The following is a 57,671-nucleotide window of genomic DNA, read 5'->3' on the forward strand; positions in this document are numbered from 1 at the left end:
GCCAAGCACGCAATGTGACCATTGTGCGTGATGTGATTCAGGAAGAAGATGCTGGGGTACGTTCACGTGTGGTTGAAGTTAAGCGTGATGGTAAAGTGCACCGTATGGGCGTGATTGAAATCCCATCATTTTATTTGAACTATCGTGCGCGCCGTGCGGGTAATGAATACCGTTCAGTTTCTGAAGATACCAATAATGCTTTGAAAGAACTACAAACCAAAAATGTAGAAGGCATTATCATTGATTTACGCAATAACCCAGGTGGCTCTTTGGAAGAAGTCGCGCGTATGTTAGGGCAGGTGATCAAGTCGGGTCCAGTGGTACAAATCCGTGATGGCAATGGCAATGTCAGCGTGTTTGAAGATGATGATGGCGGTGCACAGACCTATGCAGGTCCATTGGCTGTCATGGTGAATTTGGCTTCCGCTTCGGCAAGTGAAATTTACTCGGCGGCAATTCAAGACTATGAGCGTGGCATTGTGATTGGCAGTACCACAACGGGCAAGGGAACAGCACAAGTTCAGCTTGATAGTTTGGCTTATGGGCAAGCGACTTTAACGCAGCGTAAATTTTACCGCGTGACGGGTGGCAGTACGCAAAATAAAGGTGTCGTTCCAGATGTCACGTTGGTCGATATCTATAATGAAGAGTTTGGTGAGCGTAAAGCCAAGAATGCCTTGAAATGGGATACGATTCCGACAGCACCCTTCAAACGTGAAGGCTCGGTGAAGCCTTATGTACAACAGCTTGATCAAGCTTCTGAACAACGAGTCAGTGTTGATCCACAGTTTAAATATTTGGAAGCGCGTAAAGCGATTGCAAAAAAATCAGATGATCAGAAACGCATCGTGTTAGACATTGATCAGCGTAAAGCTGAGTTGATTGCACTCGAGCAGGAAACCTTACAGGCCGAAAACCAACGTCGTCAGGCAACGGGACAAAAGCCGTATGCAAATTGGGAAAGCTATCAAGCCTCTTTAGATGCTTTGGCTGAGTCACGTGCCAAAATGAAAGCGACACAACGCCCAGCTTTGCCTGAAGAGGAAGCTTTTGTAACCGAGGCAGCCAATGTGTTATTGGACTATGCGAAAGTGCAAAAGGCGAAATCTTAAGTTGTTGTAAAGTTTGTTCGCTTAAAAAGCCAGTCTATGCATGACTGGCTTTTTAATGTTTGGAGCATAAAAAAGACATAAAAAATAAATGGATATTGGCTGAATGCTGTAACTAAATTGCGTAAATATTCGGGAATAAACACTTGACCAAAACGATAGAGTATTAGATTCTTAACAGGATTATAAAATTTGAAAAACTTTAGGTTTTTTTATTGCTCGAGAGCACGACTTTGAATGTATTGATAAAAAAAAGATGACCTAAACGGAAGCTTTATATGGTTCATATACATTATGATTTAAGCCTTGTTGTAGGTTCTATTTTATTTGCTTTGTTGGCATGTTTAATGGTTGTGTCACTGGAACAATTATTATTTCGCGGATCACAGCAAAAGCTGCACAAGGTCATCTTGGTGACCAGTGGTCTAGTTTTAGGCGTCGCCATTTGGTGTATGCACTTTATTGCTATTTTTGCTTGTCAATTTCCTGAATCCTTTAGCATTGATCTTGGGCTAACGCTGACCTCATATGTAATAGCTTTTGTTGCCTCAACTTTCGCCATTTGGCTGATCACACGTCCCACTTTATCTTTCGCTCGCCTGATTATGGGGGCAGTCCTGATGGGGCTGGGCATTTCGGGGATGCATTACACGGGCATGCTCGCTTTAGAACTGCCGTCATATCATATTCAGTACGACGCCATGATGGTGGTATTTTCGATTATCTTTGCCATTTGTGGTTCGGGTTTAACCTTCTGGCTCACCTTTAAATATAAAGCAGCGACTAAATATAAGTTTTGGCTGAAACTCTGTATTGCATTCATGATGGCGATTTCGATTGTCGGCATGCATTTTAGTGGTATGGCGGCAACGAAATTTGTCCAAGATTCTACAGATTTGCTGAACTTGGGGCAGTCGGGTTATGGCTTAATTGTCTTTACGGTATTGTTGGTTACCTCGCTAATTTTTATCGCGGCATTCTTTGTTGCGGTACTCGAACAGCGGCTAGAGGAGCGGAATATACAGCTGTATACCGCCAATCAGGAACTTGCCAAGCAAGCGGTGAGAGATAACCTGACTAAATTGCCGAACCGTTTGTATCTAGCTGAATACGCACATTTCCTGTTTACCAATCATCGCTATAACGATCAGAAAATTGCCTTTCTTTTTATCGATTTAGATCGCTTTAAAGGCGTCAACGATGTCTTTGGTCATCATGTAGGGGATCAATTGCTGGTACAGCTTTCGAGCCGTATTCATGCCCAACTGAATGAGCGTCAAAAACTGCTGCGTATTGGCGGAGATGAGTTCTTAATGGTGATTGAAGATGCCAGCCTAGAACAAGCGGAACGCATGGCGGCAGTTGCACTGGAACAGATTCAGGAAAGTTTTCTTATTGCAGGCAAGGAAATTAATATTTCTGCCAGTGTCGGCATAGCCATGTTCCCTGAGCATGGCAATAACTTGCAAGATTTGCTGATTAATGCAGATGCAGCAATGCTGTCCTCAAAATACCAGGGTCGTAATACCTATTCCGTGTTTAACTATACGGCGGATCAGCAAGAAACCAAGAGCCTGACCAAGTTAATCAACGACCTATATAAGGCGGTTGAAGAACAGCAGTTTGTTCTGTTTTATCAGCCAAAATTTACCACGCAAGACCATCAAATTTGTGGTGTGGAAGCCTTAATTCGTTGGCAACATCCGACTTTGGGTTTATTGACCCCGAACATGTTTATTCGTGGTGCAGAAAAAACAGGGCTAATTATTGAACTGGGTTATTGGGTGTTGGAACAAGCCTGCCGTCAAATTCAAATCTGGGAAAAAAATAATGTGCCGTTTTTCCCTGTGGCGGTCAATCTTTCAGCCGTGCAATTTGAACATAAACACCTATTTACCAACCTAGAGCAGTTGTTTGAAAAGTATCAAATCGATCCAAGTCATTTGATGATTGAGATCACTGAAACCACCGCCATGCATCATATTGAATCCAGTATTTTGAGTTTCGAGCGATTGCGTCAAATGGGTATTAAACTGGCTATTGATGACTTTGGAACAGGACATTCCAGCTTCCTGTATTTGAAGAATCTTCCTGTGGATGAACTGAAAATAGACCGTGAGTTTATTTATGATTTAGAAGAAAACTCTAAAGAAGAGATGATTTTGGAAAGTATCATTCAACTGGCGATCAAGCTCGGTTTGGTGGTGACCGCGGAAGGGGTGGAATGTGCATCTCAGGCGGAAATTTTATCGCGTCTAGGTTGTCAGCAATTACAAGGCTATTTATTTGCAATGCCGATGGAAGTGGAGCAGCTTGAGCGGATCTAAGTTTAAGCTGTGGACTCAGATTTGGTTAGTCAGGAAGTTGTTCGATCTCCGTTGTAACTGAAAGTCTTGTTCAATTCAGCTTAATCTCACCTTTCAATTACATGCAAATACGATTACGTCCCTCGGCTTTGGCTTGATAGAGGTTTTCATCTGCCAGTTTCATCACTGCCTTAATCTGTACCGAAGAATCAGGCCAGTGCGCGAGTCCAATCGAAATGGTAATTGGACCAATACCTTCCACCAGTGTGGTTTCAAGTTTAAGTCTTAGGCGTTCTGCCAGTTTATAGCCGATATTCAAATCTGTACTTGGCGTCAGGACGATAAATTCTTCACCGCCAAAACGGCAGCAGACATCATTATCACGGAAATTGGCTTGTATGAGAGCTGCGACTTTCTGTAGCACCAAATCGCCTTTGTCGTGTCCGTAGGTGTCATTCACTTGTTTAAAGTGATCAATATCAATCGCAATCACACAAAATTGGGTTTTGGTATTCATCAATTCTTGCGTGAACACCTCCATACCACGTCGGTTATAAAAACCGGTCAGAGGGTCGGTGTTGACATGGTAGTTCAGCTCGTTAATTCGTTTTTTAAAGTTCTGCGCGCTGAGCAAGAGCGAGAGACGGAATTTCAACACCTCAAAATACCAAGGTTCGATACTTTTAATTTTTTGATCGATATCAGGGGTATTCAAAATGCTCGCCATTTTCGCCAGCTGTTCCAGCGGATTGGAAATCAGATAGGCAATGCGCCAAACAATAAAGAAAATCACCAGATAGAAGATCGACATGCCAAACAGAATTTTATACACAATGCTGGTGGCTTGTTCTAACAGAACCGCTGTGGGTTGCTGTGAAACGATGATCCATTTGGTCGAGGGTACATAGGCAAACCCCGCTAGATTTTCTTTACCTTCACTGTTGACCAGTTGCATCTTGCCGAATTTGGTTGCCTGAATCTGTGCCAGTCCCGTGTTATGCGTGACGGTTTCACCAATCCGTTTTGGATCGGGATGAAAAATAATACGGTTATACTGATCGAGCACATACATATAGCTGTTTTGATAGTTGTATTTGATGCTCAGTAATTCCCGAATAATGTTATTTTTCTTTAAATAGAGCGCACCACCAATAAAGCCGAGATAATTGTGATTGTTGTCAAAAATAGGTTGTGAGACAAAAACAATCAAATTATTGCGTACAGAATAATAGGGGTGTGTGATGACAGGGGCTTTTTGGTCTAGGGAAAGCTGAATGCCATAGGTTTTATTGATACGTTTTTTATCAAATGCCAGCTGCTCGGGTGCATAAGACAGGAAACGCCCCTCTTTATCAATCACTACTACACTGTCAAAGGCATCAGACTGGAAGCGTAAGCGATCCACTTCGTTTTGTAGTTGAATCGGATCATCAAAGGAATGCCCGAGAATGTCGGCACTATAGGCCAGTTGCTTGACTAGACTTTTGAATTGTAAATCGGTGCCATGTGCAATTTTTGAAGCATAGTCAAAATTGACGGAGAGGGAGTTTTCAATCAGTTGTTGGCGCTGAATGTAATAACTGACGGCCAGTGAAATCACAAACAGGCTAAAGACACTGAACATCGCCAAAAAAAGAATGAGTTTTCTTAAATCTAGATTAAGTGTTGAAAGTAGCCGTTGCAAAATGGTCATCACAATTATGGAGTAGATCGGAAATGAAATGGGTTGGATTGCACGTCATCCAGTGATCCGATGAACATAACCGCCAACTGGGTTTTAAACTTGTAGGATGTCAAACAATGTATAGAGAAATGAGATAAAAATCTAGTTTTGATAAAAATTATCCATGTGCTTATCACCGCCATGACTGGTCAAGAGGAAGATTAAGTATTATATTGTTTTTGTAACTATATTTTAATTTTTTGTATCTCTATTTCTCGATTTATCTGCGGCTCAAGATTTAAACAAATAAGCAAAATGAAATGTAACGATGTTTGATCTTCACGTTTTCCCGAGGCAATTATGAAAATACAACTCCTAGAGATTGGCTCAGAAACCGAGCAATTAAGTGCGTGTAGACTTTCATTGTTGTTGGGTATTGCGACACCGCAGAATCAGATTTCCACTTATCTTAAGTTAGCTCGCCAATTACTGGCAGTCGATTATGCTGTGTTGCAATTTCAGCATGAGCCCTATGCATGGATCTCGACAGCGACGGGTTTAAAAGCCTATGCCTGTTCAGGTCTTTTTGCTGACTTACAAGTACCAGACTATGTCGATGTGCAACATGCAGATTATACTGCTTTTGTGAGTGAGGTTTCGCGTTTGGGCTTGGCTGCTGAGCCGCGCTTACTGGTCTTGAACTTATGCAATGCTGAGGGGCAATCCTTTGGTCAGGTGGCTTTTTTTGATCAGCAGACCACCGCATTTAGTCCAGAGCAGATCCAAATGCTGCAAGAGTTGTTTGCCAGCTTAATCAAGCATATTGAGCTGAAGATTGATCATGCTGAACTCAAAGAAATGTATGAGCAGCAGTCGGCTTTAAATTTTAGTAAAACCAAATTTTTCCAGATTATTGCACATGATTTACGTGCTCCTTTTCATGGACTACTGGGCTTTTCAGAAGTGCTGGCGCAAGAGCGGGATAGTTTAGATGAAGCCAGTATTCAAAATATCGCCGATTACTTGCATGACACTACGCAGTCAATCTATAGCCTATTGGAAAGTTTACTCAATTGGGCGATGGCTGAAGGCGGGCGCTTTGTATTCCATCCAATCAATTTTCAATTGAAGCAAGCCTCTAAAATTGTGTTCGATGTATTAAATGGACTCGCGATTAAAAAGAAAATTCAATTGATTGAAGATGTTCCTGAAGAAATAAAAGTTTTTGCGGACATCAATATGGTGACTTCCGTAATTCAAAATCTGGTCTCGAATGCGCTGAAGTTTACGCATATGGATGGGACTGGAGTGGTGAAAATTTCAGCGAAAGTGACAGAAAAGGGCGTCGAGATTTCCATTCAGGATACAGGTCTAGGCATGACACCCCAGCAAATTGAACAGTTATTTCAACCGCGATTAACAGTGAGTTTTAAAGGCACCGATGGTGAAAAAGGCATGGGACTAGGTTTGGTGCTGTGTAAACGCTTCGTGGAAATTAATCATGGTGAAATTGAAGTGCATTCTAAAGAGGGAGAAGGCACCCTATTTAAGGTCACTTTGCCGCAAGCCGAATCCCATCTCGCCCTCAGTGCCAATCAAAAATTCATAGAAGTTTCTCCTTAAAATTGAACGCTAGTTGATTTTCAATAAAAATAATCAGAAAACAGAATGTGCAAGGTAGTATCCCTTGAGATGATTGAGTACACTCAAGCTAAAGACGCGGTCATACTTTTGCCCAATAGCCGATTTTAATGGTTCTGCCTATGCTGGAGAGCAACACGATCAAGTCGTGCTGAAACGGGTGGGGCTGATGATTCGATGTGGATCAAAGTGAAATTCCAACTCGATATGCAACATGCGATGACAAGAACCTTGATAATTAAAGAAGACGTTGAACTCGGCGTGTGCCGAAAAAGGAGAGTGGCTCTTGATGAACGCTGAACAATTGCAGAAAACCTTGTGTGCCAGCCAATATGCAGAACAAGTTTTGGCAATCCACTCCAGCTTATTAGAACAAGATTACAGCGTTGATCAGTTCCAGAGTTCCTTAGCCACAGCACAAATTTATGCACACGTCCAAGATGAATTACAACATGTAGAAGATGAAACGACGTGGTTGCGACTCAGTCGAGTATTACGCGCTCGATTGATGTTTCGCTGGATTTGGCAAGATGCCAACCAGTTGACGGACGTGGTGACACTCACCCGCGAACTGTCCGATTTTGCTGACGCCATGGTGTGTGCTGCAAAAGATTTTGCGCGTAGGCCGCTGGTTGCCAAGCACGGTGAGCCAATCGGTTATAACGGCAAAGTTCAAGATTTGATTGTGATTGCCATGGGCAAACATGGTGCCCAAGAACTCAATTTGTCTAGCGATATTGATTTGATATTTGCTTTTGATGAGCAAGGCGAAACCAATGGGCGCAAATGTATTGATGTACAGCAATTTTGCATTCTTTGGGGACAAAAGCTGATTTACCTGCTGGACCATATGACTGCGGATGGTTTTGTCTTCCGTGTAGATATGCGTTTGCGTCCATGGGGTGATGGTTCTGCGTTGGCCATTAGTCATGTGGCTTTGGAAAAATACCTGAGTCAGCACGGGCGCGAATGGGAGCGCTATGCGTGGATCAAGGCACGTATCGTCACAGGGGGTAAAGAGGGTGATGAATTACTGGCAATGACCCGTCCATTCGTGTTCCGACGTTATGTGGATTACACCGCCTTTGAAGCCATGCGCGAAATGAAAGCCATGATTGAGCGCGAAGTGGCACGTCGGAATATTGAAGATGATATTAAACTGGGTGCAGGCGGAATTCGCGAAGTCGAATTTATTGTGCAGGTGTTCCAGTTAATTTATGGCGGCTCAAAACTCGAACTACAAGATCGTCAATGTCTGGTCAGCCTGCATCATTTGGGCGAGGTCGGTTTACTGGATCCACAAGTGGTGCTTGAGCTGGAAGATGCCTATTTATTCTTGCGCCGAGTTGAACATGCCATTCAGGCACTGAACGATCAGCAAACCCAATCCTTACCGAGTGAGCCTGAACTGCGTCAGCGCATGACTGAGACTCTGGGCTATGCAGATTGGCAGTCTTTCTTGGATGTGCTGAATCAAAAGCGCGCCAAAGTGATTTATCAGTTTGAGCACCTGATTAAGGAAAAAGAACCCGATCCATTGGTGGAGAGTTTCGGTCAGCTAGAGCAACGCTTACAGGCTGTACTGGATGAAGATGCGAAAAATCTGGTGCATGAGTTCTGGTATGGCAATGCCTTAAAAAAACTGCCTGCCAAAGCCGTACAGCGTTTAAAAATGTTCTGGCCACATTTGATTGAAGCAATTTTAGAGTCGGATAAACCGCAAACCGCTTTATTACGTTTAATGCCTTTGGTCGAATCGGTGATGCGTCGTACCGTGTACTTGGTGATGCTGATTGAAAGTAAAGGCGCATTACAACGTCTGGTCAAAATGGCGACGGTCAGTCCATGGATTTGTGAAGAATTGACGCATTATCCAGTGCTGCTGGATGAATTCTTATCCATGGATTTTGAACTGCCGCGCCGTCAGGATTTGCAGGATTCTTTACGTCAGCAATTGCTGCGTATTGAACTGGATGAAGTGGAAGACCTGATGCGAGTGTTGCGTCTGTTCAAGAAGTCGAATGTCTTGGCGGTGGCTGCCAGTGATGTCTTGGCAGAAAGCCCATTGATGAAAGTGTCAGATGCCTTAACCGATATTGCAGAAGTGTCGGTCAATGCGACCCTGAATATGGCGTATCAGATGGTGGCTAAACGACATGGTTTCCCGCTCGACATTGAAGGTCAGCGCTGTGCGATTGACCATACGGCATTTGCCGTGGTGGGGTATGGGAAAGTCGGCGGGATTGAACTGGGATATGGTTCAGATTTGGACTTGGTGTTTATTCATTATATGGATGAGCAGGCGGATACCGATGGACCGAAATCGATCAGTGGTTTTGAATTTGCCATGCGTGTGGCACAGAAATTTATTTCACTGATGACCACGCAAACCCTAGATGGTCGTGTTTATGAAATTGATACACGCCTGCGTCCTTCGGGTGAGGCGGGAGTGTTGGTCACCAGTCTAAAAGCTTTCGAACAATATCAACTGAAAAATGCCTGGTTATGGGAGCATCAAGCACTGGTACGTGCACGCTCGATTGCGGGTGAAGAAACCTTGCGGGATAAGTTCGAGCAACTGCGTTGTCGCATCTTAACCTTGCCTAGAGAAGAGGCTAATGTCCGCGAAGAAGTGTTGAAAATGCGTCAGAAAATGAAAGACCATTTAGGTTCTTCTAAAGAACAACAAAAAGATGGAATTTTTCATTTAAAACAGGATGCAGGTGGTATCGTTGATATTGAATTTATGGCACAGTATGCTGTGTTAGCATGGAGTGGGTCGAATCCCGATCTCGCCCATTACTCCGACAATGTACGAATCCTTGAAGACGCTGCAAAAGCAGGTTGCTTATCCAGTGACGATGCAACAGCATTGATTCAAGCTTATCTCAGTGAACGAGCCGAGAGCCACCGTTTAGCACTTGCGAACCAATCCATGCAAGTAAATGCTGCGGACTGGCACAATACCCGCGTGATCGTTTGCAAGTTATGGCAAAGATTAATAGATCCAACTGCCACGGCAGTATTGGATAAAAATGACTGTGTATAAAAATTTGGAGTGTGTGCCATGAATTTGGCTGATCGTGATGGTTTTATTTGGCAAGATGGACAATTAGTTGACTGGCGTGAAGCGAAAGTTCACGTTTTAACGCATACTTTGCATTACAGTATGGGTGTCTTTGAAGGTGTGCGTGCTTATGAAACACCAAAAGGTACAGCGATTTTCCGTTTACAAGACCACACAAAGCGTTTGCTTAATTCTGCAAAAATTTATCAAATGAAAGTCCCATTTGATCAAGCAACGCTAGAACAAGCTCAAATTGATGTAGTTCGTGAAAATAAATTAGCATCATGCTATTTACGTCCTTTGATCTGGATTGGTTCGGAAAAACTCGGTATTGCAGCAACCAATAACACCATTCATGCCGCTGTAGCTGCTTGGGGTTGGGGTGCATATTTAGGTGAAGAGGCGATGGCGAAAGGTATTCGCGTTAAAACTTCATCTTTCACGCATCACCATCCAAACGTGACCATGTGTAAAGCAAAAGCATCAGGTAACTATACGCTGTCGATTTTGGCTCACCAAGAAGTTGCGCATTCAGGTTATGACGAAGCAATGCTCATGGATCCTCAAGGCTATGTCTGCCAAGGTTCTGGCGAAAACGTCTTCCTCGTGAAAGATGGTGTGTTACATACACCTGATATTGCGGGTGGTGCATTGGATGGTATTACGCGTCAAACCGTGATTACCATTGCCAAAGACTTAGGTTATGAAGTCGTAGAACGCCGTATTACCCGTGATGAGTTCTACATCGCGGATGAAGCATTCTTTACAGGTACTGCTGCCGAAGTTACGCCAATTCGTGAATATGATGACCGTCAAATCGGTTGTGGTTCACGTGGTCCAATCACAACTGAAATTCAAAAAACCTATTTTGATGCAGTCCAAGGTCGTAACGACAAATATGCACACTGGTTGACTTACGTAAACTAAGTTGATCGGTTAAGATCAAAAGGCGAGACCTCGGTTTCGCCTTTTTTTATTGAAATTTCAAAATGGTTAGAGTTTATGCATATTGTTTATGTGAGTGATGGAAAGGCGGGACACCGTTCACAAGCACTTGGCTTGTTCAAAGCCCTACAAAGACAATCGATAGAAACGGTGAACTTTGAAGAAATTTCGATAGAGGACTTAGCTTTATTTACACTTATTGCAGGACTGTTTCGTAGATCGATTTCACAGTTGAATACTCCCCCTGATTTGATTATTGGGGTCGGGAGTCATACGCAATTACGTGTACTACTGCTTGGGAAAATTTATGCGCAAGCCAAAACGGTCATTTTAATGAAACCGAATTATCCATTGGCTTGGTTTAATTATAGTGTGATTCCAGAACATGATGGTATTCCAGCCTCTGATCGCGTGATTGTGACCCAAGGCGCCTTGAATCCGATTGTGAATGAACAGCGACATCAATCTGGGCGGATTTTGATTGCATTGGGTGGTTCATCTAAACGCCATCAATGGAATGCGGATAAAGTCTTTACTTCGATTGAACAGATTGTGAAGCAACATCCGAATAATGAAATTATTATTACCACCTCACGTCGAACACCTGAGCAGTTTGTTGAGCGCTTGAGTGCCTATCCTTTTTTACCGCATGTGCATTTTTTTCCAGTCGAACATACCCCGCAAGGCTGGATTTTTGAAGAGATGCAAAAAGCAGAAGCAGTTTGGGTCACTGAAGACAGCGTCTCAATGATTTATGAGGCATTAACTGCTGGATGTAAAGTGGGAATTATTAAAATAGATAGATTAAAGTCTGATAGAATTACACGCCAGTTAGATCAACTATTAACACTGAATACGTCTGATACTGCACAACACAACTGTTTGTACTTAGAAATGAACGAAGCAATGAGAGTTGCCGAAATTCTATTGAAAAAATAGAGCTTTTACATGAAAATTTTACATATCGCAAATTTTGGATTTAATAAGCAAGGTGCACATTTTTATTGCACAGATCGTAAAATTTCAGCTGGCCTAATTGAGAATGGGCACTTTGTTTATGATTTCAGCTTTCGTGATATGGCTCGTATGGGTACCATTTTTAAAACTAAAAAGTTGGGTGCAAATTGGGCCAACAAAGAAATTTTAAAAATCGTCAATAATATTGAACCAGATCTAGTGCTGATTGGTCATAGTGACCTGATGAGTTCGAGCGTACTGGGTGACATTAAGCAGCAATACCCGAAAACTAAAATTGCATTTTGGTATGTTGATCCATTGTACTTAGAGCAGAAGCTGGGCTTTGTTCGTGAATTCTCCCCGTACTTGGATGCTATTTTCTGTACGACTGGAGGAGAATACCTCAAAAAACTCAAACAGCCGCATTTGAAAGCCGCGTATATGCCTAATGTAGGGCATCATAATGTTGAAATGTTAAAGCAATTTGAATCAGAAAATATTGATAAAGATTTTATTTTCTGTGGCGTAGTTTATAAAGAACCAGTACGTGAAAAATTTCTTAAAGATTTGGCCGAAACATTAAAACAAAACCAAGTGCAGTATCAGTATTATGGCTGTTTTGAACAACCTGGTGTGTATGGTAAAGGATATTATAAAGTATTGTCAGAGTCACGTATGGGCTTGAATTATTCGCGTAGAAATGATGTGACTTTATATAGTTCTGACCGAATTGTGCAGCTGACTGGTAATGGTTTATTAACCTTTAGTCCCCGTATTCCTGATTTTTGCAAACTGTATACGGAACAAGAAGTAGTTTATTTTGATGACCAAAATGATTTGGCTGCCAAAATTAAATACTATGCGGATCATCCTGTGGAAGCTAAGCAAATTGCAGAAGCCGGCTGGAGTAAAACCCGCAACAGTTTTAATGCCAAGCGTATCAGCCAATTTATGATAGAAGTCATTTTTGATTTACCACTGTCAGAGGCTTATGAGTGGTCGCATGAGGTATATGCTTAATGTCGATTTTATATGTCATTTTAGGTGTGCTTGCATTGGCAGCAGTCTTATATCTATTAGGAAACTATACGTTTTGGTTGCCATTTCGTAGTTCTAAAATGCCTCGTGTGGTGATGTTGCATCAAGTGACGCCTGATGCCGAGGCATCGGGTATGAATATGCCACCAGCAAAATTTGAACAGCTGTTGCAGTATTTGGTTAAAAAGAAGGCCACGTTTTGCTTCGTATCAGAACTTGATCAATATGCAGATAAAAGCAATATTTTTGCGTTGTCTTTTGATGATGGTTTTTTAGATAACTATATATATGCCTATCCATTACTAAAAAAATACAATGCCAAAGCAACAATTTATTTGGCAACACAAATTGAAGGCATTGAAAAGTTGAATGAAGTACAAATTCAAGAGATGGCAGACTCAGGAGTCATAGAATTTGGAGCGCATACGCAACACCATGTAAATTTATTAAAACTGTCTGATGAAGAAGCATTTACAGAAATGTTGGCATCGAAGAAAGATGTTGAAGCTTTAGTTGGGACGTGCCGTAGTTTTGCATATCCTTTTGGTCGTTTTAACGAAAAGCATCAGCAGATGGCGAAAGATATAGGTTTTAGTAATGCTGTGTCTACGAGAAAAAAAGTCGAAGCTTTTACGCCTGCCAATCAATTCAACATTCCCCGAGTGAGCACACATGGTGCAATGAATGCCTTACAAATGCGTATTGCCTTAGCTAAAGGACGTTATAAATTATGATTCCATGCAGTGTTTATATCGTTACGTTGAATTGTGGTGCTTGGCTCAAAGATACTCTAAACAGTGTCAAAGACTTTTCAGAAGTGATCATTTTGGATTCAGGTAGTACAGATGATACTTATACGATTGCTCAGACTTTTTCTAATGTAAAGATTTCTCATCAAGATTGGCAGGGCTATGCAGGGCAAAAAAGCCTTGCCTTGGCGCAATGCAGAAATGAATGGGTGCTGAATTTGGATGGTGATGAAGTATTATCTAAAGAATTAAAATCGGAAATTGTACAGGTTATTCAAGCCAATCAAATCGATGCTTTAATTACCCCAATTAATGACGTATTTTTGGGTGTTCCCAATAGTAAGCATACAAAAAAACATGCCAAGGTACGTTTTTTTCGCAAAAGCAAAGGGCATTATGATCTAGCTAACAAAGTTCATGAAAACGTGATCGTAGAAGGGCAAAGTGTCAAAGCTGAGGGTGATATTTATCATTATGGTGAATCTAGCATCTTTGTTAAAGTTGAAAAAAATAATCAGTATTCGAATTTAAAGGCTGTGGAGAAGTTTCAAAAGGCTAAAAAGCCAAGCTTGCTAAAACTGAGTTTAGTCATGCCTATGACTTTCTTAAAGTCTTACTTTATTCGCCGTAGTTGTTTAAATGGTTGGCGCGGTTTTGTAAACAGCATGATTAATGCATTTTATGCATTTTTAAAAGAAGCTAAGCTGTTTGAACAATATCAAAATGTGAAGCAGAAGCGGGACTAGACATGAAGATTGTCCAAGTTTTAGCGACCAGTGGTGGCATTGGAGGATTAGAACAACATACCTTTAATCTGGTCAATGAAATGTCACTGCAGCATGAAGTGCATGTTTTGGCACATCCATGCTATGCGGGAAAATTCATTACAGGGGTACATTTTCATGCAATAGACTTTGCCCGCAGCCGTTGGAATATTTTCCTGCTGTGGCAGTTGAAAAGTTTGATTAATCAAATACAGCCAGATATTGTGCATGCTCAAGCTGGAAAAGCTGCAGAGTTGATTTCAAGAATTCGCTATTGGTTGAATCCTGTAAAATTTGTCACAACTGTACACGGAACTAAAAAGAATAAAGCTATTTATGCTTCAGGTGATGCTGTCATTGCAGTTAGTCAGGCACTAACTCAAGGCATACCTGCAGCTAAAGTTCACGTTGTATATAATGGGGTATATCAGCAACCTGTGCTTTCAGATTTGCGACAACAGCAATTGAAGGCAGACCTTTATGCTCAATACCCTGAGATGGATAGTTCTAAAAAAATTGTAATGAGTATTGGTCGGCTTGAACCAGTCAAAAATATCAGCTTGCTTTTAAATGCCATGCAGGGCATTGATGCAAATCTTTGGGTTGTAGGCGATGGTTCATTGCGAGACTCGTTGGAAAAGCAAGCAGCACAGCAGCATATGCAGCATCAAATCGCTTTTCTGGGATTCCGTAGTGATGCTCGGGATTTGATTCAGCTTGCAGATACCATCGTTTTATCTTCTGATCGTGAAGGATTTCCTTTGGTCATGGTGGAGGCTTTACAGGCTGATAAAACCATGGTTTCAACTAAAGTAAATGGCGTGATTGAGTGGCTGCCTGAGCCATATCTTGCAAATATTGGACAAGCGAAAGAGTTGCAACAAGCAATAGAAAATGCTTTAACTGTACAAGCACAAGCGGATTTTTCCCCTTTATTTATGAAAGCAAAGCAAGAGTTAACTGTTACTGCCATGACACAGCAAACGCTCAATATTTATGAGCATTTGCTAAAATAGTTGTTTTGGGCTTATTTACTTTTTAACTGATAAGCGTATTGCATCTAAAACTACAAAATTATGTTCAACATTTATTGTATGGCAACCATCATCGTTATTATTCCATGTGGGTAAAATAACTTCTAAAAGTTGCTCTTTGTATGAGGTTGGGCTAAGTTCAAGAATTTCTTTGAATTCAATATTTCCACCATAACGTTTCAATGAGTCTTGACTAGGTCGTATAAGTTTTTCTTTGTAAATAAAAGGCTTACCAGCCATTCTGAATTGTTGATGACCTTTGCAGACTGGGTTTTTTGGGTGTTCTTGCCAGTTAGGATTTAAAATATCTTCAGTAAAGAAAATATCTAAACGGTCACCAAATTTTTTGCAGTTTCTACGTGTGGAAGTCAATAAATACCACATCCCTTCATGATAAAGGGGGGTGGTATCTACAGCATCAATATTATCAAATAAGTTTGAATGTTTTTCCCATTTCAGTGGTAACTCGGTACATTTCCACAATTCAATAGTTTTATTAGCACTGGTTTCAGGAATCATGTACCAGTTATTTTCAACCTTAAATACACAAGGATAAGATAGGTGGTAGTCCAATTTTAAAATAGTTTGTGGCTTTGAGTAGCTTCCATCTGTAAAAACTTCTAAGACTGATAAAAAGCCCACAGGATGAACATCATCTACTTCTTCAAAAAATATAAAGTGTTGATTATTCTCTTGTACATAAAAACAGTCAGCAAAGGTGAATTTTTGAGGTGAATGAATTTCAAAAAGATCTTTGAGCTGTTTTTGATTGTTAAAGGATTCGTCTAACCAACCAAAACGCATATACCAATGCGAATTAAATTTTTTGGCTTGTTGGTTTTGTTGAAATTTGTACCATTTCTTTAAAATTGTTCGCATCATAAAAATTAGATATATAAGACTATCTATCTAATTTTACATTAGATATTATATTCAGCAACGCTAGATTTGTTTGTAATTATGAAAATTTTCTAATTAGCATAGGAGAGGAACTCCTTGAGGGTAAGTGTTTAGTGTTGGTAGAGTCTAAAATTAAGTATCTTCTAGAAACAATGATTGCTTATTAGGGCATAATTTAACTGTGATATAAAAAACATCCTAAAATAATTAGGTATAATTAGTAATTTTATTTCTAACTTAATCAAGTCAATTAGCTAAGAGAGCCAAAGTGAAAATTGTTCATCTTCTATATTTTACGGAATTTGCGGGAACAGAGAAAGTTTGTGTAGATTTGTGTAACACAATGAGTCAAGATAATGAGGTTTTTTTGCTTGGAAATCTTTATGATTTTCAAGGTAATAAAATTACTGATTATCTTGAAGATGCTGTTAGGTTTGTTGATATTCCGACAGATAAAAACCGTCATAATATTTTATATCTGTATAAAATTTCAAAAATTCTAAAAAAAATAGATCCAGATGTTATTCACTGTCATAATACAAAACTTCTAGAAATAATGAAATATTGTCAAATATTTTTACCTAAAAAAATACCTATAATATTTACTAAGCATAATTGGTTTGTAAAAAAAAGAATGAAATATGCTGATTTGTGTGTTGGGATTTCTCCAGAAACATTAAAGCTTTGTAATGCAAAAAATAACATTCTAATAGAGAATGGTATAAGATTTAAGCAAGCAAAACGTGTTTTACCAGATAATATTTTTAATATCGTTGGTGTTGGGCGACTTGAAGAGCATAAAAACTGGCAATTGGCGATTACAGCATTAAGTCAGGTAAGTTTTGATTATCGTTTATATATTCTTGGAAAAGGAGTCTATGAGCAACCCCTTAAAGATCTAATTAAACAATTAAATGTTTCTGATAAAGTTAAACTAGTAGGTTTTGTTGATAACCCTTGGGATTATATTTATAGTTCAGACTTGCAGTTGTTACCTTCACGGCTTGAAGGATTTTCTTTAGCTCTGATTGAAGGTATTTATTATGGTAAAATGGTATTTGCTCTAGATACGGCTAATCATAGAGAAGTATTAGGAGATGATTTTATTGTTGAGAATGATGCAGAAAAATTAGCGGTAAAACTTGATGATGTTTATCATCATTATTATGAATATAATAAGAAATTTTCTAGTGTCAAAGCGGAATCATCTAGATTTGATATAAATCAAGTTGCTAAAAAGTACCTTGATGCTTATCGAGGTTTATTAAATAAAACTGATGTAATTTAAATTATTATATTTAATGCAAATATTATTTTATGTCTTTGGCTGATTTTTTAGTACAAGAGCATATTTTTTGAATAATATTAGACTCGGATTTTAAGTCCGAGTCTATTATCAGAATGTTCGTCCAGAGATTGAGTGCTTTATGAGTATAATTATTTTGGTAACTTTTTTGTATACTGATTAGGTTGTTTTTGAATTTTTGAATTTTTGAATTTTTGAATTTTTGAATTTTTGAATTTTTGAATTTTTGAATTTTTGAATTTTTGAATTTTTGATATTAAGCATTTAGATAGTGGAATAATGGATATCTAATTTCAAGTATTATAATAAGTATGAGTTTTTTTTCGTTGATGAAGAGGGAAGTCAGTACATTTCCACAGTTCAATTTTTTGCATATGTTTCTCGAATCATTTACCAGTTATTTTCTATCTTAAATACGCAAGGATAAGATGGATGATAGTCCAATTTTAAAATTGTTTGTGGCTTTGAGTAGCTTTCATCTTTAAAAACCTCCAAGACTGATAAAAAAAACCTGGGATGAACATCATCTACTGATTAAAAAATATAAAGAGTTGATTATTTTATTGTACATAAAAAAATCAGTAAAGGTGAGTTTTTTAGGCGAATGAATTTCAAAAAGATCTTTGAGTTGTTCTTGATTATTGAAGGATTCATCTAACCAACCTAAACGTATATACAAATGCGTACTAAATTTTTTTGGCTTGTTGGTATTGTTGAAATTTATACCATTTCTTTAAAATTGTACGCATTATAAAAATTGGATATATAAGACTATCTATCTAATTCCGCATTAGATATTATATGCAGCAATACAGTATTGGCTTATATGTATGAAAGTTTTTGTTATTAGTATCGAAGAAGAAAATTCACCAAGACTAAATAGCTTTTTATGTCAGCCTTTTTTTCAGAATGGAAGTTTAGAATATACAAAAGTTGGGGTGAAAGGGGGACAGCTTTCAGCAAAAAAGTATTTTGAATTAGCTGTTAAAGGGCGTGATAAGCCACTAACACCAGGTGAGTTAGGTTGTACCTTATCGCATTTGGCGGCATTAACGCAGTTCTTGGAAACTAGGGATGATTTTGCATTAATTCTAGAAGATGATGCTATTTTGAAAAATGATATTTCATATCAAATACTGAGTGATGAATTAAGTAAGGTAGATTTACCTAAAAATTTACTATTAAGTATTGGTGGTATTCAAATGAAAGAATGTCGAAAAGTTAGAGGGGAGTTTTGTGATTTTAGTCTATTAGATAAAAAAGTTTTGAAGGTGGTTCCTGATTTTTATCATAGAGTAAATTATACAGTATCTTATATTGTAGATCGAAAAATGGCGAAAAATTTATTAGAATATCATAAACCAGTTAGACGTGCTGATGATTGGAGTTATTTATATGACTTTGATTCCTCTTCAAATATTTTAATGGCTTATCTTGTTGATCATCCAGTTGTTGAGAGAGGTGAGTCAAATAAAAATTTAAGCACAATTGAGGCTGAAAGATTAAAGTCAAGGGATTTATTGATTAGTAAATTTGGCTCGGGTATGAAATATAATTTAGCTAAAATTTTTTATAAGCGTTATAGGGAGAAGTAAATTTTGTTATTTAAAAACTGGGAGATATTTTGAATATTTTAGTTACCGGTGGTGCAGGATTTATTGGTTCAGCTGTCATCCGCCATATTATGCAAAATACCCACAACCACGTTCTAAATATTGATAAGCTGACTTATGCGGGAAATTTAGAATCGTTAAATGAAATCGATCAACATCCGAACTATGAGTTCAAACAAATCGATATTTGTGATACGGAGCAAATTACAGCCGCAATAGATGCGTTTCGACCCGATGCAATTATGCATTTGGCAGCAGAGTCGCATGTAGACCGCTCAATTGATGGTCCAGCAGCATTTATTCAAACAAATATTGTGGGAACTTATACTTTATTAGAAGCTGCTCGAAAGTATTGGATGGGGCTTGACGCTGAAGCGCAACAAAACTTTCGTTTTCATCATATTTCAACTGATGAGGTTTATGGTGACTTAGAAGGAATAAAAGACCTCTTTACTGAAACAACTTCATACGCTCCAAGCTCTCCATATTCTGCCTCTAAAGCCAGTTCGGATCATTTGGTACGTGCTTGGCACAGAACTTATGGTCTACCTGTCATTGTGACCAATTGCTCCAATAATTATGGGCCTTACCATTTTCCAGAAAAATTAATTCCATTGGTGATTCTAAATGCACTGGATGCTAAACCTTTACCTGTATATGGTAATGGTCAGCAAATTCGGGATTGGTTATTCGTAGAAGATCATGCACGTGCTTTATATAAAGTGGTGACCGAGGGTGTGGTGGGTGAAACCTACAATATTGGTGGTCATAATGAAAAGCAGAATATTGACGTGGTCAAAACTATTTGTAAAATTTTGGATGAGCTAAAACCACAGGCGAGTGGTCAAGCATATGATTCACTGATTACTTTCGTAAAAGACCGCCCTGGGCATGACTTACGCTATGCGATTGATGCTACAAAAATTCAAAATGAATTAGGTTGGACACCAACAGAGACATTTGAAACGGGAATTCGTAAAACGGTAGAGTGGTATTTGAATAATCAGGAGTGGGTTGCTCATATTCAAAGTGGGGAATACAAATCTTGGTTAGGAAAACAATACAAGGCTAAGTAATGAAAATCTTATTGCTTGGAAAAAATGGACAAGTTGGTTGGGAGCTTCAACGTTCCCTTGCTCCATTGGGTGAGGTGATTTCACTTGATCGAAATGGTTTAAATCAATGGTGTGGTGATTTAAGTAAGCTCGATCAAATTTATCAAACCATTGTAGATATAGCGCCAAATGTTGTTGTGAATGCAAGTGCTTATACTACTGTAGATTTGGCTGAAACAGAACAAGATATGGCTACTCTCATTAATCATGTGGCAGTAGGGAAGATAGCTGAGGCTTGTGCTCAAATTAAGGCACTTTTAGTGCATTATTCGACAGATTATGTTTTTGATGGTGAAGGTACATCATTATTTAATGAAACAGATACACTGAAACCCTTGAATGTATATGGTCAAACTAAGGCATTAGGTGAGCAGGCTATTCAAAATGCTCAATGTAATTACTTGATATTTCGAACATCATGGGTTTTTGCACAAAAAGGTAAAAACTTTTTGAAAACAATGCTTGCTTTATCTCAGCAGCTTGAAGAACTATCTATTATTGATGACCAAATTGGTGCTCCAACGTCAGCCGAGCTAATTGCCGATGTAAGTGCTCATGCGATTGTGCAGACATTGAGAGATCAAACTAAAATTGGCATTTACCATTTGGTTGCTAGTGGGGAAACATCGTGGTTTGAGTATGCAAACTATATATTTGAGCAAGCAAAAAACTTAGGTGTGAATTTAGCCGTTCAACAAGTTAATCCGATTCCAACAGTAGCATATCCGACACCAGCTAAACGTCCACATAATTCACGATTAAATAATCAAAAGATTCAACATGCTTTTCAAATCTATTTGCCAGATTGGAAAGAGCATGTACGAAGAACAGTAATTGAGGTATTTCATAAATGAGCATAAAGCGTAAGGGTATTATATTGGCGGGTGGTTCAGGCACACGCTTACATCCTATTACTAAAGGTGTATCTAAGCAGCTTTTACCAATTTATGATAAACCCATGATTTATTATCCTTTATCTGTATTGATGTTGGCAGGTATTCGTGAGATTTTAATTATTTCGACGCCTGAAGACTTACCGAACTTTGAGAAATTACTTGGTGATGGTTCGCAGTTTGGTATTGAATTGAGTTATAAAGAACAGCCTTCACCAGATGGGCTAGCTCAGGCATTTATTATTGGTGAAGAATTTATAGGTAATGATCATGTGTGCTTAATATTGGGTGACAATATTTATTATGGTCAAAATTTTAGTAAGCAATTAAAAGTAGCAAATGCTGTTGATGTTGGTGCAACAGTTTTTGGTTATCATGTGACTGATCCAGAGCGTTTTGGTGTAGTTGAGTTTGATCCAACAGGCAAAGTGCTGAGCATTGAAGAAAAGCCAACCAAACCAAAATCACCTTATGCAGTAACTGGTTTATATTTCTATGATAATCGGGTTATAGAGTTTGCTAAACAGGTAAAACCATCCGCACGTGGTGAGCTAGAAATCACAGATATTAATAATGCCTATTTGAATGATGGCTCACTCAATGTTGAATTACTTGGGCGTGGTTTTGCATGGCTAGATACAGGAACACACGAGTCTTTATTAGAAGCGGGACAGTTTGTATATACTGTTGAAAAACGTCAATCTTTAAAAGTTGCGTGTTTAGAAGAAATAGGTTTTCAACATGGTTGGATTTCTAAGAGTGAGCTGAAGGCAAGTGTTGAAGCACTTAAGAAAACAGATTATGGTCAATACTTGTTTAAATTATTGGAAGAGGCTAAGTGAGAGTAGAAACAACTAAAATTGCTGGTTTGTTAATTATTCATCCCCAAGTTTATGGGGATGAGCGTGGTTGGTTTATGGAGAGCTTTAATCAACAACGTTTTGAAAATGAATTAAAAACGTTAAATTTACCTATTCCAACATTTGTGCAGGATAATCATTCCAGCTCACAAAAAGGTGTATTAAGAGGTTTGCACTTTCAGCGCGAACCTTATTCTCAAGGTAAGTTGGTGCGTGTAGTGCAGGGTAAAGTTTGGGATGTGGCAGTTGATATTCGTCCTGAATCTGAAACTTATGGGGAGTGGGTTGGTGTTGAACTGAGTGCAGAAAATAAAACTATGCTTTGGATCCCTCAAGGGTTTGCTCATGGCTTTATAGCACTTGAAGATAATACTCAATTTCTTTATAAAACTACCAACTATTATAATAAAGAAAGTGAAGGTGCGATTATTTGGAATGATACAGCACTAGAAATTGACTGGCCTTTAAATAAAGTAGATAAGGTAATAGTAAGTGATAAAGATACGAATAGTATGAAGTTTGAGGAGATGAAATAATGTGGTTAACAAAAAAAATAAAAGATTATTCAAGAGGTTATCTTAGAAAAAAATTCTCAGATCCAAATCACTTGTACGATAATAAAGACTTATTTGTAAAAACGTTACCGCAAAAAAAAATTTTGCTTATTGGTATATATTTAACGGATTATCCAAATCAAGCAGAAATATTAAAAAATCAATTTTCTAAATCTATGCAGCATAAAGTAGTTCAAAAATGGTATGCAATTGGGGAGAAGCCTATTCCTGAATATATGGTAGATGTAACTATAGGTTACTCAAAAAAGAAAAATCCTAAATTTAAAGTATTAAATGAAATTCTCTCTGATTTGGATATGAGTAGCTATGATTTATTAATTATTAGCGATGATGATATTCATCTTTGGGATAATTTTATAGATGTATATGTAGGTTATATCTATAAATATGATTTAAAAGTAGCTCAACCTGCACGTACTAAGCATAGCTTTTATGACCACCAAATTTGTTTACAAGCAGACTCTATTGTTAAGGCAAGATTAACAAATTTTGTTGAAATTGGACCTATCTTTTCATTTAATAGAGATGTTTTTAAGTATTTTTTACCATTTCCTAGTCAGAGTCCGATGGGATATGGTCTAGATTATATATGGCCTAAAATTGCAGAAAAATGGAAGTTTAATATTGGTATAGTTGATGCTACACCTGTTGATCACAGTTACCGACCTCAAGGAAAAACTTACGTTTCTAGTGAAAATATATTAAAAATGCAAGAACTATTTGAAAATTTCGACAATAATGAAAGAGATAAAAAAATATCTTATCAATATTTTAAGAATTAATTTTAGGGGAGTTTGCGGCTATTCCTTATCCGCATTCCCCGTCAAAACCATATAAATCAGCCCTACAAAAATCACAAATGCACCACCTAAACTACTCACGCAGAAATACAGAATTCGGTCAGAAGTATCGAGGTTAAACAGTCCATTGGCAAGAATATAGCGCATGAACAACCACTGGACGATTGCAAAAACAATTACCACTAGACCACGACGGCGGACTTCAGGACGCATAGCCATACGCTTGCTCATCTATCAACATAAAAACTGCGGGCTATTATGCCACTATAGAGAATCGATCTCAATGTAATAAAAAAACCCTGCACTAATGCAGGGTTTTTAGTGAAGTCAAAGCTTATACTTCTTTCGCTTCAGCTTTTTGCTTTTCACGTAAACGAATACCCAAGTCACGCAATTGATTTGCTTCAACTGGTGCTGGTGCTTGAGTCAATGGACATTCAGCCGTCTTAGTTTTCGGGAATGCAATCACATCACGAATAGAAGATGCACCCGTCATCAACATGATCAAGCGGTCAAGACCGAATGCCAAACCACCGTGCGGAGGCGCACCATAACGTAATGCATTCAATAAGAAGCTGAATTTCTCTTCTGCTTCTTCTTCACCAATGCCTAAGGCTTCAAAAATGGCTTTTTGCATTTCTAAAGTATAGATACGCAGTGAACCACCACCAATTTCAGTACCGTTCAAGACCATATCGTAAGCAACTGAAAGCGCAGCACCTGGGTTGTTCTTCACGTCTTCAACACTTGATTTTGGTAGTGTGAATGGGTGATGCACAGAGGTCCATTTGCCATCATCAGTTTCTTCGAACATTGGGAAGTCAACCACCCAAAGCGGTGCCCATTCGCAAGTTGCAAGCTTCATGTCATGACCGATCTTCACACGAAGCGCGCCCATGGCATCATTTACAACTTTAGCTTTGTCTGCACCGAAGAATACGATGTCGCCATTTTCAGCACCAACGCGTTTCAACAAATCAAGCACGATTGGCTCAATGAATTTCACGATTGGTGATTGCAGACCTTCAATGCCTTTTTCAAGTTCGTTGACTTTGATGTAAGCCAAACCTTTCGCACCGTAGATGCCTACGAATTTCGTGTATTCGTCGATTGCACTACGTGGAAGAGAACCTGCACCTGGTACGCGAAGCGCAACGATACGGCCTTTAGGATCTTTTGCAGGACCAGCAAAGACTTTGAACTCAACGTCTTGCATCAAGTCTGCAACGTCAACCAATTTCAACGGAATACGCATATCTGGTTTGTCAGAGGCATAATCACGCATCGCATCTGCATACGTCATACGTTCAAATTTATCGAATTTTACATTCAATAATTCGTTGAACATTTTAACCGTTAAGCCTTCCATTAAATCCATGATGTCATCGTCACTCATGAACGATGTTTCAACGTCGATTTGGGTAAATTCAGGCTGACGATCCGCACGTAAATCTTCGTCACGGAAACATTTTGCGATTTGGTAATAACGATCGATACCACCGACCATCAACAACTGTTTGAACAATTGTGGAGATTGCGGCAATGCATAGAAGCTACCATTTGAAACACGGCTTGGCACTAAATAGTCACGCGCACCTTCTGGGGTTGCACGAGTCAAGATTGGTGTTTCAACGTCCAAGAAACCATGATCTTCAAAGTAGTTACGGATCAAGTTGGTCACTTTAGAACGGAAGCGTAAACGATCTAACATTTCAGGACGACGGATGTCCAAGAAACGATATTTCAAACGAATTTCTTCAGAAATATTGGTATTTTCGTCATTGAGTGGGAATGGCGGTGTTTCAGAAGTGGCAAGAACTTCAATTTCTTTACCTAAAACTTCAATTTGACCACTCACCATATTGGCATTTTCAGTACCCGCATAACGACGACGGACACGACCAGTAATTTTTAATACGAATTCAGAACGTGCTTTGTCGGCTGTTTCAAACGCTTCTGGAGTATCTGGGTCAATGACTACTTGAACGAGACCATCACGGTCACGCATATCAAGGAAGATCACACCACCGTGGTCACGGCGACGGTGTACCCAGCCACAGAGAGTGACTGTTTCATCAATTTGAGCTTCGGTTAAAGAACCGCAGTAATGAGTTCGCATCATAGCGTATAAAATCCAACTATATGGGTTAAGGAAGCGCATACGTAAACAGCGTACCGCCTGTAAAGGGAGGATTATGCCTCGTTGAGGATTTTGTCACAAGGACTAGATCCAAATTCCTCAGGATTTCAGCACTTTTCGATGCAAAATTCAGGCATCAAAACTTATTTGAAATGCCGTTGGTGATCTAAAAACATAAACAGCACACAGCCGAAACTAAAGGTGATGAGGGCAGCTTGGCTGAATTCATTGATACTTCGCGCTGTAAAATAATACAGGTTGGACATCCACAGCTCTGGGGTGAAATAGCGCGCATAATCCCAAACCGAGTAACACCCCAAAAGTAAGATTAAAGTAAGCAAGCTCCATGCATAAATTTTAATGCTCGGGGCGACAGTTTGGCTTTGTCTAAATTTTTGATAATAGTGTGCACACATCCAAAATAAGAAGGGCAAAGCCGCAGCTGAAGTTCCGATTTGTAGAACTAAATGCACGGGGAAACTGTGCCCGAAGAGCAGGATGTTTTTACTCAGGAAATCATGAAAAGCGAAGGTACGAAAGTCGACATGCGTCAGTCCATCCCAAATCAGATGAGTGCTCACACCCAACAGAATAGCGAGCACAACACCGACAGCAAAGCCCAATATGCTACGGGAGCGGTTGAGCCTTAATGGATCTTTTAATCCGAAGAAACGGTATAACACAGGGCGATACAGTGCATACCAAAACAGACAGAAAATCAGCCCAATCCATAAATTCGGTTCAATTAAGGCGCGCCAAAGATGGGTTTTTCCGCCATCATGTTGCGTAAACAAACGAATCAGATCCGGTGTCATACAGCCAATCGCAAGTGCGGCAATCGGTAAACGACCTTGTGTCAGTTTGGAGAGTGGCGGGGCAAGAACCGCATGGGATAGGGTAAATGGCATGGCATCTGGTATTTAATAAATTCTTATGAAGTATTGGGTATAGTTCATCTTTTTTCAGTGTAAAGCAGCCAATAGGTAATTTCTGTTTTTTATTGCAAATTTATTGTAATGTTATATTATAACAATTAATAAATTCCACCAGACCTTATCTGACTCATGCTATTTCATAAGAATTTACTTTCAGTTGCAATTCTCGCTGTGATTGCACCTTCTGTTTTTGCTCAAGATGATGAATCTGCACAAACCTTATCGACCATTCAGTTACAGGCACATCCCCTCGTACAAAGTGCCGCCGATTTTGCGGTAGCAGATCATGTGGTGGATCACAAACAATTGGCTGAACGTGGTGCAACCATTGGTGATGCACTGGCAGATGAGTTAGGGGTGCATTCAAGTCAGTTTGGATCAGGTTCAAGCCGTCCTGTGATTCGTGGGCAAGAAGGCGCGCGCGTGAAAGTGCTGGAACAGGCTTCTGAAACAGCCGATGTCTCGACTTTATCACCAGACCATGCGGTCACGGTTGATCCGATTTTAGCCAAGCAAGTGGAACTGATTCGTGGACCGTCGACCTTGCTCTACAGTGCTGGTACGGTCGGTGGCTTGGTCAATGTCACAGATAACAAGATCCCGACCCAAATGCCTGCAAAGGGTTATGAGGGACAAGTCGGTTTACGCTACAACTCGGGCAATGATGAAAAGCTTGCCAGTGCAGGAGCAACCGTAGCACTGGGTGATCAGGTGGCATTACGTGTGGAAGGCTTAAAGCGTAAAGCCAATAGTTATATTGCCCCAGATTATGTGCATGAACATGAGGGCGAACTTGAAAAAGAACGCCGTGTTGACAATACCTTTGCTGACGGGCAAACCGTGAACGTCGGTTTATCGTGGATTCATGATCGAGGCTTTACCGGTATTTCCTATAGTAACCGTCAAGACCAGTATGGCTTGCCAGGGCATAGCCATGAATATGAAAGCTGCCATCCACATGATGACGAGTTGCATTGCGGTTCACATGATGGACATGACCATGACGAGGAAGAAGATGAGCATGGCGGACCATGGGTCGATTTAAAATCTGAGCGTTATGATTTCCGTACTGAACTGAATCAGCCTTTCCAAGGGTTTGAGAAACTGCGTGCGCATGCCAGTTATACTGACTACAAGCATGACGAGATTGAAGAAGGTGTCGCTGCGACCACATTTAAAAGTCAGGGATATGATGCCCGTTTAGAATTACTGCATAACCCACTAGGCGCGTGGGAAGGGGTGATTGGTACTCAGTTTGCGCGTCAAAAACTGGATATTACAGGCGAAGAGGCACTCTTTTCAGGTCCAAGTACTACCGATAAATGGAGTCTGTTTGCTTTAGAACATACACAGTGGAAAGATGTGCATTTTGAGCTGGCCGCACGTTTTGACCAGCAAAACATTGATATTGATTCACCGCAAAAAGATTATGATGATCATGCCATTTCATATTCAGGCGCAGCAAATTGGGCATTTGCACCTGACTATAAATTATCATTGGTGGCATCGCATCAAGAACGCTTACCTTTGGCACAAGAGCTGTATGCTGACGGCAAACATTTGGCGACCAATACTTATGAACGCGGCAATCAAAATCTAGACGTCGAAAAATCCAATAACCTTGAGTTGGGCTTGCACTACGAAACCGATCGTTTTGATTATCATGTGCATGTTTATCATAACTGGTTCGATTCTTATATTTATGCACAAACCACAGACCAGTATGAAAACTTCCGTTTAGTGGATTATACCCAAGACAAAGCCAAGTTTTACGGCACTGAAGCACAAGCGTCTTATCAACTGAATGACTTGTATAAGCTTAGTGTGTTTGGGGATTATGTCCGCGGGAAAATTGACAATGAAAATGCACCACGTGTACCTGCAGGTCGTTTAGGCAGTAAAGTAGATGTTGATTTTGCCGATGGCTGGTCTGGTCAGGCGGAGTACTATCACGTGTTTAAACAAGACAAGATTACGGCGTATGAGCAAGAAACCGCAGGCTATAATATGGTTAATCTTGGGGTTGCCTATGCAGCGCCAGCCATTGCAGACACCAATTATCGTGTGTATTTCAAAGCCAACAACTTGCTAGATGAACAGGTGTATCAGCATGCATCATTCTTGGCCAATATTCCGCAAATGGGACGTAACTTCACTGTGGGCTTAGAGTTTGGTTTCTAAGTTTTGCTAGGCTTTTGGAATTGAATCAAGACCTTGTCACAGAAAGCCACTTGAAAATCATGCGCAGAAAACCTAGCCTGAGACGATTGGGTTAGGTTTTTTGTTATGCGTATTCTCCGAAAAGTTCAACATAAATTAAATTGGTCACCGCGACGCTATGTTGCGGTGTTTGTGGGTTTATTGGCACTGGGCTATCTGGCTTCAGGCATTTATCACACTGTAAAACCCTTACCCGAAGGTTTGAATTACACGGGTAAACTACGCCATGCCCAAGTCAAATTCCTCGCTGATCTGACCTATTTAACGCCTGAAGGTAAACAGCAGCAACAGCATGTGATTTTCAATGAAATGTTGAAGATGATTGATGAAGCGAAAACCACCATTGTGCTGGATATGTTTCTGTTTAATAAAGAAGTGGGGGAGTCTAAAGTTCAGCAACAGGCTTTAACACAACAGTTAACCGATGCGCTGATTTCTAAACGCCGTCAGTATCCTGAGATGGACATCAAATTCATTACTGATCCGATCAATTCAGTGTATGGCGGATTGGCACCTGAACACTATCGTCAATTGCGTCAGGCTGGAATCGATGTGATTGAAACGGATTTACGTCCACTACGGGCTTCAAATCCGACTTGGTCGGGTTTCTGGTATTTGTGCTGTCAAGATGCAGGCAATAACCCAGAAAAAGGCTGGTTGCCAAACCCATTTGGCAAAGACCCAATTACCTTACGCAGTTATTTTAATTTATTTAATTTTAAAGCCAATCATCGTAAAACCTTGGTGGTGGATACCGCTGAAGGCTGGAAGACTTTGGTGACGTCCATGAATCCGCATGATGGCAGTTCGCGTCATTCCAATGTGGCTTTGGTGGTCACAGGCAATACAGCCGTGGACGTCTTAAAGACTGAGCAAACAGTTGCGAAAATGTCAGGTACTGAACTTCCAACGGTGATTTTGGGGGAATACGAAGCAGCAAAAACTGAGCCGCAGGTACAAGTTTTGACCGAGCAAGCGATTCTGGATGCCACCTTAAAGTTAATTGATGCTGCAAAAAAACAGGATCAGATTGATTTAGCCATGTTCTATTTGTCTGAACGCCAAATTATTGAGGCTTTGCTTGCAGCGCAAGAGCGTGGTGTAAAACTGCGGGTGTTACTTGACCCGAATAAAGATGCGTTTGGACGCCAGAAGAATGGGATTCCTAACCGTCAGGTCGCTTCTGAACTACATCAGGCAGGTATCTCTGTGCGCTGGTGTAACACCCAAGGTGAGCAATGCCACAGTAAGATGATCATTAAACGCAGTGGAAATACGAGCGAGCTGATTTTAGGCTCAGCCAATTTTACTGCGCGCAATATCAAAAATTATAATTTGGAAACAGATTTACGCGTGGTCGGTTCGACTCAGGCGCAGGTGTTCCAAGATGCAGATCAGTATTTTAATACTGCATGGTCGAATCTAGAAGGCAAGCAGATGAGTGTGGACTATGCTCAATATGCAGATGAGTCTAAATTGAAATATGCCTTATACCGCTTTATGGAATGGAGTGGCTTGTCAACGTTTTAATTTTGAATCCCTCCTGACCTCCCTTTGCGAAAGGGAGGAAATTCCTTACAGAGATAAGGAATTGGCAGGAGGAAATATTTTTTATACTTGAGGATTTGGCGGAATGATTTGATCCAAATCTTTATCGCTCATGTTATCCAGTTCGTGCAAATCAGTTTTGATTTTCCATTTTTCAGCGTCTTCCACAGGGCTCGGGAGGCGCGCTTCAAGCCAGTCACAGACCACATCGGGTGGAAAGTCTGCGTGATTACATTGAATGACCCAAGAGAGGAACTGTTTTGCTTCACCATTCATATATGGGGGAGGAGAAACGGGGAGAAATTGCGTCGGTAAACGTTCATTGGTCGAAATGTAATTTAAGACATGTCCCAGTTCTTGTACGGTTTGCCAAGCTAGTGGGTGGTCGATATTAATCTGGAATTTAAACCACCACGCATGTTGACCATCCGTTCCATAAGAGTCGATAAATTTTGCTTGTACACTTGGAACTTTAGAGAAAAATTGATGCAGTCGTTCAAAACTTAATTCCGCCACAATGTTCAGCCTAATCCATGAAAAAGCTTATATTAGCATAAAGCATGACAAGCTAAATTGAGAATAGCTGGATGTCAGGTGGCTACAAATCTTTGCGTAGCCTGCTGGTTTTATTCATGCTTGAATCCAAAGATCGGTTAAAATATACATAAAGACAGTTGGGAGAAGCAGATGACAGCCAAATACTATGTTGCATGCGCTATCGCGATCTTCATGTTGAGTTCAAGCTATGCTTCGGCGGATGCCAATCAATGGTCAAACTATCAAGGTAGCAGTACCAAACGCCCGAATTATCGACCTTATCCACCACAACCGCCTTATCCAAACCGACCATATCCGCCACATGATCATCGTCCTCCCCATTGGGACCGACCACAAGCCAATGTCAGCATCAATATGCAGGCGCCTACATATACCCAATATAACCATCAAAGTACCAGCTATGTTTTTGGGGATGCCAATTCCCGCATAGAAAGTTCAAATTATCGGATTATCAATGATTGGCAACGTTTAGGACTGCCTGAACCACCGCAGAACATGTACTGGATTTTTGAAAATGGTCGCTATGTGTTAGTCCCAAGATAGACAGTTCCTTCTTCGATGCTTGAATGAGAGATTACATGGTGCATCAAAGAAGGAAGCATACTTAAGCCAGTTCATCATCTTCTGGGCGTGGGGTCTTTCCTAGAGGTAAAGGTTTATCATGATGTTTATCGCGGATGACGGAAGGAAACGTCCATGATGCATAGCGCACTATTAAAATGGCTAGCGCAAGAATCAGAATTGAACCCGTAATAATCACCAGATCCATATCGGCTTTATGGTCGTGTTGAATATCCGAAATGAGCAGACGGGTGAGGGCGGTGATTGCCACATAAATCAAGAAGCGCACGGGCATGTGGTTGGTTTTAAAATAGATACCCACCATGGCACCCAATTCCAAATAGATAAATAACAACAGAATATCGTCAATGCTGGCGTATTGTTTGACCGTAAGGATTTCAATCACGGTATGTACCGCAGACCATGCCACCATACAGCCAATAATGAACAGAGCAATGTAATGGAAGCTTTCTACCGCCAGATTGCCTAGACGGTCGAGGAGGGTTTCAAGTTTGGCAACTTTGGGTTTATGTTCTGACATTTTGACCTCCTATGCTTTAAATAATATGGTATTCAAGCATAAGCAAATTTCATGCACATGAACGTTATGCAATAAAAAACGCCTGACAATGCAGGCGTTTTTTATTTATAAGGCTTATGCTTGGCTAGTGAAGTAGTCTTCGCTGAAGTTCATAATCAAGTCCGAACCTGCTTTGACTTTAGCAATACGCATGTCTAATTCTGGAAGAATACGTTGTGCGAAGTATTGAGCAAGTGCCAATTTGTTTTGGAAGAATTCGCCATCTTTGTCTTTTGCGGCATTGGCAATGCGCGCAAACATGTAAGCGAAGCTTAACAAACCAACTGCGTGTAAGTAATCCACCGCTGCTGCATTCGGAAATTCAACATTTTCAGCCGCTTGCGCAAGAACGAATTGAGTCAGGTCTGCAACTTCTGTAGCAGCATCTAATGTTGCATCTTTAATGAAGTTTAAGTCAGCATCTAAACCGTTGGCGAAATCACGAATTTCTTCGATGTATTCAGCTACGTAGGCTCCGTTACACTTAATGGTTTTACGACCAATTAAGTCTTGAGACTGAACGCCGTTGGTGCCTTCGTAAATCTGTGCAATACGTAAGTCACGTACACATTGCTCCATACCCCATTCACGAATATAACCATGACCACCGAAGCACATTTGTGCATCAAGCGTTGCTTGGAATGCAGTATCGGTTAAGTAAGCTTTGGCAATTGGTGTCAAAAGTGCAACGCGGTCGTTGGCTTTTTTCACTGCTTCAGCATCGGTAGAGAACTTGGTGATGTCTAACTGTTGACCCACATACACTGCAAATGCACGTGATGCTTCATTGTTCGCACGTACGTTGAGCAACATACGACGTACATCACCATGCACTAAAATGCTGTCTGCTGGCTTGTTTGGAGATTTCACACCAGACGCGCTACGACCTTGTAAACGATCCGTCGCATATTGTGCCGCATTTTGATAAGCAAATTCAGACGCACCGAGACCTTGAATACCCATTGATAAACGTTCGTAGTTCATCATCACGAACATTGCGGCAAGACCTTCGTTTTCTTTGCCCACGAGGTAGCCTTTTGCACCGTCAAAGTTCATGACGCAAGTTGCAGAAGCTTTAATCCCCATTTTGTGTTCGATTGAACCAGGACCTGCGGCATTACGCTCGCCCACTGAACCATCTTCGTTTACAATGAATTTCGGCACAATGAATAAAGAAATACCACGTGAACCTGCTGGCGCATCTGGAGTTTTCGCTAAGACCAAGTGAATGATGTTTTCAGCTAAGTCGTGGTCACCGCCCGTAATGAAGATTTTTGTACCCGTGATGTTGTAAGTACCATCTTGGTTCGGTTCAGCTTTAGTTTTGATAATCCCTAAATCTGTACCTGAGTGTGGTTCAGTTAAGCACATGGTGCCTGACCATTCACCAGAGTAAATTTTAGGTAAATACGTTTCTTTTTGCTCTTGAGATGCATAGCTGTTTAACGCCATACCTGCACCCACTGAAAGTAATGGGTAAAGCATAAAAGATGGGTTGGTTGCGAACAGCATTTCGTCAGAAAGTACAGTCAGCATTTTAGGCATGCCTTGGCCGCCCCATTCTTCTTCTGCACCTAAACCAATCCAACCACCTTGAGCATATTGTTGGAACGCTTCTTTGAAACCAGCAGGTGTCGTCACTGCGCCATTGTTATAAGTTGCACCTTCTTCATCACCTGTACGGTTCAGCGGAAGCGTTACATTTTGCGCAAATTTCGCCATCTCTTCCAAAATAGCTTCTGCAGTCGCAGCATCTAAATGTGCTAGATTTTCGTTAGACTGCCAGAATTGTTCTGCGTTAAAAACATCATTTAAGATGAATTTCATATCTGCAAGCGGTGCATTATAAATTGGCATAGTTAGTTCACCTTTGTTGTATACATCATGTGCCGAGTGTGGAATAACACGCGATCACACGTATTATTGATAGAATTAAATTTAGCATTGATTACATAAAAAAAGGACCGTCAAAACCGACCAGTCCTTTTTTCTTAAATTAACATTGCAAGCAACATTAAAGTGTGATTAGAACGCGAAGTGTTCCGCATCTAATGACATTAATGGCTCTACACCACCAGAAATCACTTCAACGTGTGAACGAACACGCGGCAAGATTTTCTTGAAGTAGAAGCGAGCAGTGGTCACTTTGGCATTGTAGAAGTCTACATCGGTAGTGCCCGCAGCAAGCGTTTGCTGTGCAACCAACGCCATTTGAGCCCATAGGTACGCTAGTGTTACATAACCAGAGAAGTATAGGTAATCTACTGCAGCAGCACCAACTTCATCAGGGTTTTGCATTGCGCGCATACCAATTTGCATGGTGAGGTCGCCCCATTCTTTGTTGAGTGCAGCCAATGGCTCAACAAATTCTTTCATTGCCGCATCGTCTTTGTTAGCTTCGCAGAATTTGTGAATCATCTTGGTGAAGTCTTTCAACATTGCACCTTGAGTACCCAAAACTTTACGACCTAATAAGTCCAACGCTTGAATTTCTGTTGTACCTTCATATAAGCACGAGATACGGGTATCACGAACAATTTGTTCCATACCATGTTCAGAAATAAAGCCGTGACCACCAAACACTTGTACGCCGTGTTTTGCAGATTCAGAACCTGTTTCAGTCAAGAAGGCTTTTGCAATCGGGGTAAGCAACGACAAAATGTTGTCAGAGTTTTTACGCTCTTCTTCAGTTGCACCTTGTTCTACGATATCCGCATGGAAAGATAACAAGTAAACCAAGGCACGACCTGCTTCAGCAAAAGATTTTTGCGTTAACAGCATGTTACGTACAGCTGGATGCACGATAATTGGATCTGCTTCTTTTTCAGGTGCTTTAGGACCAGAAAGTGAACGCATCGCTAAACGGTCTTTCGCGTATGCAAGCGCACCTTGGAACGAACCTTCCGATGCAGCAAGACCTTGAACTGCTGTGCCAATACGTGCGGTGTTCATGAAGGTAAACATACAGTTTAGACCACGGTTTTCAGGTCCAATTAAGTAACCTTTTGCGTTGTCAAAGTTGATCACACAGGTCGCATTACCGTGAATACCCATTTTATGTTCAATTGAACCACAACGCACTGCATTACGCTCACCCACAGTACCATCAGCATTTAAGTTGAATTTTGGTACGATGAATAATGAAATACCTTTAGTACCTTTTGGCGCACCTGGAAGGCGTGCAAGAACGATGTGAATAATGTTCTCTGCCATGTCGTGCTCACCAGCAGAGATAAAGATTTTCTCGCCAGTAATTGCATAGCTACCGTCAGCATTTGGTTCAGCTTTGGTACGGATAATACCAAGGTCAGAACCTGCATGAGATTCTGTCAAGCACATGGTGCCTGTCCAAACACCTGATACAAGGTTTGGTAAGTAAGCATCTTTTTGTTCTGGTGAACCGTGGTGTTCTAAAGTACGCACTGCACCATGAGAAAGACCAGGGTACATGCCCCAAGCCCAGTTCGCAGTACCAACCATTTCAGAAATCACGTTACCTAAAGAAACTGGTAAACCTTGACCGCCATATTGCTCTTCAGCAGAAAGAGAAGGGAAGCCGAGTTCAATATATTTTTGATAAGCTTCTTTAAAGCCAGTCGGTGTAGTCACCACACCATCATTCCAAGTACAACCTTCTTGGTCACCGCTTTGGTTGATTGGAGACAATTCGTTTTCACAGAAATCTGCAGCAGCTTCTAAATATTGGTCAACCAATTCACGGCTTACGGTTTCTTGGAAAGCAGGCAGTTTTGCATAATGTTGTTCAGCATTTAGTAATTCATGCAAAACGAACTGCATATCACGTAAGGGCGCTTTGTATTGTGGCATGTCGGTTTTCCTCAATACTGGTTTCAACCAGCGTTATAATCCTAATAAACATGGTGACGTGCCTTCAATGACACGTTTTTAAGTACAAGTTAATCGTGCAACATCTTGTTATAAGGTACAAGCTCTTGCCCCCGATTTCTTAGTGACTGTAAAGTCAAAAAAAGGTGGCTTGAATTTTCTAAGTATATTGAGTGTAAACGTTTTTATGTTTTTTTAGATGATACAAATAGTCAAAAAACGTAAAAAGTTATGTCCCTCATTTAGGCATAAAAAAAGACGCTTGCGGCGTCTTTTTTGTTGTAAATCTGCTTATGCGGCTGGAGGCGGAGCCATATTTGCTGTTGGTGCAGCATTCGGCTGCGGCTGATTTGGGAAGAAGCGTACTGAACATTTGCCTGAAAGCGTTTGTTCACCTGCCTTAATCTGAACAACTTTGCCATCGGTTTGACCTTTACATGCAGTTTCAACCGCTTGTTGGAAGGCTTGTTTTTCTTTTAAACGTTGATCGAACTGTTGCACCATTTGTTGACGCTGGGCATCTGTCAGTTTTTCACCACGTTGTGGGCGCATCATGCCTTCATCACCTTGCATTGGCGGTTGACCCATATGCATGCCATGACCGTGTTTCTGATCGGGTTGGAACACGATATTACATTGACCATCAATCGTTTGCGTGCCTGCTTTTACTTGAACATTTTGTCCAGCAGTTTTGCCGTCACAGGCTTGTTTCATCTGTTTGAACATTTCTTTGTGTCCAGCGCGCATTTGTTCACGTTCAGCACGCTGTTCAGGAGAGAGACGCTCACCATGGCGACCATCCATCATACGATGTGGTTGATCTTGTGGCTCAGGTGTTGATTGGCAAGCGGTTAAAGCACCTACACTTAAAACACAGCAAGTGGCTAATACAATTTTTTTCGTCAAGTTCATTACAAGTTACCCCAGCACGCTATTTTTCATTTGTGCTTAAAGATTAAATAATAAAGATGAAGAAACAATGGAGGGTTTTTTGAAAATAGGTTGGTTACAATAGCCTTAACAAAATAACAATTGAGCACCGCTGTTGAATATCCGACGTGTCCCGATTGCACTACGCCTCTTCTTGACTGTATTGCTTACCACCTTAGTGATTATTACGCTAAGTCTGGGGGTATTGCATTGGACCATGCAAAAAAACTTCACCCGCTATGTGGCTGATGTTGAAATGCAGAAACTGGATCATCTGATCAGTAATTTGGCAAGCGTGTACTCGGTCTATCATGACTGGGGCAATGCCATTCAAGCCCAGATATTACAAATTGAAGGGCAGGCAGATCCTGATGATTATGACCGTTTGTCGCATTGGTGGTTACGCCGACAGTATGATATTGCCTTGCAGCAGCGTTATTTTGAAGAACATACCTTTGTTAATTTGCCGCCTACTTTGGCACGTGCAGATCAGGGTAAGCCCTTATTAGATCAAGAAGAATTACGCTGGCTAGAGTTGAACCTGCCTTCCGAATATCAGCCTTTTGAGGGGCTGAAATTTCCATTGAAATCCAATGAAAATGCCTTCCGTCCGCCTGATCGTAAAGAGGGGCAGAATAAATTAAAAGAGACGAATCAGAAGAAACAGTTTATCTCGATGCCTGACCGACTCGGACTCAGCTCACGTTTATCTTTATATGATGCCAAACGCCAATTTGTGGTGGGAGAACCTGCTTCAGATCAGATTTCGTATCGTCCGATTATCGTTGAAGACAAAGTGGTGGGTTATTTAGGCTTAAAACCAGTGCTGGATCAGGATGATGCTCTAAGTATTAACTTCTTTAGTAATCAAAAGCGTTATTTGTTCTTGGTGTATGGTTTGACCATTTTGGCGAGTTTGATTGCTGCATTATTGTTGGCGACCTATTTCAAGAAACCAATTCAGCGTTTGTTGAATGGTACACGTGAACTGACCCAAGGCAATTACCAACATCAGGTGAAAATTAACCGTAATGATGAGTTGGGTGATTTATCCAATGAGTTAAATCGACTGGCAGAAATTCTGGATCAACACGAAACTTCGCGTCGTCAGTGGGTCGCAGATACCTCACACGAATTAAAAACACCATTGGCTGTTCTGCAAGCGCAGATTGAAGCCATGCAGGATGGAATTCGTAAAGCCACCCCAGAGCATTTAGGTGCCATGATGCGTCAGGTCAGCAGCCTGAAAAAATTAACTCAGGATTTGGCGGATCTGGCGCAGGCAGATGCACAACAGTTGAAGTGTTATTTCAATGCCATCAATCCTTGGGATGTGGTGGTGCAAGAAATTGAAAACTTCAAACCAAAGTTTGAACAGGCGAATCTGAAAGTCAGCGTGCAGGGCGATGCGCCTGTCTTACAATTAGATACAGACCGATTCAAACAAATTGTGGTCAACTTACTCAGCAACAGTATTCGCTATACCGAGCAGGGTGGAGAAATCCAGATTCATACTGAACAAACGGCTACAGAGTGGAGTCTGTATGTGGATGACAGTCCTTACGGTTTAAGCGATGAACAATTACGGCATTTGGGTGAGCGTTTTTATCGTGTTGATGATTCGCGTACCCGAAGCACAGGTGGCACAGGACTGGGTCTGGCTCTTTCCTGTAAGATTGCGCAGGCACTGGGTGGACGTTTGAGTTTTGAACATTCGCCTTTGGGTGGGTTGCGTTGCAAACTCACTTTTCCCAAACAAATGAAAGCATAAAGGAAATATTCATGAAGCATATTATGCTGGTTGAAGATGAAGTTGAACTGGCTCAATTGGTCCGTGATTATCTAGAAGCAGCAGGCTTTGAAGTCAGTCTATTCCATGATGGGCAAGAAGCTTATGACAGCTTTATGCAGCGTAAACCGAGTCTAATGATTTTGGACTTGATGGTACCGCGTATGGATGGTCTGACCATCTGCCGTAAAGTGCGGGAACAGTCGGATTTGCCGATTATTATGGTGACTGCACGTACTGAAGAAATTGATCGTGTATTGGGTCTGAATATGGGCGCAGATGATTATGTCTGTAAGCCATTTAGCCCGAAAGAATTGGTGGCTCGTGTGCAGGCCGTGTTACGTCGTTTAGACCGTAAAGCCGAGCCTGAAGAAAATAGCTTGTTCCGTATAGATAAAGCACAACAACGCATCTGGTATCAACAAAAGACCCTCAACTTAACCCCAACCGAGTTCCGCTTGCTGGAGTTGTTCTTGGAGCATGTCGGTCAGGTCTATTCGCGCGTGCAATTACTCGATCATATTAACCCAGACAGTTTTGATGTCGCTGACCGTGTTATTGATAGTCATATCAAAAACTTACGCCGTAAGATTTCAGATGCCGCCGAGACTGGAAATCGCCATGAATGGATTCAAGCCGTGTATGGTGTGGGCTATCGTTTTGAGTATCCAGAAGATTAAGGCTTGTAGATAAAACGAGTTTTCCTGTGGATAACCACAACGTTATCCACAGAAAATGTGGATAAACGCGTTGAGGAAATCGACAATTTAAGAAGAACAACTGACCATTACTTCGGGCACATCATTGGGTAATGGACCTAAATCTTCAGCGCACTCCACATCAGGCTGTTTTGTAAATGGCTGGCTGAGCAAGCTGAATAAGCGATCCACCTCTGAAAAGTCATTACGTTCAGCCAGTTCAATCGCACGTTGCGCCATGTGATTGCGCAAAATATAGTGAGGGTTGGCGTGCTGCATGGCTTGATCTAATGCGGCTTGGTCTTGATGTTCCCGAATCGATTGATATTGCTGCAAGAACTGCTCGAACTGACGTCGATCAAGACAGTCGTCCAAGAGCGGTTGATATTCTTTATTTTGCAGACGAATAAAGCTTTGGGTGTAGTCCAGTTGTTCAGATTGCAAAATTCTTAAGAAGAGCATGCCACAATCAAAACTCTCTTGATGAAAATCAGGCAAGCCCATTTTTTGACAAAGCCCTAAACGGTAATGTTCGAGAAAGGTCGGCTCATAATGGCTTAAGCTGGCGGTCAAATCTTCTTTCCATTGCTCTTTTTCATAACCTTCAGGGATCAAAGGCATTAAATTGTTGAGCCAGATCCATAAGTTCCAATGCCCGATACTCGGTTGCTGCTGATAGGTATAGCGACCTTGATAATCGGAATGGTTGTTAATCCAATTCGGGCGGAAACGCTCCATAAAGCCGTATGGACCGAAATCCAGAGTGGAACCTGTGATATTCAAGTTATCGGTGTTCATAACACCATGCGCAAAACCGACCAACTGCCATTTGGCAATCATGATTGCAGTCCGTTGCACGACTTGCGTTGCAAAAGCCAAGATCGGCTGTTCTGCGTTTAGGCATTCAGGATAATGCCATTCAATACATTTTTGGGTAAAGTCAGCCAACAGGTCAGATTGGTACTGATTAATCCACTCAAAATGCCCCAAGCGAATATGGCAGTCGGATGTCCTGAGGAGCATTGCACCAAGTTCTAATTTTTCACGTTGGACACCTTGGGTTGATGAGGTGAATCCGACAGCATTACTGGAAGGGATGCCGAGTGCATTTAAGGCATGTCCTGCCAAATACTCACGAATGACCGAGCGTAGAACCGCACGTCCGTCTCCCATGCGTGAATACGGGGTTTGACCTGCACCCTTTAAATGTAAATCAATGGTCTGTTGCTTTTTATCTAAGATTTGTGCAATCAGTAAGCCACGACCATCGCCAAGTTGTCCTGCCCATTGTCCAAATTGATGCCCGGCATAGACCATGGCAAGTGGCGGAAATTCAGTAAATGTTCGTTGTCCACTACAGATTTCCACCCAAGCGGCTTGTTCTTCAGTACTCCATTGCAGTTCTTCAGCCAATGCTTGATTGAAATGCCCAGCTTTCGCGCCCACAAGAGGAAGTGGCATTTGCTGATGGTAAAGTTTCGGACTGAGGGTGGGGTAGCGTGAATTGAACAACATAAGATGGGATCTGGCGATTAGACTCTGCCCACTATAACAAAATCATCAGCTAAAAATGAATAAAGCTTCCAAATGGAAGCTTTATTCATGGCATACAGCGCTGAGGGTTATTCAGAAACTGCATTCTTTTTGATGTTGCGCATCAAGGTTTTTAAAGTTTCACGATGCTGACCTAAACGTTGTTCCACTGATTGGAAGTCCGCTTTTAGTTTATGGTCCATCTGATGAATTTTTTCAGCCACTGATGCTTTCTTGGCTTGAATTTCCTGTTCTTTCAGTTTTGCCCAGTCGTTTAATGTATGGGTAAATGCTTCATATTCTTGCGCAATACGCTGTTTTGCATGGGCAATATCTTCATTAACATTTAGACCATATACAGCCAAATCTTGCTCAGCATATTTAAACTTCATCGCAAGTTCCGCTTTTTTAATATTAAAGCTTGGAATACGACGTAAGTTCTTCGCTAAACCGAGTTTTGAACATGACCAAATTAACCATTTGGTTGGGTCATATTGCCACCATTTCACCCCATTACGGTAATCGTATTGGAAAATATGGTGATAGTTGTGATAACCCTCACCCCAAGTTGCAATTGCAAGCAAGAAGTTGTCACGCGCGGTATTTTCGTCAGTATAAGGACGTTTGCCCCACATATGACAAAGCGAGTTAATAAAGAAAGTTACGTGATGGCTGAGGATTAAACGAACCAATCCACCCAATAACACCACGCCCCACATATCACCGACAGCCCAGCCAATCGGTAACAAAATACCGGTATGCACCAAGATCACCAATGGTACATAGTACTTGTGCTGGAACATGACCAGTTTGTCATTTAACAAGTCTGGTGCATTTTTATAATTTGGTTCTGCTGCTGGATAATCACGTAACATCCACCCGATGTGGGCAAACCAAAAGCCTTTATTAATTGAATATGGGTCTTTTTCTACATCATCCACATGGCGGTGATGGGTGCGGTGACCAGAAGACCAGAATAAAATACTGTTCTGAACAGCAAAAGTACCCATAATCATTAAAATGATTTTTAAAGGTAAAGTCGCTTCATAGGCACGGTGCGCCCATAAACGATGATAACCCGCAGTAATACCTAAACTACTTACACCCAATAACACAATCATACTAACCCAAGCGCTAGCGCTAAAATCATGATTCATGGCATACAGGGGAAGAGCGATAACCGCAACAATAGGTAAAAAAACTAGGGCAAAAACTGCAACCCAGTTAATTGGGGCTTGAGGTAGGGGAGGATTCATCTCCAACAGCACTCCTAGAAACCTTGGACAGGTTAAAATTGAGAACTTAAATCAATACAAATTGTAAGGATTAAGATTCTGGCATATTAGCATGAGCAACATTTGTACTCTAGCATTATTATACAGATGTATTGTACTAAACAGTAACAGAATAAGACTATGCCAAGATTGAATTTATCGTAATCAATCGGCTATTTTTATTGGTTGCTTGGTATATTTCTATTGTACTTTAGGTCAACTGCCATACTCGTCTCAAGTTTATACAAACTGTATTCTATACAAGAGTGTATTTTTAGCCCAGATCAAGCTGTTGCAGCATCATGGTCGGGAAGTCGGTAATCAAACCGTCAATACCACAGGCTTGTAAATGTTTGGCGCGTTCGACATCATTTACGGTCCAGACACTGACTTTTAATCCCGCTGCTTGCGTGGCTTGTATCATGGCATCCGTTGCCAATTGATTCATCCAACCGATACGGCTACAGCCCAATGATAAAGCTTGTTCAATGGCGTGTTCTTGAATATCGTCCTCAATTAAAAGTCCACGTTTAAATGGTGAGTTGGATTGCTGTAAGGCTTGATGAATTTTCAAATCAAAACTGGTGATGACCGCAGTGTGTTCAAAACCTGTCAAAGCCTGCTGCAAACTTTGAATCAGTCTTTCTGCCGCTGCCAGATCATTTACCGCTTTAACTTCAACTTCAAGATGCGAAAACTCACGTAGCACATTAAGGCTTTGTTCTAAGGTGGGTGTGACTTGATGTTGCCAATCCATCCAGATTGCTGCTTGGTTATAGTGAGCTAAGTCATCAACTGTACAGCTATACAGTTCACGGTCAATTGATGTTGTACGCAAAAAGTTATCGTCATGCATGACCACCAAGGTGTCATCTTTGAGTTGGCGGACATCAAATTCGACGGCACGAATGCCTAAGTCATGAAGATACTGGAAGCCTCCCAAAGTATTTTCAGGTGCTTCACCACGTGCGCCACGATGTCCGATAATCTGCATGTTTATCTGCCTTTATTTTTCAGTTTTGATGATGGAGTTGTGGATCTTTTCACAGTCTTGGATATTAAGGTTCAAGGATGATTTTAATCATTTCATCTGAAAATAGTTTTAAAAAAAAAGAAAAGCAGAGTAATAAAAATGCGTGCAAAGTTTTGGGTGCTTGGTTTCATCGAGGCTCAATCACTAAAATTCAGCCTCGATCATCTATACGCGTCTTAAATAGTATCGTTGATATTCTTTTGCCAAAGCACTTCGCTTCCGCCTTCAGCACGTTGCAATGTACGTGAAGCCACAAATAGCCAGTCAGAAAGTCGGTTTAATAATTGCAACGAGCTTGGCTGAATATTTTGGTCACGGTGATGAACAGACATTAAGCTGCGTTCAGCGCGACGGCAAACAGCACGTGCTTGATGGGCAAAACTGCAGGCTAATGTGCCTGAAGGCAAAATAAAGTCTTTGAGCATGGGTAAAGCTTCATTCATGCGATCAATTTCTTGTTCGAGGTATTCAACAGAAATGGGTTGTACCAAGTGATAGTTGGGAATACACACTTCACCGCCTAAGTCGAATAACCAGTGTTGAATCAGACTTAAGCTTTTATCCCATGCGGATTGTTCTGCAATATCACTTTGACTAATCTGCGCGCGTAAGATGCCAATGCATGCATTGAGTTCATCTACATCGCCCAATGCAATAATGCGTAAATCATCTTTAGCGACACGTGAACCATCGCCAAGACCAGTCGTGCCTGAATCGCCTGTACGGGTATAAATTTTACTTAAACGGTGGCCCATAACTTTTCCTTAGGTTGAAATGAAAAAAAGGATAATGCCGGTCAAAACATTATCCATAAACTGCGCTGTTTTATATATTTTTTTAAAGCTGAGAATTAATAACGGAAAGTTACCCCAGCTGAAGCAAGGCGACCGCCATTGATATAGTAACTACCACTGCCATAAGCTGTACGATAGTTGCTATCGCCTACATTCTGGATATTGGCAAATACTTTGATAGCGTTACTAAGATTATAATAGCCATTCATATCAACTCTTAAGTGTCCAGGAACAGTAATATCATCATAGGCACTATTATCGTATGAACTACTCGCCATCAAGGTGGTTGAGAAGCCAAATTTACTGTCTTGCCATCCTGTGGTCAGGGTCGCATTTTGACGTGGGCGACGACTTAAATCTTCATCAGTTTTATCATTTTTGGCACGGACATAGTTATAACCTACATTCACATACAGATTCTCACCTTGCCATTTTAGATAAATTTCGCTGCCTTCAAATGTCGCTTGGTCAATATTTTGGAAGATATACCCTGTAACGCTAGTTGCATCAATTAAGTTTTCAACTTCGGTGCGATACAAAGAAATACCTGTGCTAAAACCATGGTTGAGGTTCTGATCTAAACCAATTTCATAAGATGTGCTTTCCTCGGGTTTTAAATCAGGATTTCCGTAAGCACTATATAGTTCGTTCAATGTTGGTGAGCGGAAAGCTGTGCCAATATTGGTGTAAATGCTGGTTAAAGGAAATAGCTGATAACGAGCAGCAATTTGTCCAATGGTGTGCGTGCCATATTTCTCATTATCTTCTACACGAATGCCAGCTTGAGTATTTAAACCATTAGCATTGTATTGATGTTGTAGATAATAACCTTGCGAATCTACATCTGCAGCATATGGACTACCCCAAGAAATCACATCGCCATCAATATTTTGATAAGTAGTACCTAATAAAATATTTTGTGAAGGTGTGAACTGCCATTTACCATAGAGTTCAGCTTCTTGTGTAGTGCTATGGACGAAGTCATATGTCCCGAGATAATTTAGATCATTTTGATCAATATCATCTTTAAATTGTGATACGCGGGCATTCACTTCAACACTAGGAGCAAGATTGACACGCCCTTTGATGTTTACAATTTCATTTTTGAAATCTTGATTAGCAACTGCACCATAATTGTCGTATTGGGAATTCCCTTCGTTCTCACTGTAGTCGAGTGAGAGCGCATATTTTTCTTTTTCTACACCAAATTTTGCCGAATAACCAGTTTGATCAAAAGCTGCATCAGGTGCATTTTTACTGTCTTTTACAGGCGTACCATCGGTTTCCAAATGTTGACCACGGATTTGTGCGTAGAAACCATTTTCAGCGAGATCAGCACCAACAAGTGTTTTATAAGTTGAATTTTCACCAATCTCACCTGTCACGAATGCGCTATTCTTTTCTGGTGTTTTTGAGACGAGTTGGACTACACCACCAATTGCATCGGTGCCATAAAGTACAGAGGCAGGACCTTTGAGGACTTCAATTTGTTGAATATCGGTAGTGTCGATAAATGGTAGTGAAGCTGTGCCTGTAGTGGCAGAATTTAGTCGTACACCATCACGTAGAATCAATGTTTGATTTGAGTTAGTACCACGTAGAAAAATTGATGCAGTTTGACCATAACCACCGCTTTGTACCATATTAATGGCTGCATCAGTCATCAATAGATCGGGTAAAGAGGCAATTGGAGATTGTTCAATAATTTGCGGTTCAATAATGGATATACGCGCAGGTACATCTTTAATTTTTTCTTCAGAACGTGTCGCTGTAACGACCAAAGTGTCTAAAGATGCATTAACAACATTGGAACTATCTTGTGCAGATACAGACGTAGAGAAACCCATCGCAATCGCGATTGCGCCCACTAAAGCAGTAGGCTGAAATAAATTTGACATGTTTGCTCCATACATTCACCCCCCGTGAATGATTGAGTTAAACGGCACAATAAGCAGGTCTCCGGACTCAAATATAAATATTGCGAACAATATTGGTATACCCATCTTCCCACACGAGTGCAGTGATGTAAGTGCAAACTTATAAAGGTATACGTTTCGTTTTACCGTTGCGGGGGCAGTGTTGGATTCGCACCAACTTCCCTAAAGCATATCGCTATGACTTATTGCATTTGGGCGCAGTATAAGGTTTGTACGCGAATTAAACAATCTATGTAAAGAATATTCGGGATGAACTTTACTCAAGAGAAAAGAATTGCATTACAATGATTCGCCCCGATATTCATAGACAGGCTATGAATTTGGTCAAGTAAGAGCTGAAATTGTATGCGAACCCGTGCCAAAATTTGTGGAATTACCCGTGTTGAAGATGTTCAGTCTGTAGTACAGTCAGGGGCGGATGCAATTGGCTTGGTTTTTTATCCTCCAAGTCCACGCCATGTCAGCATTGAGCAAGCACAAATTTTGGTAAAAAACATTCCTGCTTATGTACAGGTGGTCGGTTTATTTGTAAATGCGACAGCGGATGAGATAGCAGAGGTGTTAAAGCTGGTACCTTTGGATATGCTGCAATTTCATGGTGATGAAAGTCCTGAAGAATGTCAGGCTATTGCTCAGCATACGGCACGTCGCTGGTATAAAGCGATTCAGGTCAAACCAGATTTAGATGTGATTGCTTGCATTAAAAAATATCAAGATGCAGGTGCAAGCGCAGTATTATTGGATGCTTGGCATCCTGAACTGAAAGGTGGAACGGGACACAGCTTTGACTGGACCCAGTTTCCGCAACTCGATATTCCTTTAATTTTGGCGGGTGGTTTAAAACCTGACAATATTGAAGAAGCAATACAAACAGCACAGCCTTTTGCTGTAGATGTTAGTGGCGGTGTAGAGTCCGCAAAAGGTATTAAAGACCAACAACTCATACAACGATTTATGCAAGGAGTCCAACGTGGATCAGCAAAATAATGTGATTGACTATACCCAATTCCCTGATGCAAAAGGGCATTTCGGTATCCATGGCGGACGTTTTGTGTCAGAAACTCTAATGGCAGCATTAGAGGATTTAGAAAAGCTCTATTTCCGTATGAAAGATGATGAGCAATTTCTGGCAGAATTCGACCGTGATCTCGCCTACTATGTAGGTCGTCCTAGTCCTTTATATTATGCTGAGCGATGGTCGAAAGAGTTGGGTGGTGCGCAAATTTATTTAAAACGTGAAGACTTGAATCATACAGGTTCACATAAAGTAAATAACACCATTGGTCAGGCGTTGCTGGCTAAGCTTTCAGGTAAAAAACGCATTATTGCCGAAACAGGTGCAGGTCAGCATGGTGTAGCAACAGCAACCATCGCAGCACGTTTGGGTCTTGAATGTGTCGTATTCATGGGCGCAGAAGACGTGAAGCGTCAAGCCATGAACGTGTATCGTATGCGTTTATTGGGTGCAACCGTTGTGCCAGTAGAAAGTGGCTCAAAAACTCTGAAAGATGCCATGAACGAAGCGATGCGTGACTGGGTGACGAACGTCGATTCAACTTATTATGTGATTGGGACAGTGGCAGGACCACATCCGTATCCGCAATTGGTCCGTGACTTCCAATCAATTATTGGCCGTGAAGCACGCCGTCAAATTCAAGAGCAAGCGGGACGCTTACCTGATGCACTGGTGGCATGTGTCGGTGGTGGTTCCAATGCGATGGGCTTGTTCTACCCATTCTTGAATGATGCCGAAGTGAAAATGTACGGTGTAGAAGCCGCGGGTTATGGCATTGAAACGGGCAAGCACTCTGCACCATTAAATGCAGGCCATGTTGGTGTCTTACATGGTAACCGTACTTACTTGATGTCGGATGAACAAGGTCAGATTATTGAAACCCATTCAATTTCTGCGGGTCTGGATTATCCAGGTGTAGGTCCTGAACATAGCTTCCTGAAAGATATGCACCGTGTCGATTATGTGCCAATCAATGACCAAGAGGCGTTACAAGGCTTCCGTGATTTGACCAAGATTGAAGGGATTATTCCTGCACTGGAAAGCTCGCATGCGATGGCGTATGTCACGAAATTGGCGCCAACCATGGACAAAGATCAAATCATTATTGCGACCGTTTCTGGACGTGGTGATAAAGACTTGATGACCGTCGCGCGTATTGATGGTGTGGAAATGGTTGAGATGTAAGCTCAATCATTTAAAAAAGCATGGGCTAGACTCGTGCTTTTTTATGTCTGTAATTTGAGTTTATTGATCGCTAGGTAAAATTAAATAGAGTGAGAGCTATACAAGTACTTCTTTGTCTTATACTTTGACCTCAGTTCAACATCATAATTAATTCAATTTTATTCCATCAATACAAAATCCATCTCATATAAAAAGTGAAGTTTTGAGCTGGGCAGAACTAAAACCATTTATTCAGGAGTTATACCATGTCCCATTTATTTTTGGTGATGCTCGGTGGTCGCCATGCACGTGCCAATGCCGAAGTACATGATGTCGTGGCGGTATGTGGTGATTGCTTAGAAGATACATATCCACAATTAAGACAGGCATGGTTTGCTGAGCAAAAGGGCTTACATATTGATGCTTGGATGAAAATTAATAGTGTTGAATCCGAAGGGCAGTTTTATCAAGTCAGTTTTAGTTCGACTGCTCCAGAAGTGGATGCTCCCAAGTTGTTTTTGATTAATTTAGGGGGCTATGATGCCCGAGAATTTGGCGAATTGCATCGTTATCTATTGGTTGTCGCTCATGATGCCGCACAAGCAAAACAACGCGGTAAACAGTATTTTGATCACAACTGGCAAAAACCACATACGGACCGTGTGCTTGAAGTGGATGATTGTATTGCCTTGGAACAAGTCGAAAATCGCTATATTCATCTGACATTAACCAAGCGTCAAGAGAATGAGTGGCAAAACACCTATCTGTTATTAAATGATTAATAATTAACATTTTGTGTTGGCTATGCGATGCTGCCACATTTTTATGCTAACATGGCATGCATAAGAAATGATCGACAAATGCGGCCGAGAACATCGAGGGAAAGTCTGGGCAAAATGCGCTTTGTTGATTGCAACAGATCTTGCGATATCTGAAATGGAATTGAATAAATGGATTTAATTCAGTCGAATGGTCAGCCCCATTATGGTCGGTTTGATGCATTGCCGCGAAATATTGACGTTCAAAAATACCAATATAAAACGCCTTATGGTGACGTGCTGGATGGTTGGCGTAAACGCTTAAAATATAAAAAGTTTAAATTCTGTTCCATTCAACATGAGCATTACACCATAGGCGTAGCAATTGCCGATATTGCATGGGCGGGGCATGGCTTTGTCTATTTGTATAATCATCTGACGCAGGAAGTTCAGGAATGGAATGCAATTAACTTTCTGGCACGCAACACTTTGCTGGATGAACAGCCCTTATATAACCAAAGTTTTTTTCATAAATCGCCTTTTCAAATTGAAATGCAGCATGCCAATGGGGTGCGCTATATTCGCGTCACCAAGTACGGTGAAATCAAGCTAAATGCTCGTATTTTCTGTGCGGGGACACAACCACTCAGCATGTGCAGTCCGACAGGCATTAATGGTTGGACCTATACCCAAAAGCTGACCACACTCGGTTGTGAAGGTTATTTTGTTAATAAGCAGGGTGTAGTGGTGCAATTTCACGAGAAAACTTTTGCCTCTTTAGATGATACTTGCGGATTTTTACGCCCTGAAACAGCGTGGTTCTGGTTATCGTGTAATTTTTGGGATACGCATAATCAACGCATCGGATTGAATTTGGCTTCTGGCGTCAATGAAAGCTTTGGCAATGAGAACTGCTTGTGGGTGAATGGACAGCTGTTTCCATTGAGTGACATTTTATTTGAACATCTGGAAGATGAGCGTTGGAGTATTCGTTCTCTGGATCAGCGCTTAAATTTAACCGTCACCACGGGGTGGCGCCGTTATGAAAATCTGAATTTAAGATTGGTGGGCAGTCAGTTTAGCCAATGGCAGGCGCGTATTAGCGGAAGCATTCAATTGGATGATCAAGAAATTGTACTGCTTGATGAGTATGGCTTGTTAGAACAGCACTATGCCAAATGGTAATGAGATCGTCTCTTAGTCATGTCTAGGTTTGAGTTTAATACTCAACCTAGACATCAAACGCAGTATAGTGCTTTTATTTTTGACGTTGTGCTGCCTGCCAAAAAGCTTCACCAGCTTGAATCGGGTCATTGGTCTCGGCAAGCGTATTTACCCAGACATCATATTGACGAATAATCGGTTGCTGCGTAGGGTGAAAGTCTTTTTTAAACCAATCCATGTACTGTTTGCGAATACTGGTTAATGTGCCTTTCCGACCAAAGAACCATGGCAGCCCTTTTAAAATCATCTTCATGCGTTGCCAGCGACCAAAGCCATCATGAATGAGCATCACATTGGCACGGTACAGGGTAAAGCCGATCATCATCAGTGTGGTGAGAATAAGCGCCCAACGTCGCATTAGTTCTGAAACTTCACCAACTTGCTGCATCACATCATAAGCAACATCACGATGTTCCATCTCTTCAATGGCGTGCCAAGCCAGAAGTGCACGGACATAAGGGTGGGCGTGCTCTAAAGTCTCTTTCTTGCCATAAAACGTTTCTGCCATCAGTGCCGTCAAATGCTCTGCCGCCGCAGTCATGGCAATATTGTATTGCGGTGAACGTTCTTCCAGCTCAAATTTAAAGACACGGTTAATCCGTTGAATAAACTGATCTACAGGCATGCCTTGTTTACGCATGACCTGATTCATTTTTTCATGGGCAATACCATGTTGCGCTTCTTGACGAATGAAGGCGGCAACACGTTGTTCTAAGTCAGGATCTGTAATTTTGTCTCGAAATAAGCGTACCGATTGAATAAAGTAACGCTCGCCATCAGGAAAAGTCAGGCTGAGGGCGTCAAAGACTCGGGTTAAAAACGGATCATTGTTCATCCAGAAGCGTGGCACCTGATCCAATTTAAAATCGAACTCGGTACGAACGACGGGTTGAACCTGATTTCGGACGATTGTATTCATCTTTATTTGACTAATAGAACCTTTAATAAGTGCAAGTATGTCGGTGTTTGTCGGATAAGTTTTGACAGTACTTGCCATTTTTTATACATTTTATGCCATATCGAAAATAAAAAAATGTCAAATAGACAGGTAGAGCCATGTATACCCTACAAATCCCCAATGGCTTTTTTCACTTATGGCATAGCTATCTTAAATCACGTGATATAGATGGTTTTGCATTCCCATTCTCAGCTGTGCAAAAACAACAGCTTAATTATATTTTAGCACAACCGATTGATGCGCAATCATCTTACGTTTTATTTATAGATTTAATACAACAAACCGAACAACAACTCAACTGTCCACATCTGATTTTCGATATGGTGCAGCATGTTCAGCCTGAACATTTCGGAATCTTGGGCTATATCGCATCGAAAAGCACCAGTGTTGCGGAAGCCTTGCATTTTGTTCTGCGTTTTAACCGTCTGGTGATTGATGGGCAGGAAAGTGTGCCGATGCATCTGTCGCAAAAAGATCAAGTGATTCATCTGCATTGGGGATTTTCCCACAGTGGACATGTCTTGATTAATGAGATGACGGTGGCTGCCATGGTGCAACTGGCTCGGCAAATTTTTTCTTTCGAGCAGTTTTCATTAAAGAGTTTGTCTCTTGCCCATGCACCCCGTTGTGCGCGGTATCATTATCAGCGCTTTTATGGATGTGAGGTGTATTTTCATCAACCACGCTACGCCTTAGAGTTGAACCGCGAAAGTCTGTTATTGAAGTCACAGCAGCCAGATCCTTCTCTGAATCATCTCTTGTTGAAACACGCTGAAGAAGTCATTGCTACGAAGTCGGAACATATGAACTTAATGACACATTTACATACGCTGGTGGCTGAGTATTTGCTCTTTCATCAGGAGGTGCCCAAGCTGGAGTGGGTGGCACAGGAATTACATTTATCGGTCAGGACTTTGCAACGGCAGTTGAGTGAATTTGACAGCTCGTTCAAAAAAGTGATTGAGACTGAGCGGGTCAAGCGTTGCAATATTTTGCTGCAACAGAAAATTACGCTCAGCGAGATTGCCTTGGCACTCGGATATTCGGATCAATCTGCTTTGGCACGTGCCTATAAGGCTGCGACAGGGCAGACTTTGTTGACACGTCGCCAACAATACAAATTAAAAGGATAGCGCAGGAATCTACAATAAAAAAAAGCGGCTGATTCAGCCGCTATAAATATGATGTAATTTTAAGATGGTTTTTGATTCAATCGTGGATAGCGCAATGCGATGGCTAAAATGGCAAAAATCGCCAAGACCCAACAATAATAAATATGACCAATCAATTCGACAGGAGAGAGTTTGGCAATAGAGCACGCCAATAACAGTTGAGCGCCATAAGGGATGAGCCCTTGCACGACACACGAGAAGATATCCATGAGTGCGGCAACACGTTTCGGATCTAAGCCGTATTCTTGTGCCACTTCACGTGCCATATCGCCAGATAAAATAATCGCTACGGTATTATTGGCAACAAACAGGTTGGAGAAGACCACCAAGAAACTGACGCCAATTTCGCCTGCGCGCTGTTGTCCGACTTTGAGCAGGCGGGTCAGGCTATAAATCCGCTGAATCAGCCACTCTAAGCCACCTTCACGCTGCATGATGGCAGATAAGCCACCGAGTAGCATGGAGAGTAATGCCACCTCAAACATGCCGACAAAACCGTCATAAATAGAGGTGTTCAGCTTGAGTAAAGTGAAGTCTGCGTGCTGAAGAAGTCCAATAACGCCAGAAATCACAATGCCTAGAGTTAAAACTGCAAGTACATGCAGACGACTAAAGGCCAAGCAAAATACCGTCACATAAGGCAGAATCAGCCATAAGTCATAGTCATGATATTGAATGGCTTGTGAGTCTTTGCTCATCAAAATATAGACCAAAATGGTGATGATGGATGCAGGTCCCGCAATCCAGATGTTGACCCGAAACTTATCTCTTAACTGGACTTTCTGACTGCTGGTTGCGGCAATGGTGGTATCCGAAATCATGGAGAGATTATCACCAAACATGGCGCCACTGACCACAGCACCAATCGCCATCACGGTCTCAATATCCGTCACCTGCGCAAAGCCAAAGGCGATTGGGGCGCAGGCTGCAATGGTGCCCATCGAGGTGCCCATGGCAGTCGCAATAAAGGCTGAAATTACAAACAGCATTGGCAAAACAAAAGTAGGCGGAATCAGCGATAGCCCAAGTTGCACCGTTGCATCGACACTGCCAATGGCACTGCTGGTACTGGCAAATGCCCCTGCCAACATAAATACCATAAACATTAAGATGAGATTGGGATGGCTTGCTCCTTTGAGGAAGGTCTCAATCGCTTGGTTTAAGTGCCCTTTAAAGATCAGTACCGCAAGAATAACCGCAGGCAGAGCAGCCACAGGGGCTTTAATTTGATAAAAGGCAAACTCGGTGCCAATCAGGGAGTGATAAATTCCGCTACCCAGAAAGATAGCCAAAAAAACAATAAGGGGGAGTAGCGCAAGCGCTCGGGCTTGCACTTTGCCCTGTGGGTCGGAGGTCATAAAGTAAAGAAAACAGCGAATAAGTGAGCATAGTATAATGTAGCTTTTGCAATTTCTTAAAATTTAAAATGTAAAACCCGACCGAGGCATTGCTGCAGAAAAGAGGGAAGAGGCTTTATTTTTCTAAATAGAAGTAGATCTGCATAAAAGCCAAAATTAGGCATCTTTGATCATTGAGAAAACTCGCCAAATATTAGTAAATGTAGCTTTCGGGTTGTTCTGAATCATGTGATGTCGTATGAAATTCAAAGGAAGTGCATGAACTCTATTCAATGTGTAAAAAATAGCGTTACAATGCGTTGTCTTGTATTTCTACAAAACCAACTCCTCAGTTTTAAATAATTCAAGGAATGTACAACCCTATGTCACGTTTAGCCACTCGTTTTGGACAACTTAAATCTCAACAGCGTAAAGCGCTGGTTTCCTATGTGATGGCTGGAGATCCTCATCCACAAGTAACAGTACCTTTGTTGCATCAAATGGTTGAGGCGGGCGTAGATGTTATTGAGCTTGGACTACCATTTTCAGACCCTATGGCGGATGGTCCTGTCATCGCTTTAGCCGCAGAGCGTGCTTTGGCGGGTGGAACCAATACCCTAGATGCGTTGAACATGGTGAAAGAGTTCCGTCAAAAAGATCAGGAAACACCAGTGGTATTAATGGGATATTTAAATCCTGTTGAAGTGATTGGCTATGAAAAATTTGTAGCCTATGCCAATGAATGTGGTGTGGATGGCATCTTACTGGTCGATTTACCGCCAGAAGAAGCCCAAGCTCTAGATGATGTCCTGAAAAAGTACGAAATGGATCAAATTTTCTTACTTGCACCAACCTCTACCGACGAACGTATTCGTCACGTGGTGAAGCAAGCCAGCGGATTTATCTATTATGTATCTTTGAAAGGGGTAACTGGTGCAGCAACCTTAGATACGTCTGAAGCTGCAGCACGTATCCAAAAAATTAAAGCAGAGACGGATATCCCTGTTGGTGTCGGTTTTGGTATCAGCGATGCTGCTTCCGCGAAAGCGATGGGCGGTGTAGCGGATGCTGTGATTGTCGGCAGTGCATTTGTAAAACAATTTGCCAGCCTGGCACCAGAACAAGCCGTTGTTGAAACGGTTAATAAAGTCAAGGAGCTTCGAGCAGCGCTCGATGAGTTAGTATGAATCAAGAAGTGAAATCAGGGAAAATTCTTAGCCCATCGACACCGTGGACTGAACGTGGCGTTCCGGGTATTGAAGTTCCAGATGTGCAACAAGCACTTAAGGCAACACTGACCGAACCAACGGTTGAGTGCCCTGAATGTCATGCATTGGTGACACGCACAGCAATGACCTTTAATGCTTATGTTTGTCCACAGTGCGATGAACATTTACGCATGAAAGCGCGTGAACGTTTAACTTGGTTCTTTGACCAAGTAAAAACTGAATTGGGTCAAGAATTTGCAGCCAAAGATCCTTTGAAATTTGTGGATAGCAAACCTTACCCAGAGCGTATGGCTGAAGCACAAAAGAAAACGGGTGAAACCGAAGCCTTAGTCGTAATGCAAGGTACTTTAAAAGACGTTGCCATGACCGCATGTGCATTTGAATTCGACTTTATGGGCGGTTCAATGGGTACAGTTGTGGGTGATCGTTTTGTACAAGCGGCTGAACGCGCAATTGCATTAAAACAACCATTCATTTGCTTTGCAGCTTCTGGTGGTGCACGTATGCAAGAAGGCATGTTGTCTTTAATGCAAATGGCACGTACTTCTGCGGCAATTCAACGCGTAAAAGAAGCAGGCTTACCGTACATCGTGGTATTAACGCATCCTGTTTACGGTGGTGTTACTGCATCATTGGCAATGTTGGGTGACGTGCATATTGCAGAACCTAAAGCCATGATTGGTTTCGCAGGTAAACGTGTGATTGAGCAAACTGTACGTGAAAAATTGGAAGAACCGTTCCAACGTGCCGAATATCTGCTTGATCATGGCGTGGTCGATCAAATCGTTCATCGTCATGCATTACGTGATACTGTATATCGTATTGTGACTAAATTGATGAATTTACCTTGAACGATACCGCACCACTTGCACAAGATAATTTAGACACATGGCTCTCGTATTGGGGCCATGTTCACGTTACGGGGATTGATTTAGGCCTAGAGCGCGTCATTCCCGTGGCGGAAATGCTGGGCGTGACGCAACCCGACGCGAAAGTGATGACGGTTGCTGGCACCAATGGCAAAGGTTCAACCACGACGACCTTGGCGGCTATTTTGAATGCCCATGGCTACAAGGTTGGATTGTATCAGTCACCGCATATTTATCGTTTTAATGAGCGGGTTAAACTGGCAGGTCAGGAAGTTGATGACCAAAGTTTAATTGATGCTTTTGTGCAGGTGGATCAAGCCCGTCGTGCATGTGGTTTAAGTTTATCTTTCTTTGAAGCGACTACTTTGGCCGCTTTTTTGATTTTTAAGCAGCAAGCCTGTGATGTCTGGGTGCTGGAAGTCGGTTTAGGCGGTCGTCTGGATGTGGTCAATGTGATTGATCCTGATGTGGCCGTCATCACCAATATTGGTTTAGACCATACCGATTGGTTGGGGGACACCATTGAAAAAATTGCTTATGAAAAAGCAGGTATTATTCGCCCCAATATTCCTGTGATTTTTGGTGGCTTACAAAGCTTGCCAGAAGCCATTGCGAAAAAAGCACAAGAATGCAATGCACCGTTATTTGCCGCAGAACGTGATTATTTTTATCAAGCCAGCGACGATGGTCAGCACTGGATGTTTGCTTCTTCAGGGACAACCCTCACCTTACCCTTAGGCCGTTTAGCGCTGGAAAATATTTCCACTGCTGTTGCAGCGATATTGGTCAGTGGTCTTGAAATTCGACAAGAAGCGATTGCGCAAGGGATTCAGCAAGCCCAGCTACAAGGTCGTTTTGAAGTTCGCCAGATTGCCGATAAAACCGTGATTTTCGATGCGGGACACAATCCACATGGCGTTGAATTTTTGTTAAAGCAATTGCGTAATTTCTTAAAATACAATACACAATACACAGAAGTTGTCGCTGTTTTTTCGATGCTGGCCGATAAAGATATTAAATCTGTAGTTGAGTCATTGAAAAATAATGTTTTAATGTGGAAAATTGCACCATTAAGCGTGCCGCGTGCGGCTGAAATGGCGCAGCTCGATGACGCATTACAACATCAGGCTGTACAACATTTCACTAATGTTCAATTAGCTTTTCAATCAGCTCTTGATGAATCTAAAAATAATCAGCTGATTTTGGTATGTGGGTCATTCCATACCTTGGAAGCGGTCTGGGAGTATTTGGAAGAATGTCAATGAATAACAGACAACGCTGGATGGGTGGTGTTGTTTTACTGGGTGGTGGCGTTTTATTGGCAGCCTTACTTCTGAAAGGTAAAGAAGAAATACATCAAAATAATATTAAGCAAACCGAACTGGTTGAACACGTTCAGCAACAAAATGCAAAACCTGATAGTGGCATGGTGCAACTGCAAGGTTTAACCGTCGATGTTGAAACCGAAAAGCGGTTACTGGAAGAGCAACGACGTGCCCGTGAAAAAGCGGTTGCGGAACAAGAAGCACGCGCAGCCGAATTTTTAGCACAACAACAGCAGGCAGAAGCCGATGCTGCACGCAAAGCGGCTGAAGAATATGCAGCCTTAAATGCAGCACGTGCAGGTGCGCAGCAAAGTTCTGACAACATTCCGCCAGAATTGGTTGAAGATGAAAAAGCCAAACAAAAGCGCTTGGCGGAGGAAAAGCTGGCTGCGCAAAAGAAGCTAGATCAGCAGAAGTCGCAACAACAGGCTGAAGCTGATAAAAAATTGAGTGAAGAGCGTCGTAAGGCAGAAGCACAACGCAAAGCTGAGGATGAACGTAAAGCCCAAGCTCAAGCTGCTGAAGAGAAAAAGCAACGTGAAGCAGAAGCGCAACGTAAACTTGAAGCGCAGCGTAAAGCGGATCAAGAACGTCAAGCTGCTGCCAAGGCTGCTGAAGAAAAGAAATTACGTGAAGCAGAAGCCAAACGTAAAGAAGATGCCAAAAAGAAAGCTGAAGCGGATAAAGCGCGCGACTTGCTTGAAAATGGCGATAAGCAGTGGATGGTGCAGGTGGCACTGGCTGCCAATGCTGCCAATGCGGACAGTGTCATTTCCAAGTTAAAGGCGAAAGGCTATAAAGTTGTACAAAGTCCAACCTCTAAAGGTATCCGTATTATGGTTGGACCTGCGAAAAGCCGTGATTTGGCAGATGTAACCCGTAAGAAGATTACTGCCGATGCTAGTTTAG

At 41.4% G+C, this 57,671-nt stretch carries 48 protein-coding genes and 1 riboswitch (2 of these 49 running past the window's edge); of the genes, 31 read left to right on the forward strand and 17 right to left on the reverse strand.

Going from position 1 to position 57,671, the window contains the following annotated elements; all coding sequences use genetic code 11:
* Together GWK51_RS07900 and GWK51_RS07905 are read left to right on the forward strand one after the other, a co-directional pair.
* A protein-coding gene (locus GWK51_RS07900; RefSeq protein ID WP_161933282.1) for a carboxy terminal-processing peptidase crosses the window boundary here: on the forward strand, positions 1–1,112 show its 3' portion. 1,078 nt of this gene lie to the left of the window's left edge; 1,112 of the gene's 2,190 nt are visible here — the last part of the coding sequence; its start codon lies beyond the left edge, outside the window; its stop codon occupies positions 1,110–1,112.
* A gap of 275 nt (positions 1,113–1,387) precedes the next feature.
* The gene (locus GWK51_RS07905) at positions 1,388–3,436 is read left to right on the forward strand and encodes a bifunctional diguanylate cyclase/phosphodiesterase (RefSeq protein WP_161933283.1); all 2,049 of its coding nucleotides are present in this window, start codon (positions 1,388–1,390) and stop codon (positions 3,434–3,436) included.
* A 97-nt stretch (positions 3,437–3,533) separates the two neighbouring features.
* Here the strand turns inward: GWK51_RS07905 and GWK51_RS07910 are convergent, their stop codons facing one another.
* Positions 3,534–5,108, reverse strand: coding sequence for a sensor domain-containing diguanylate cyclase (locus GWK51_RS07910; protein WP_161933284.1), 1,575 nt, complete (start codon positions 5,106–5,108; stop codon positions 3,534–3,536).
* 330 nt (positions 5,109–5,438) lie between these two features.
* Between GWK51_RS07910 and GWK51_RS07915 the strand changes: the two genes are divergently transcribed.
* From GWK51_RS07915 to GWK51_RS07950, 8 genes are all read left to right on the forward strand, one after another.
* Complete coding sequence (locus GWK51_RS07915; protein WP_161933285.1) at positions 5,439–6,701, forward strand: sensor histidine kinase; 1,263 nt, start codon at positions 5,439–5,441, stop codon at positions 6,699–6,701.
* Positions 6,702–6,969: 268 nt separating this feature from the next.
* Positions 6,970–9,768, forward strand: coding sequence for a bifunctional [glutamate--ammonia ligase]-adenylyl-L-tyrosine phosphorylase/[glutamate--ammonia-ligase] adenylyltransferase (gene glnE, locus GWK51_RS07920; RefSeq protein WP_268895799.1), 2,799 nt, complete (start codon positions 6,970–6,972; stop codon positions 9,766–9,768).
* Positions 9,769–9,786: 18 nt separating this feature from the next.
* Positions 9,787–10,713, forward strand: coding sequence for a branched-chain amino acid transaminase (locus tag GWK51_RS07925; RefSeq protein ID WP_100240603.1), 927 nt, complete (start codon positions 9,787–9,789; stop codon positions 10,711–10,713).
* Between the two features lie 75 nt (positions 10,714–10,788).
* Positions 10,789–11,670: a mitochondrial fission ELM1 family protein gene (locus GWK51_RS07930; RefSeq protein WP_161933287.1), complete on the forward strand. Its 882-nt coding sequence runs from the start codon at positions 10,789–10,791 to the stop codon at positions 11,668–11,670.
* A gap of 9 nt (positions 11,671–11,679) precedes the next feature.
* Positions 11,680–12,708, forward strand: a complete 1,029-nt coding sequence (locus GWK51_RS07935; protein WP_161933288.1) for a glycosyltransferase family protein — start codon at positions 11,680–11,682, stop codon at positions 12,706–12,708.
* Positions 12,708–13,460, forward strand: a complete 753-nt coding sequence (locus tag GWK51_RS07940; RefSeq protein WP_161933289.1) for a polysaccharide deacetylase family protein — start codon at positions 12,708–12,710, stop codon at positions 13,458–13,460. Before GWK51_RS07935 ends, GWK51_RS07940 begins: the two co-directional genes overlap by 1 nt.
* The gene (locus GWK51_RS07945) at positions 13,457–14,221 is read left to right on the forward strand and encodes a glycosyltransferase family 2 protein (protein ID WP_161933290.1); all 765 of its coding nucleotides are present in this window, start codon (positions 13,457–13,459) and stop codon (positions 14,219–14,221) included. The genes GWK51_RS07940 and GWK51_RS07945 overlap by 4 nt, the downstream gene beginning before the upstream one ends.
* A 2-nt stretch (positions 14,222–14,223) precedes the next feature.
* Positions 14,224–15,255: a glycosyltransferase gene (locus tag GWK51_RS07950; protein WP_161933291.1), complete on the forward strand. Its 1,032-nt coding sequence runs from the start codon at positions 14,224–14,226 to the stop codon at positions 15,253–15,255.
* Positions 15,256–15,270: 15 nt separating this feature from the next.
* Here GWK51_RS07950 and GWK51_RS07955 read toward each other — a convergent pair whose 3' ends face one another.
* Entirely contained in the window at positions 15,271–16,155 is an 885-nt protein-coding gene (locus tag GWK51_RS07955; protein WP_161933292.1) for a glucosamine inositolphosphorylceramide transferase family protein, read from the reverse strand.
* A 286-nt stretch (positions 16,156–16,441) separates the two neighbouring features.
* Here GWK51_RS07955 and GWK51_RS16750 point away from each other — a divergent pair, with 286 nt between their 5' ends.
* The 7 genes from GWK51_RS16750 (at position 16,442) to GWK51_RS07990 (ending at position 23,317) form a co-directional block, all read left to right on the forward strand.
* On the forward strand, positions 16,442–17,461 hold the full coding sequence (locus GWK51_RS16750) for a glycosyltransferase (protein WP_328703734.1): 1,020 nt from the start codon (positions 16,442–16,444) through the stop codon (positions 17,459–17,461).
* Positions 17,462–18,309: 848 nt separating this feature from the next.
* A complete protein-coding gene (locus GWK51_RS07965) occupies positions 18,310–19,074 on the forward strand; it encodes a glycosyltransferase family 25 protein (protein ID WP_161933294.1) in 765 nt (254 codons plus the stop codon).
* 29 nt (positions 19,075–19,103) lie between these two features.
* Positions 19,104–20,168, forward strand: coding sequence for a dTDP-glucose 4,6-dehydratase (rfbB, locus tag GWK51_RS07970; protein WP_161933295.1), 1,065 nt, complete (start codon positions 19,104–19,106; stop codon positions 20,166–20,168).
* A complete protein-coding gene (rfbD, locus tag GWK51_RS07975) occupies positions 20,168–21,061 on the forward strand; it encodes a dTDP-4-dehydrorhamnose reductase (protein ID WP_161933296.1) in 894 nt (297 codons plus the stop codon). Before rfbB ends, rfbD begins: the two co-directional genes overlap by 1 nt.
* Positions 21,058–21,942, forward strand: a complete 885-nt coding sequence (gene rfbA, locus GWK51_RS07980) for a glucose-1-phosphate thymidylyltransferase RfbA (protein WP_161933297.1) — start codon at positions 21,058–21,060, stop codon at positions 21,940–21,942. The genes rfbD and rfbA overlap by 4 nt, the downstream gene beginning before the upstream one ends.
* Positions 21,939–22,496 (forward strand): dTDP-4-dehydrorhamnose 3,5-epimerase, encoded by a 558-nt coding sequence (rfbC, locus tag GWK51_RS07985; protein ID WP_161933298.1) that lies wholly within the window; start codon positions 21,939–21,941, stop codon positions 22,494–22,496. The genes rfbA and rfbC overlap by 4 nt, the downstream gene beginning before the upstream one ends.
* Positions 22,496–23,317, forward strand: a complete 822-nt coding sequence (locus GWK51_RS07990) for a hypothetical protein (protein WP_235941107.1) — start codon at positions 22,496–22,498, stop codon at positions 23,315–23,317. Before rfbC ends, GWK51_RS07990 begins: the two co-directional genes overlap by 1 nt.
* An 18-nt stretch (positions 23,318–23,335) precedes the next feature.
* Here GWK51_RS07990 and GWK51_RS07995 read toward each other — a convergent pair whose 3' ends face one another.
* The 3 genes from GWK51_RS07995 to GWK51_RS08005 form a co-directional block, all read right to left on the reverse strand.
* Positions 23,336–23,554 carry a hypothetical protein gene (locus tag GWK51_RS07995; RefSeq protein ID WP_161933299.1) on the reverse strand — a complete coding sequence of 73 codons (219 nt, stop codon included), beginning with the start codon at positions 23,552–23,554 and terminating at the stop codon, positions 23,336–23,338.
* A 115-nt stretch (positions 23,555–23,669) separates the two neighbouring features.
* Positions 23,670–25,457 (reverse strand): aspartate--tRNA ligase, encoded by a 1,788-nt coding sequence (aspS, locus tag GWK51_RS08000; protein ID WP_161933300.1) that lies wholly within the window; start codon positions 25,455–25,457, stop codon positions 23,670–23,672.
* A gap of 161 nt (positions 25,458–25,618) precedes the next feature.
* On the reverse strand, positions 25,619–26,383 hold the full coding sequence (locus GWK51_RS08005; RefSeq protein ID WP_161933301.1) for a DUF4184 family protein: 765 nt from the start codon (positions 26,381–26,383) through the stop codon (positions 25,619–25,621).
* A 156-nt stretch (positions 26,384–26,539) separates the two neighbouring features.
* On the opposite strand from GWK51_RS08005, the gene znuD reads away from it, so the two are divergent.
* Positions 26,540–28,591, forward strand: coding sequence for a zinc piracy TonB-dependent receptor ZnuD (znuD, locus tag GWK51_RS08010; protein ID WP_161933302.1), 2,052 nt, complete (start codon positions 26,540–26,542; stop codon positions 28,589–28,591).
* A 105-nt stretch (positions 28,592–28,696) separates the two neighbouring features.
* The gene (locus GWK51_RS08015) at positions 28,697–30,160 is read left to right on the forward strand and encodes a phospholipase D family protein (protein ID WP_161933303.1); all 1,464 of its coding nucleotides are present in this window, start codon (positions 28,697–28,699) and stop codon (positions 30,158–30,160) included.
* An 81-nt stretch (positions 30,161–30,241) separates the two neighbouring features.
* Here GWK51_RS08015 and GWK51_RS08020 read toward each other — a convergent pair whose 3' ends face one another.
* Positions 30,242–30,694, reverse strand: coding sequence for a hypothetical protein (locus GWK51_RS08020; RefSeq protein WP_161933304.1), 453 nt, complete (start codon positions 30,692–30,694; stop codon positions 30,242–30,244).
* Positions 30,695–30,865: 171 nt separating this feature from the next.
* On the opposite strand from GWK51_RS08020, the gene GWK51_RS08025 reads away from it, so the two are divergent.
* Positions 30,866–31,279: an RcnB family protein gene (locus GWK51_RS08025; protein ID WP_171519155.1), complete on the forward strand. Its 414-nt coding sequence runs from the start codon at positions 30,866–30,868 to the stop codon at positions 31,277–31,279.
* A gap of 61 nt (positions 31,280–31,340) precedes the next feature.
* Here the strand turns inward: GWK51_RS08025 and GWK51_RS08030 are convergent, their stop codons facing one another.
* From GWK51_RS08030 to GWK51_RS08045, 4 genes are all read right to left on the reverse strand, one after another.
* On the reverse strand, positions 31,341–31,838 hold the full coding sequence (locus GWK51_RS08030) for a phosphate-starvation-inducible protein PsiE (protein ID WP_161933305.1): 498 nt from the start codon (positions 31,836–31,838) through the stop codon (positions 31,341–31,343).
* 114 nt (positions 31,839–31,952) lie between these two features.
* Positions 31,953–33,734, reverse strand: coding sequence for an acyl-CoA dehydrogenase C-terminal domain-containing protein (locus tag GWK51_RS08035; protein WP_161933306.1), 1,782 nt, complete (start codon positions 33,732–33,734; stop codon positions 31,953–31,955).
* A 168-nt stretch (positions 33,735–33,902) separates the two neighbouring features.
* Positions 33,903–35,705: an acyl-CoA dehydrogenase C-terminal domain-containing protein gene (locus tag GWK51_RS08040; protein ID WP_161933307.1), complete on the reverse strand. Its 1,803-nt coding sequence runs from the start codon at positions 35,703–35,705 to the stop codon at positions 33,903–33,905.
* Between the two features lie 309 nt (positions 35,706–36,014).
* The gene (locus GWK51_RS08045) at positions 36,015–36,635 is read right to left on the reverse strand and encodes a hypothetical protein (RefSeq protein WP_161933308.1); all 621 of its coding nucleotides are present in this window, start codon (positions 36,633–36,635) and stop codon (positions 36,015–36,017) included.
* A 133-nt stretch (positions 36,636–36,768) separates the two neighbouring features.
* Here GWK51_RS08045 and baeS point away from each other — a divergent pair, with 133 nt between their 5' ends.
* Both baeS and GWK51_RS08055 read left to right on the forward strand, forming a co-directional pair.
* A complete protein-coding gene (gene baeS, locus GWK51_RS08050) occupies positions 36,769–38,424 on the forward strand; it encodes a sensor histidine kinase efflux regulator BaeS (RefSeq protein WP_161933309.1) in 1,656 nt (551 codons plus the stop codon).
* 11 nt (positions 38,425–38,435) lie between these two features.
* Positions 38,436–39,122, forward strand: coding sequence for a response regulator (locus GWK51_RS08055; RefSeq protein WP_100240629.1), 687 nt, complete (start codon positions 38,436–38,438; stop codon positions 39,120–39,122).
* 87 nt (positions 39,123–39,209) lie between these two features.
* Here GWK51_RS08055 and GWK51_RS08060 read toward each other — a convergent pair whose 3' ends face one another.
* The 5 genes from GWK51_RS08060 to GWK51_RS08080 all read right to left on the reverse strand — a co-directional run bounded on the left by GWK51_RS08060 (position 39,210) and on the right by GWK51_RS08080 (position 45,672).
* On the reverse strand, positions 39,210–40,655 hold the full coding sequence (locus tag GWK51_RS08060; RefSeq protein ID WP_161933310.1) for a protein adenylyltransferase SelO: 1,446 nt from the start codon (positions 40,653–40,655) through the stop codon (positions 39,210–39,212).
* Positions 40,656–40,762: 107 nt separating this feature from the next.
* Positions 40,763–41,929, reverse strand: coding sequence for a fatty acid desaturase (locus GWK51_RS08065; RefSeq protein WP_100240631.1), 1,167 nt, complete (start codon positions 41,927–41,929; stop codon positions 40,763–40,765).
* Positions 41,930–42,221: 292 nt separating this feature from the next.
* The gene (locus tag GWK51_RS08070; protein ID WP_161933311.1) at positions 42,222–42,941 is read right to left on the reverse strand and encodes a glycerophosphodiester phosphodiesterase; all 720 of its coding nucleotides are present in this window, start codon (positions 42,939–42,941) and stop codon (positions 42,222–42,224) included.
* Positions 42,942–43,156: 215 nt separating this feature from the next.
* Positions 43,157–43,735 carry a cob(I)yrinic acid a,c-diamide adenosyltransferase gene (locus GWK51_RS08075; protein WP_100240633.1) on the reverse strand — a complete coding sequence of 193 codons (579 nt, stop codon included), beginning with the start codon at positions 43,733–43,735 and terminating at the stop codon, positions 43,157–43,159.
* A gap of 95 nt (positions 43,736–43,830) precedes the next feature.
* Entirely contained in the window at positions 43,831–45,672 is a 1,842-nt protein-coding gene (locus GWK51_RS08080) for a TonB-dependent receptor plug domain-containing protein (RefSeq protein WP_161933312.1), read from the reverse strand.
* Between the two features lie 35 nt (positions 45,673–45,707).
* A riboswitch (cobalamin riboswitch) is annotated at positions 45,708–45,912 on the reverse strand.
* A gap of 144 nt (positions 45,913–46,056) precedes the next feature.
* On the opposite strand from GWK51_RS08080, the gene GWK51_RS08085 reads away from it, so the two are divergent.
* The 4 genes from GWK51_RS08085 (at position 46,057) to GWK51_RS08100 (ending at position 49,833) form a co-directional block, all read left to right on the forward strand.
* Positions 46,057–46,698, forward strand: coding sequence for a phosphoribosylanthranilate isomerase (locus GWK51_RS08085; RefSeq protein ID WP_161933313.1), 642 nt, complete (start codon positions 46,057–46,059; stop codon positions 46,696–46,698).
* Positions 46,682–47,911 (forward strand): tryptophan synthase subunit beta, encoded by a 1,230-nt coding sequence (gene trpB, locus GWK51_RS08090; protein WP_161933314.1) that lies wholly within the window; start codon positions 46,682–46,684, stop codon positions 47,909–47,911. The genes GWK51_RS08085 and trpB overlap by 17 nt, the downstream gene beginning before the upstream one ends.
* Positions 47,912–48,156: 245 nt before the next feature.
* Positions 48,157–48,672, forward strand: coding sequence for a DUF1543 domain-containing protein (locus tag GWK51_RS08095; protein ID WP_161933315.1), 516 nt, complete (start codon positions 48,157–48,159; stop codon positions 48,670–48,672).
* 168 nt (positions 48,673–48,840) lie between these two features.
* On the forward strand, positions 48,841–49,833 hold the full coding sequence (locus tag GWK51_RS08100) for a DUF2804 domain-containing protein (protein ID WP_161933316.1): 993 nt from the start codon (positions 48,841–48,843) through the stop codon (positions 49,831–49,833).
* 73 nt (positions 49,834–49,906) lie between these two features.
* Here GWK51_RS08100 and GWK51_RS08105 read toward each other — a convergent pair whose 3' ends face one another.
* Complete coding sequence (locus tag GWK51_RS08105) at positions 49,907–50,791, reverse strand: metal-dependent hydrolase (RefSeq protein ID WP_161933317.1); 885 nt, start codon at positions 50,789–50,791, stop codon at positions 49,907–49,909.
* A gap of 137 nt (positions 50,792–50,928) precedes the next feature.
* Between GWK51_RS08105 and GWK51_RS08110 the strand changes: the two genes are divergently transcribed.
* The gene (locus tag GWK51_RS08110; protein ID WP_161933318.1) at positions 50,929–51,963 is read left to right on the forward strand and encodes an AraC family transcriptional regulator; all 1,035 of its coding nucleotides are present in this window, start codon (positions 50,929–50,931) and stop codon (positions 51,961–51,963) included.
* A 59-nt stretch (positions 51,964–52,022) separates the two neighbouring features.
* Here GWK51_RS08110 and GWK51_RS08115 read toward each other — a convergent pair whose 3' ends face one another.
* Positions 52,023–53,360 (reverse strand): Na+/H+ antiporter NhaC family protein, encoded by a 1,338-nt coding sequence (locus GWK51_RS08115; protein ID WP_161933319.1) that lies wholly within the window; start codon positions 53,358–53,360, stop codon positions 52,023–52,025.
* Between the two features lie 362 nt (positions 53,361–53,722).
* Between GWK51_RS08115 and trpA the strand changes: the two genes are divergently transcribed.
* The 4 genes in view from trpA to GWK51_RS08135 are tightly spaced (each overlapping or abutting the next) and all read left to right on the forward strand, a layout consistent with a single transcriptional unit that may run on beyond the window.
* Positions 53,723–54,526, forward strand: a complete 804-nt coding sequence (gene trpA / locus GWK51_RS08120; protein ID WP_100240642.1) for a tryptophan synthase subunit alpha — start codon at positions 53,723–53,725, stop codon at positions 54,524–54,526.
* Entirely contained in the window at positions 54,523–55,419 is an 897-nt protein-coding gene (gene accD / locus GWK51_RS08125; RefSeq protein WP_100240643.1) for an acetyl-CoA carboxylase, carboxyltransferase subunit beta, read from the forward strand. Before trpA ends, accD begins: the two co-directional genes overlap by 4 nt.
* Positions 55,416–56,702, forward strand: coding sequence for a bifunctional tetrahydrofolate synthase/dihydrofolate synthase (gene folC, locus GWK51_RS08130; protein WP_161933320.1), 1,287 nt, complete (start codon positions 55,416–55,418; stop codon positions 56,700–56,702). Before accD ends, folC begins: the two co-directional genes overlap by 4 nt.
* Positions 56,693–57,671 carry the 5' portion of an SPOR domain-containing protein gene (locus GWK51_RS08135; protein ID WP_407925969.1) on the forward strand. It continues 50 nt past the right edge of the window, so the window shows 979 of its 1,029 coding nt (coding positions 1–979); its start codon is at positions 56,693–56,695; the stop codon falls past the right edge of the window. The genes folC and GWK51_RS08135 overlap by 10 nt, the downstream gene beginning before the upstream one ends.

The sequence above is a fragment of the Acinetobacter kanungonis genome, from assembly GCF_009939195.1.
Taxonomy (GTDB): domain Bacteria; phylum Pseudomonadota; class Gammaproteobacteria; order Pseudomonadales; family Moraxellaceae; genus Acinetobacter; species Acinetobacter kanungonis.

What these genes read in the sequence shown, in the direction of transcription:
- GWK51_RS07905 (WP_161933283.1), top strand. Translation starts at nt 1,388, where the DNA reads ATGGTTCATATACATTATGATTTAAGCCTTGTTGTAGGTTCTATTTTA.
- GWK51_RS07910 (WP_161933284.1), bottom strand. Translation starts at nt 5,108, where the DNA reads ATGACCATTTTGCAACGGCTACTTTCAACACTTAATCTAGATTTAAGA.
- GWK51_RS07915 (WP_161933285.1), top strand. Translation starts at nt 5,439, where the DNA reads ATGAAAATACAACTCCTAGAGATTGGCTCAGAAACCGAGCAATTAAGT.
- GWK51_RS07925 (WP_100240603.1), top strand. Translation starts at nt 9,787, where the DNA reads ATGAATTTGGCTGATCGTGATGGTTTTATTTGGCAAGATGGACAATTA.
- GWK51_RS07930 (WP_161933287.1), top strand. Translation starts at nt 10,789, where the DNA reads ATGCATATTGTTTATGTGAGTGATGGAAAGGCGGGACACCGTTCACAA.
- GWK51_RS07935 (WP_161933288.1), top strand. Translation starts at nt 11,680, where the DNA reads ATGAAAATTTTACATATCGCAAATTTTGGATTTAATAAGCAAGGTGCA.
- GWK51_RS07940 (WP_161933289.1), top strand. Translation starts at nt 12,708, where the DNA reads ATGTCGATTTTATATGTCATTTTAGGTGTGCTTGCATTGGCAGCAGTC.
- GWK51_RS07945 (WP_161933290.1), top strand. Translation starts at nt 13,457, where the DNA reads ATGATTCCATGCAGTGTTTATATCGTTACGTTGAATTGTGGTGCTTGG.
- GWK51_RS07950 (WP_161933291.1), top strand. Translation starts at nt 14,224, where the DNA reads ATGAAGATTGTCCAAGTTTTAGCGACCAGTGGTGGCATTGGAGGATTA.
- GWK51_RS07955 (WP_161933292.1), bottom strand. Translation starts at nt 16,155, where the DNA reads ATGATGCGAACAATTTTAAAGAAATGGTACAAATTTCAACAAAACCAA.
- GWK51_RS07965 (WP_161933294.1), top strand. Translation starts at nt 18,310, where the DNA reads ATGAAAGTTTTTGTTATTAGTATCGAAGAAGAAAATTCACCAAGACTA.
- rfbD (WP_161933296.1), top strand. Translation starts at nt 20,168, where the DNA reads ATGAAAATCTTATTGCTTGGAAAAAATGGACAAGTTGGTTGGGAGCTT.
- rfbA (WP_161933297.1), top strand. Translation starts at nt 21,058, where the DNA reads ATGAGCATAAAGCGTAAGGGTATTATATTGGCGGGTGGTTCAGGCACA.
- GWK51_RS07990 (WP_235941107.1), top strand. Translation starts at nt 22,496, where the DNA reads ATGTGGTTAACAAAAAAAATAAAAGATTATTCAAGAGGTTATCTTAGA.
- GWK51_RS07995 (WP_161933299.1), bottom strand. Translation starts at nt 23,554, where the DNA reads ATGGCTATGCGTCCTGAAGTCCGCCGTCGTGGTCTAGTGGTAATTGTT.
- aspS (WP_161933300.1), bottom strand. Translation starts at nt 25,457, where the DNA reads ATGATGCGAACTCATTACTGCGGTTCTTTAACCGAAGCTCAAATTGAT.
- GWK51_RS08005 (WP_161933301.1), bottom strand. Translation starts at nt 26,383, where the DNA reads ATGCCATTTACCCTATCCCATGCGGTTCTTGCCCCGCCACTCTCCAAA.
- znuD (WP_161933302.1), top strand. Translation starts at nt 26,540, where the DNA reads ATGCTATTTCATAAGAATTTACTTTCAGTTGCAATTCTCGCTGTGATT.
- GWK51_RS08015 (WP_161933303.1), top strand. Translation starts at nt 28,697, where the DNA reads ATGCGTATTCTCCGAAAAGTTCAACATAAATTAAATTGGTCACCGCGA.
- GWK51_RS08025 (WP_171519155.1), top strand. Translation starts at nt 30,866, where the DNA reads ATGACAGCCAAATACTATGTTGCATGCGCTATCGCGATCTTCATGTTG.
- GWK51_RS08030 (WP_161933305.1), bottom strand. Translation starts at nt 31,838, where the DNA reads ATGTCAGAACATAAACCCAAAGTTGCCAAACTTGAAACCCTCCTCGAC.
- GWK51_RS08035 (WP_161933306.1), bottom strand. Translation starts at nt 33,734, where the DNA reads ATGCCAATTTATAATGCACCGCTTGCAGATATGAAATTCATCTTAAAT.
- GWK51_RS08040 (WP_161933307.1), bottom strand. Translation starts at nt 35,705, where the DNA reads ATGCCACAATACAAAGCGCCCTTACGTGATATGCAGTTCGTTTTGCAT.
- GWK51_RS08045 (WP_161933308.1), bottom strand. Translation starts at nt 36,635, where the DNA reads ATGAACTTGACGAAAAAAATTGTATTAGCCACTTGCTGTGTTTTAAGT.
- GWK51_RS08055 (WP_100240629.1), top strand. Translation starts at nt 38,436, where the DNA reads ATGAAGCATATTATGCTGGTTGAAGATGAAGTTGAACTGGCTCAATTG.
- GWK51_RS08060 (WP_161933310.1), bottom strand. Translation starts at nt 40,655, where the DNA reads ATGTTGTTCAATTCACGCTACCCCACCCTCAGTCCGAAACTTTACCAT.
- GWK51_RS08065 (WP_100240631.1), bottom strand. Translation starts at nt 41,929, where the DNA reads ATGAATCCTCCCCTACCTCAAGCCCCAATTAACTGGGTTGCAGTTTTT.
- GWK51_RS08070 (WP_161933311.1), bottom strand. Translation starts at nt 42,941, where the DNA reads ATGCAGATTATCGGACATCGTGGCGCACGTGGTGAAGCACCTGAAAAT.
- GWK51_RS08075 (WP_100240633.1), bottom strand. Translation starts at nt 43,735, where the DNA reads ATGGGCCACCGTTTAAGTAAAATTTATACCCGTACAGGCGATTCAGGC.
- GWK51_RS08080 (WP_161933312.1), bottom strand. Translation starts at nt 45,672, where the DNA reads ATGTCAAATTTATTTCAGCCTACTGCTTTAGTGGGCGCAATCGCGATT.
- GWK51_RS08085 (WP_161933313.1), top strand. Translation starts at nt 46,057, where the DNA reads ATGCGAACCCGTGCCAAAATTTGTGGAATTACCCGTGTTGAAGATGTT.
- GWK51_RS08095 (WP_161933315.1), top strand. Translation starts at nt 48,157, where the DNA reads ATGTCCCATTTATTTTTGGTGATGCTCGGTGGTCGCCATGCACGTGCC.
- GWK51_RS08100 (WP_161933316.1), top strand. Translation starts at nt 48,841, where the DNA reads ATGGATTTAATTCAGTCGAATGGTCAGCCCCATTATGGTCGGTTTGAT.
- GWK51_RS08105 (WP_161933317.1), bottom strand. Translation starts at nt 50,791, where the DNA reads ATGAATACAATCGTCCGAAATCAGGTTCAACCCGTCGTTCGTACCGAG.
- GWK51_RS08110 (WP_161933318.1), top strand. Translation starts at nt 50,929, where the DNA reads ATGTATACCCTACAAATCCCCAATGGCTTTTTTCACTTATGGCATAGC.
- GWK51_RS08115 (WP_161933319.1), bottom strand. Translation starts at nt 53,360, where the DNA reads ATGACCTCCGACCCACAGGGCAAAGTGCAAGCCCGAGCGCTTGCGCTA.
- trpA (WP_100240642.1), top strand. Translation starts at nt 53,723, where the DNA reads ATGTCACGTTTAGCCACTCGTTTTGGACAACTTAAATCTCAACAGCGT.
- accD (WP_100240643.1), top strand. Translation starts at nt 54,523, where the DNA reads ATGAATCAAGAAGTGAAATCAGGGAAAATTCTTAGCCCATCGACACCG.